Genomic DNA, 42,835 nt, shown 5'->3' with positions numbered 1-42,835 from the left:
TTTTCGGGACCTTCTCGCAAAGGACCAAAACACCCAAAAACCGCCGGAACACCCTATTTTAAAGAACTTCGCCCTGTCGTCGGGGCCGTGGCCTCTCCTGCAAAGCGGGTGCAAATATAGGAATTGTTTTTTGTTCCCCGCAAGCTTTGCGCAAACTATTTTCAATCTTTTTTGCAACGTGCTTTGACAGTGTCGGTTACGGGGGAAGTTTTTTTTGGGAGGGCGGCGGGGCGTTCCGTACTATTATATATATGGGTATTCCGGTCTGACATCTTGGGACGGCAGTGGCCGTTATAAAAGGTGCCCTATCCTGGTCCAGGTTCCGGAAATTCCAGAGACGTGCCTGCGGTAGGAAGGCTTTGAGGAACGGGATGTTTACGTTTAAAGATTTGACGTTTCATTTTCCGCTGAATTATCCTCCTCTTCATTTTTAAATCCTCGCAGTATAAATTTCAAACCATAAACTTTATTATCAACAGGCTTCCATTCCGGAAACCCCAGATAATCTCCTGTTTCATTATAAGACCTTATGTTCAATTTAATAATTAGAACAAATAATGATAAAATGAGAATACCAATGACAATACTTACAGCTCCAAAAAAATAAGAAAAAAACATACCAAAACCACCCCCAATTAAATAGCTGTCATCTATTTTCAATATGGCGATATTCCCATTTATGCCCCTCTGGTCTAAATCCTTTAATTGGTATTCAATTTTTTTCAATCTTGACGAAACTTCTTCGTTTTTGTATATGTAAAAGGGTAAAATTTTACTCAGCTCTTTGAATTCCGTTAATTGCTTCTCCTTTAAAAAATTAATCGTTTTTTTGTACTCTACTTCAGACAAATCAAAACGATGTATCAACGTATCGGAAGAATTGGTTATTAAAGTCATTCCCACATAGCTATTGGAATTATATAAATAATTCAAGCTTAAGCTCTTCAATTGGGAAATTTTTAAGTCTGGATCTGCTCCTCTAAAAAAATGTAAAGGAAGTAGGTAAATAAATACCACCGATAGAAATCCAAACATTAAAAAACTAAAAACATTATTTACCATTTTATTTTCTTCCATAAGTGTACACAGTTATTATTAATTCTTCTGCTCCGCAAAGTTTCCCGACTTTGAGATCCGTAATCTTCTAATATCTTTCATGATTATTCATTGACGATGGTTAGTTTTAATACATCAATCCAATCTAAAACCGTAGCTGTTACAAAATGTGCCTTTTCTTGATCTCTTATTATGTAGCCTTCCTTCATAATCTATATATTTTTAAACCTTTTAGTTCCTAACTTCCGCGAAGTCGGGAGACTTTGCGGAGCGGGGCATAACGCTCACGCTAGCGGAAGGGTAGGCCTGTAGTCTGGCTCATCGAGCATTTATTATCGCCAACCATAACTTTGGTGCCAATCATTAACTAATTCTCCAAATTCCCCTATTTGGGGATCAAAAACTCTCCATTCTCCATATTCCCCAGCATACTGTATAGATATAGTATTAATTAAATTCCCCACCTTGTCTTTGTCCCAAGCAAAACCACGAAATTGAAGTCCTTGACCATAATGTCCATATCTATTATCCTCTACAGGAGGATTACTATGTTTTTCTTCTTCTATTTTCTCTAGGATTTTAGGGGATAATAATTCTGGAATTTGTAAAACCCTATGAATACTGCCATCTAGCTTATAAACCACGGCATTATTTGGCATGGGAAACTGATTATTTTGTCCTTCGTAAATGACGATCATATAACATTTATCTACAGAGGGATACGCAAATATATCTGTGTGATCATTCTTAAGGATTATTTTTTTAGCATTAAAAACCCACGAAACTCCTTTACTAGAAGAATCAAAAAAGTCGCTATATGCTTCACCAGAAGCATTTTTATAAACATCCATAGGATAGGATATGTCTACAGAAATTACCACACCATTATCATTAAAAAACTTTAAATCACGTATCATTTTATAAGATCAATTCCCTTTTTATTTTTCTCAGAAATAGACAAGTAAGACTTCCTATTTCCATTTCCTAAATATTCCATAAATTCATATTGCTGTTGCCTGCCGCTGCCGCACGAATCCTTTCGTGTGGTAATGCCCAATTAACCATAATACTCAAATTTTATAACATTTTCCAATAGCCCTTTTTCCTCTCCATAATCCATTACACTTTTATATACATAATCTTCAGCTTTAAAAACAAGACCAACCTCTACCAAACTGTGGTGCATTTCAAAATCGATTATTGAAGAAAAGAATATCCTTAAGCAGAATTCTATTAAAATAGTGTGAATTTAGTAAGTAGCCGGTAGATTATTTTATTGGTCGAAAACCTACCTAAAATCAGTATAAGCTGTATAGAGTTCCCAGAATTTGTCCTCCATGGCTTTTTCATCAATTTTAGTATAGACGCCTATGGTGCGTTGTGTGTTTTCGGGTGGAGTGGTCCTTTTTTCAAGTCTAGCCATGTTTGGGTTTACCACGGCTTCAATTAGCGCTAAATCCCACATAATCCATTTTCCTCTATTTTCAGCAACGTCTGTCCACAATTGTGCCAAAATCTGGGCGTTGGTATTCTTTTTGGCCTTTAACTTTTGAAGCGTCTCATCTCGATCGAATTTAAAATTATCCACAAAACTGATGGGCAGCATGGTGAGATCGAGATTTTTAGTATTGAAAAGTACATCGAGCGCATTGAGATCGTTTCTGGCATTGAAAGAATTTTTATTCCAAACAGCAGTCACCGCATTATACCGCGTGCCCAACATATACACTTTTATATTGGGAATAATCTCGGGAGCCGTTTCTATGGCAGCCGCTACATTGGTGGCCGGACCGAGGATACAAATATTCAGTTTGTTTTCCGGACTTCTTTTCTTTGCTTCCGAAATTATAAAATCAATTCCTTCGGAAGTGGGAACTTGTGCTCCTTGGTAATATCCCCACGTGTAGCCTATCATTTTTTCGGCACCTTGCGGATGAGGAATTTCCTCTTTCCCTAAAGATTTTAAAAGTTGCGCATTGAGCTGCTGACTAATTTTTACGGTATTGATTCCTTTCGTTTTGAAGGTATGCCACATGCTATCGGTTACCAGCATGGGATTGTTGAAATGTGCAGAAACCACTCCAATTACTTCTACTTTTGGATCTACCAAAGCACGGGTTATGGCGTAGAGATCATCCATTTCATTGCCGGTATCGGCATCAATGATGAGTGATGTTTTTTGGGAGAAGGCGGAATTCAGTATTAAAACAAACACCAAAAAACCGCCTATTTTTCTGTTCAACCTACTCATTTTTATCCTTCTTCAAGTCTTTATTGTTGAGTTGCTCACTCGCAATTCTATGATAGAAACCGTCTTTGTTCTGGGTATCAGACATAAACAAGTGGAGCTCCAGCAATCCACTATCTTCGTGAGCAGTCACTAACAAACGACCATCTTGTGAAAAATGTAAATACTCCGTTCTTGGCGATGGATATGCAGTTGCTAGTTTATAATCTTCCGTACGGTAAAAATTAACGGTCATGGAATGCCCGCCAGTTACCAAAAACTGACTATCTCTTGTGAACTCTACTGCTTCAATTTTTTCTTCCTCCTGAAATTGATTCAGTAGTTTTCCGGATTCGAAATCAAACATACGGGCACTTCTATCAAAAGAAGCAGTGGCCACCCATTTTCCATTGTCTGAAATCCGAACCGATTTAACCGAAGCCTTATGGTCACCATAATCCTTTACCACTTCCCCACTCGCTACATTTACGAGTTTTGCAAAACCAGTGTAAATGACTTTATTACTGTTTTTTTCTTTGTTTTGGTAATTTCCCCCGGCAATGAAGTGGGCGTCATCTTTTGTAAATTGAATTGAATTTACGGTAGAGCCTACCTTCACGCTCTTTATCAATTCAAAGGTGTTGGCATCCCAAAGGTTTACCAATCCGCTTTCGGTACCAGCGGCAATAATTTTTCCGTCATGGGACCACGTTATTCCGTCCAATCCACTTTTGTTATCTAAATCCTTCAAAAGCTTTCCGGTTTCAACATCCCAAATTTTCACAAGGTAATCTTCACCTCCGGTAGCGATTCTCTTATTATCGGGCGAAAAAGTAACGCATTCAACTTCCGATTCATGGTAGTTCTTCCAAAGCAAGCTTCCGTCAAGAACATCCCAAAGCATAACGGCATAACCAAACTTAGACCCCGAAACAATATACATTCCGTTAGGTGATAATTCGGCAGCCTCTACAGCTCTTAATTTCGGGGAAACATCGGCAATACGCTTCCAGACATTGGTAAGGGAAACACTTTCGCTATTGTAAATAGATTCTTCTTGTGCGTTTGCAGCAAGGAAAGTTAAGCATAGTACAGTTACAAGGAAGTAACGTTTTTTTTGTGGCATTTTGTTGGTTTTTTTAATTGTTATTCGATGTTAGCTCAATATAAATTATCAATGGTAAATACAAACAAATAATCTTTCCCATAGTACTTTCTTTTCATTTTTGTCTTGACACAAAAACGAAACAAAAAAGTCAAGACTGATTTAAAAAGTATAAAAAAATCTACGGAAACAACCTCCACAGATAAAAAGAACTCGCTACGCTCAAACAGCTTTTTATCTTTAGTCCAGCACTGCTTCCTTGATTTTCAATACTTTTTAAATAGGTCCGTTATTGTTTGCATACAGAATTATTACATTTAACTAATATCAGTTAATTTTATTTTCCTGTAAATATACTTCTTTTGCTTCATGATTTGGGTATCGGAAGAAATCCATATCGCCATCGCTGTCATAATCGATTGCTTGACCGTTGTAAATTCCGTCTTTTCCAAGTTCCATAGCTTTCCAATTTTTAAAATCCCCTTTGTTCAAATACAAAACAATCTCAAAACTTTCAACACCCAAGTTAACCGCGCGTCCTTTGTTTATCCCTGTAAGCACATCGTAATCGCCGTCTAAGTCAAAATCGAATACCTGTAAAGTATGGCACGCAGGAATACTATCTGCAATAATGGTTTCATTCCATTTATCTCCTTGCTTTTTGTACATAGCAACGGGATATCCAGCTCTTTCAGAATGTGAAATAAAAATTTCAGCTTTATCATCGCCATCCACATCTTTTAGGAAAGCCTTGGTTCCATTTCTAGACCAATCTCCTGTTTGATTGTTCCATTTTTCAGCAATATTTTCTTGTTTCCAAGGTTGCTTGCTATCTTCACCTGAGTTGTAAAATACAAATCCGGTTGCTACAATATCCACAAATCCGTCACCATCTACATCGCCAACGTCCATTCCTTCATGCAAGGGTTCATCTTTAATAAATTGTACACGCTCCCAGTTGTCGGCATCTTGTTGTTTAAAGATACTCAACGTATGCTCATCAAAAGTAAGTACTGCTAAATCCATTTTGCCATCTTTGTCAAAATCAGCAAAACTCACATCTTTTACTGCATCTGGAACTTCCCCAATAGTATGTGCTTTCCAATTTTCACCTTTTCCATCGTTCTCATACCAAAATAAGTAAGCGGTTGCACTAGCATCCGTCCATTCCCCAGGATGATTAATCCCAATAACATCCATATCGCCATCGCCATCAACGTCGTTTGCTTCTAAATCGCCGCCTGCAAAAAGACCTTCGCGTGGTGGCTTTTCAGCAATAATGTGCTTTTCCCATACTCCTTCTCCCTTTTTGCCTTTAGCATACGCCAATTCACCTCCAGAAGCATTATTATTTATGTATACAAAATCAGCAATACCATCTCCGGTAAGGTCTTTTGGGGTCTGCGCCCATAAAAACTGAACGCTATCAACTATTTTTCTTTGCTCAAAAGAGAGTTCCTTTTTTACAACTTCCTCTTTTGTTTCTTGTTTTTTTTCTGAAGTTTCTTTACAGCTCACAACAGCGGATAGCACTCCTAAAGTTGCCAATGCACTGCAGGTTGTTTTATGGAATAATTTCATTTTTATATTTATTTAGCGTTAGTTATTTTTCTCTATTACTTCTAAAATTGCTTCGGAAGCTTTTATATGTTCTTTTTCGTCTTCAACTGAAAAAGGCAGCATTCCAATGATAAAAGAATTCTTACCTTCTAACAAGGCAGTTGTATTTTCGTCTCTTCCAAAGCCAAAAACCGTCATGCCATCCTTGCTTGAAACCCCTTCTTCAGAATTCCCTAGATACCCCATTAAATCGGCTTTATCATCCTTTCTGCTTTGAGCGATAAAAAAGGTGTTCGCTGCATTTTCATTGCTGAAATATGCCCATTGATAGTTCCCCAAATCGAGGTTCCCTTTGTAAAAATCGGGATTTTTTGAAATGGGACCAGAAACATCGGTTCCGTACACCGAGGAAGAAGGATTGTATTTTCCTCCCGGTGTGCCTTCATATAAAAACCAATACGGATTACCATCTGTTTTTAAAATTTCCAATTTAGCATAATTATCTTCAATAGTCCACTCCCAAGCCCAATTTCCACTTTTGGATACGGTTTTTATCTTGTTATTCCCAATCATTTCAGAAGTACATTTATCGTGTCCAGGGTGCCCAGCGCCTCCATCAACTTCCGAACCGAACACTAGGTTTGGCAATCCGCGGAAAGAAGAGGCGGCTGCCTGCGGGTATGTTCCCCAAGGCTCTTTTTTAAAACTCACCCAATCGTTCCCTTCTTTATCAATGATTCTGGAAAAGCCGCCACCCGCTTTGTCATAATAATATGTAACGTTTGGTGTTTTGATAATAAAATGCGCTTTCCCTTCGTAGTCTTGTTCGTACACCAAATACTCTTTCTTCTCATTTCCCTTTTTTGCTTTCACTTTCAACATGATTCCTGGCCATTGCACGTCCATTCCGTGTACCATTTTACCATCGTGCAAAGGTGTTTTTAGGGTAGCTATTTCGTTTTCCCCTTTTTTTAGTGCTGAAATTTCTTCTTTGGTTAATGAAAGTTCATGATCAAAAGTGTCGTAACAGGGTAGCTTTTCGGTATCGAGCGGTATTTTTTGTTCGTTAATTGCCAAACCGGTTGCGTAACAAGGACTCCAACTGCGCCAATAAAGTTTGGCCTCTTGTATTTCATTTGAAGAAAAAGGCAGCATCATTTTTTGAATATGCTCGCCGTTACGTGTAGTCCAAAAAGGATCCTGCTCAAACGGTTTTACAACAGCGACTTGCTGTTCTGGGGAGATTTTTACTTCGGAAGGTTTGGACACATAGGTGTATCCATTTTTATCAGAAACCAAAGCCACCACTTTTGGCGCTTGATTTTGTACAGGCAACCAAGAATAATCCCATGAAACTGAAAAAGACGCTTTCTTTGAAGCACCTATGGGAGTGGTCAACTCACTTCTTTTATAATCATATTGCCATTTTTTATAGATTCCATCTCCTCCATAATTTACGTCTTCATAAAATCCAACGTAGGCAACTTTTTCAATTCCATCGGTTCGGTTTGTTTCCAAGGAGAACATCACCTCCCCATCTTTATGATCTTTTTTTTTTACTTCTGAAATTTTATCCGTTGAAAAAGCGAGGGATTTGTCGGTATCGTAATAAACGCGAAGTACCATTCCATACACCAAATTTTGAGGCCAATCCCACGATTGCTCTTTTCCTACCCACAGTTTAAAACTGTTTTTAGCTCCCTCATTTAAATATGAAAGAGGTACTGCTGCCCGAATATTTGTATGAAACATATAATCCGTTGCCGGAAAAGGTAACGATTTTGGTTCTGGTATGGCAATTGCTTTCCCTTGATTAAACTGAATTTTGAAATCCTTAGTATCTTCATGCGATTGTACTCTTTCAATAAAAACCTCTGCACCTATCGCATTTTTTAAATCTATTTGTTGCGGTAAACGAATAAAACCATCTTTGTGAAGTTCCGCTGGAAAATGATCTTCATTTATGGCATAGTCCAACTTTCCACCAACTCTTAGAAACTTTCCGTCATCACTTACATTTTCGGGCTTCCAAGGATAATCTTTAAAAATCATTCCCGTTTTCAACGATTTAATTTTATCGTTACGCCAAACATGCATAAAATTATGCTGATCCCAGCCAGCTCCTATAATGTCCAAATCGCCATCATTATCTAAGTCTATAAGTTTGGTTCCTAGGTGATTTTCCTTGCCTTGGTCAACAACCGTTTTCTTAAAATTACCTTTCCCATCATTCATCCACATTTGCACTTCGAGCGCTTCCCCTTTATGTTCAGCCGTCAAAATATCAATATCGCCATCATCATCAAAATCGGTAATATCTAAGTTATTCATAGAATATTGCTCCACCACTTCATGACTTTTCCAAGTAGCACCATTTACCTGCTCATACCACCATAAATGTGCATCAGGTTCTAGTCCAGGGTATCTTTCTTCCGTAAAAATCACATCCGCTTTATTGTCGCCATTAATATCAGCTACTTCGACACGATCAATGGGATGGTTAACGTGGGCGATTTCCGTGGGCTTCCATAAATCGGTTTCATTCCCAGGGTTTTCAAACCAAACCAAAATCTTCGGTTCTTCTTCCCCTTCTGGCCTTCTCCCTGCGGCTATGTCCATATCCCCATCATTATCAATATCGCCAACGCCTATTCCTTCATCTGAAGTGTTTTTACAAATCAAGCGCACTTCCCATTGGGTGTTTTCTGCATCCGTTTCTGGTACTTTTACTAAATAAATATCACCATTTCCTGCAATTAAAAATTCCGATTTCCCACCGGGAATAATTTGTGCCTTTTTAAACCCTTGACTATTTACATGGCTAGTGGCAGGCACTTCACCTATCTTTCTGCGCTTATACGCTGTACCCTCTTCATTTACCGCTTCATACCAGTATAAATTCGGTAATGCCTGCGCAATAATATCAGCATAGGGATCGCCGTCTACATCCATAAAAAAAATAGCATCAACGTTATCGTCCAACACTGTTCTTTTCCAAGGAGCTTTCATATCGCCACCCGGATTATGATACACGTAACGCCCAGAAATTACATCCAAATTACCATTGCGGTCTACATCCCCTGCGTCCAATCCGAAATAGCGCAACCAATCGGGATCATCCCAGTCTCCCCATTTTTGCTTTTTATCGTCTATTTGAATGTATTGCCAATTACTATTACTTATTTCTTGGGCATTAATGACACCCGTTGAAACAAAAAAGGCACACCCAATGGTTTTAATAAGTTGGTTGGTTAATTTTTTTAATCCCGTTTTCATTTATTCTAAATTGTATTTCTTTAAAATTGGTTTCATCGCTTTAGCCCATTGCGGATAAGCTTTAGGCGTTAAATGTGTATTGTCTGCTTGTACATATTCATCTAAAATATCGCCGTTTTCACATAAAAAAGGACGTAAGTCCATAAAGTCGTAACCTCGTTCTTGGCAAAATTGTTCCATTCTGTGGTTTAAAGAGTCTATTTTTAGATTCCTTTCTTTAGCCCCGCATTGATAAAGCACTGTAGTAAACACAGGATGGGTGCCTACATTTTTTATAGAATCCAATACCATACAAGTGTTTTGATAAATTCTATTGGTAGAAATTCCCAGTGTATAATCGTTGATTCCTCCCTTAAAAAAACAAACCTTCGGTTTATTCGGAATGACAAAATCTTTAATAACCCATGAAAGTTGCTGGGTGGTCCAACCAGGTTTTCCACCATTAAATACATCTTCGCGCTGCAGCACTTCTTTCCAATCCCCTTGATGGGTTATGGAATTCCCTAACATAACTATATTGATTTCCTTTTGTGTACTGATTTGCTTTTCCGAAGTAACTTTTTGAAAATCATCAGTTTCATTATTGGATTTTGACATAAAAATATAAAACACAAATCCGATATTTAACAAAACTGAAATAATTATCGCTATTTTTTTATAATTATTCATCAATTTAGCTTATAAAATGTGAAAATAACTTATAATAAACTTTTACACTTATCATATATTATCATTTATTCATATAATAATTTAGCTATCTAAATATGATGCCAATTTTGTAACTTTATATAAATTATAATCATCATGAAAAAACCGACTTTACACGAACTAGATACCGACCAACACGAACTTATAGAAAATGCCCAAGCAAGAATCCGACAAAAAAAGTGGCTTTATTATCATTTTATTGTATTTCTCCTCGGAAGCATTTTTATGATTGTACTTAATAAGGTGTTGGAATATGGCGTGCAATACAATTGGTTTATTTGGGGAATAGCGGCATGGGGGTTTATTTTTCTGCTACATTTTATCAATGTTTTTGTTACCAATAAATTTATGGGAAAAGACTGGGAACGTCAGCAACGTGAAAAGTTAGTGGCCAAGCAAAAAAACAAAATCGCTAAATTGCAACAGGAAGCAGAAAAAGAATTTCCCTTAGATACAAATCCTGAAAACACCTTATAGTTAATGGTTACAATGATTGCTGCGGCGGCAGAAAACAACGCTTTAGGAAAAGACAATGATTTGGTATGGCACTTGCCCGATGATTTTAAACGATTTAAAAAGCTTACCACCGGTCATCCCATAATTATGGGACGAAAAACGTATGAAAGTTTCCCTAGTCCGCTTCCAAATAGAAAACATATTATTATTACCCGACAAGAAAATTACAAAGCTTGTGAAAAGTGCGTTGTGGTAAAATCGCTAGAGGAAGCTCTGGAAATTGCCAAAGAAGACGAGCAACCTTTTATAATTGGCGGTGGTGAAATTTACAAACAGGCACTCCCTTTTACTGATAAAATTGAACTTACCCGCGTTCATGGCTCTTTTGAAGCTGATGCTTTTTTTCCTGAACTAAACCTTGCCAATTGGGAACTTACTGCGGAAGAATTTCATGCAAAGGATGAAAAACACAACTACGCTTTTACTTATCTCACTTATATGAAAAAAAAATAGCACATTGCTAACTGATGCATTAAAACAACATTTAAAACGTCACCTTCGAACTGCATCGATACAGTTCACTTCCCTTTCAGGAGGCGACATTAACGATGTGTATCATGTGAAAACTGATTCCAGTTCTTATGTTATAAAAGTAAACGATGCCAATAAATTTCCCGGCATGTTCAACGCGGAAGCAGAAGGTTTGCAGAAACTTGAAAATACCAAAAGCTTTACGATTCCAAAGGTGTTGCATGTAGGTGAAGTAGAAAACCGGTCGTTTCTGTTGCTTGAATTCATTCCTTCGGGAACAAAGAAATCTGATTTTTGGATAGAATTTGGTGAGCGATTAGCCAAATTACATAAAAAGAGTGCTTCTTATTTCGGTTTTGAAGAAGACAACTACATTGGGAGTCTCCCTCAGCATAACCAGAAATGTACTTCCGCAACCGAATTCTACATTTCCCAACGACTTGAACCACAATTTAAAATGGCGCACGAATGCGGCTACTCATTTAACAACCTTACATCCTTTTACAAGAATTTAGAAAATATAATTCCCAACGAATCTTCAGCATTAATCCACGGAGATTTGTGGAGTGGTAATTTTATGGTAGACGCAGACGGAAATCCATGCTTAATAGACCCTGCCATTTCTTACGCACCTCGCGAAATGGATATTGCTATGATGCATCTTTTCGGTGGTTTTTCTTCGGAATTGTTCCATGTTTATAATGAAAAATTTCCTTTGCAACCAGAATGGAAAAGCCGAATTGACCTTTGGCAATTGTATTATCTGTTAGTACACCTTAACCTTTTTGGCACTAGTTATTTACCAAGTGTAAAAAGAATTGTGGAGCGGTTTAGTTAGAATTCTAAAAAGGAAAAATCAGCAATATCCGTATAATCGTTCATCAAAGATTTGAGGACGTGCACTTCCCTATTTGAATAAAAGAGATGCGATTTTTTCTCAGATGTCAAATTTAAAAGAGAATACTTCTCCAAAACGGTTTTGGTTTGCTTGGCAACCGCCAAACCGGAATCGATAATACTTACACTTTCGGGAAGCATCTTTTTAAGCTTGGGTATTAAATAAGGATAATGCGTACATCCAAGCACTAAATAATCGATGTTAGCTTTTATCATTGGAGACAGATATCTATCTAATAGTGCATCCATTTCCGGCGATTCTATTTGTCCGTTTTCAATCAATGGCACAAGTCCGTCACCAAATTGCTCTATCACTTTTCTATCTTTGGCATAAAGCGCTGAAGTTTTGGTAAACAAACTGCTAGTCAAAGTTCCGCGTGTTGCCAACACCCCAACTACTCCGGTTTTAGAATTGAGTGCAGCTGGCTTAATTGCTGGCTCAATTCCAATAAACGGGACTTTATAGTGCTCCCGTAAATAATCAATTGCATTGGTTGTAGCCGTATTGCAAGCAACGACTATTAGTTTACAACCCTTTGACAGTAAAAACTCTGTATTTTTTACACTTAAATCCAATATTTCCTTTTGGGTTTTTTCACCGTAAGGAGCGTACTTACTATCTGCTAAATAAATAGTAGATTCATTTGGTAGCATGGCATGAATCTCTTTCCAAATAGATGTCCCGCCAATGCCAGAATCAAAAATACCAATGGGTGCTGTATTCATTTCCCTAAAATAAAAAAACTGTCCGTAAGATTAGGGACAGTTTTTATAAAATTGCGAAAAATTATTTTCTTAGAATCCTAATTCTTTCTTTACGTCTGGTAAGATATCTGTACCGTCAGCAAGGATAACCCCAGCACCTGGTGATGTATCCAATACATATTGGAACCCTTTTGCTTTACCAACTTTTTGAATAGCATCATTAGCTTTCTGCAAGATTGGCTCTAACAATTCAAGCTCTTTAGATTGCAATTCTTTTTGAGCTTGTTGCTGTGCCTGCATAATAGTCTGCTGCATTCCTTCAACTTCTTGCGCTCTTTTCTGGTTCTCTTCTTGAGATTTAGTAGCAGATTCATTTTTATAAAGCGTCATTTTGTTTTGAAGCTCTTGGTAGCTGGTTTTAATATCCGCTTGGTAATTCTCACCTAATTTCTTAAGCTCCGCTTGTGCAGCCTTCATTTCTGGCATCTCAGACATTAACTTTTGTACGTTAATGTGGGCTACTTTGCTTTGCGCACTTGCAAAGGTAAGGGAACCTACTGCTAATACAACTGCAATGACTAATGTTCTAAAGTGTTTCATGGTTTTTAAAAATTTCTAAAATGTTTACTTAAATATTAAATTACTATTCTTCCGCTGCGTTACCCGTCGTGTTAGAATCGTTATTTTCGTTTTTTAATTGTTCTCTTTCTTTTAATTTCTCTTGTCTTCTAGCTTCCCGTTCTTCAAGCATTTTCTTTCTTCTTTCTTCGTATGCTTTTTTACGAGCTTCAATTTCTTTTAATTTCTCCTCTCTTCTTTGTTCTATCTCTTGGGCCCTATCTTCTTTTTTCTGTTCGTAAGCCTCATCGCGCGCTTCCTTTTCAGGATCGGGCTCTTCAAATTCATCTAAAGCACTGTTTTGTTCCTTTCTATCCTCTTTCTTTCGAGTTACATTGATACTTCTAAGAACTTGATCACTTATATCGTGACGTCTATCCGAATACAACATAACCACATCCGCAGATTTATCGAAAACAAAATCATATTTTTTATTCGATGCTATTTCCTGCACGGCATTGAAAACTTGATCTTGAATAGGCATTACCAACTGACTGCGTTGCCTTACCAAATCTCCATCCGGACCGAAACGATCTTGTTGGTAATCTTTCATCTGACTTTCCAACGCATCAATTTCTTCTTCCCTTTCCTGCACCAATTCTTTGGTTAAAAGAATTTTCTCCGCATTCAAATCGGATCTCATTTTCTCAATAGTGCTTTCTTGGTCTTCTACTTCTGCCTTCCATTTCTGCACTTTACTGGCAAGTTGTTTGTTTGCCAATTGGTATTCATCTACATTCTGTAAAATGTACTCCATATCAACATAACCGATCCTTACACCGCGTTGTGCTTGAATGGAAAGCCCTGATAGAACTAAAAATATTATAAGAACGTATGTTTTCATCTTTATTTAAAGTTTTGTTTTCCAATTACGAAGAAAACAAAATTTTCTTACTTATCAACTTTTCTTTGCAAATGTTCCGAATAAAAACATTTTATGCATAGAAAATATCGTGCCAAAACTTAAAATTGCTGCCCGATAATAAAGTGTGTTTGCCATCCACTAGGTTCAATTCTTCCTGGAATAGGATCAAATCCATACCCGAAGTCTATCCCTAACAATCCAAAAGCGGGCATAAAAATACGAACCCCAGCTCCGGCAGATCTTTTTAAGTTAAACGGATTATAGGTCTGGAAATTATCATAAGCGGAACCTCCTTCTAGGAAACTCAACGCATAAATAGATGCAGTGGGTTTTAATGTGATTGGATAACGTAATTCTAATGAGAATTTATTGTAAACCGTTGATCCATCCACTCCGGAAAGGGATTGGTTTGGATATCCTCTCAAGGCAATATTTTCCCTTCCGTCCAAAGTGAAATTACCTAAACCATCTCCTCCTAAGAAGAAACGCTCAAAAGGAATCACTCCTCTATCGTCATTATAAGCTCCTAAGAACCCAAGCTGTGCACTTGTTTTCAATACCAATTTTGCTACCAGATTCGTGTACCAGTCTCCCGTAAACTCAATTTTATAAAATTCTAGCCATTTGTACCTTTCCTGATCTATTTTTGCCTGATCTGGAACTACTTCACCTTGCGCATTGATACGTTGGAATTCTGGATCTTCTCCTAATTTATCATAATCTATTCCGTTGAATAAGGAATAAGGCGGACTCAATTTCAAGCTGATGTTAAAATTAGATCCTGCCATCGGGAAAATTGGGTTTACCGATGTATTATTCCTTGAAAGTGCTATGGTATATGCCAAGTTGTTTGAATATCCATCTCCGAATGTAAATAACGATGTGTTATAATTCTGAAGGTCATAATGCTGGAAACTCAATGCATGCGACAATTGAAAATAGTTGTCTGGCCATTGCAAACGCTTCGCCAAACCAACGGTTGCTCCCGTAATTACGAAACGTTGATCTTTATCGGCATCTCCTGTTCTAGGATTATATCTAAACTGAAGTGTTCTTGAAAGCGATGTAGAGAATTGTACTGGTTTTTTACCTCCCATCCACGGTTCTGTAAAAGAAAAACTATACGTCTGGAAAAACCTACTCGCTTGCAAACGCAATGATAAACGTTGCCCATCTCCCATTGGTACCGGCTTGTAAGCATCTTTATTAAAAATGTTTCTAATGGAAAAGTTATTAAATGATAAACCTAGAGTACCAATGAAACCACCTCCACCATAACCACCTTGTAGTTCGATTTGGCTGGAACCTTTTTCTTCCACTGCATAGTTTATTCCAACCGTTCCCGCTTGTGGATCTGGATCTAAAATTTCAGGACTGATACTCTCCGGATCGAAATAACCTAATTGTCCCAATTCCCGAATAGTTCTTACCACATTATCTTTAGAATAGAGCTCACCTGGTTTGGTTCTCAATTCTCGATAAATCACGTGGTCGTTCGTTTTATCGTTTCCAGAAACACTCACGTTATTGAAATAGGCCAATTTCCCTTCAATAATTCTTACCTCAAAATCGATGGTATCATTTTTAGCAGAAACCTCTACTGGATTTATTTGAGAAAACAAGTATCCATTATTTTGATAAAGGTTGGTAATAGTTCTACCGTCTGGTTTTGTTTGATCGTCGATACGCTTGTCAAACAAAACACCGTTGTAAACATCGCCCTTACTTAAACCGAGGTATTTACCAAGCATTTCATCTGTGTACGCTGCATTACCCACAAAGTCGATATTACCGAAGTAATAACGATCTCCTTCCTGTAAGTCAATTTCAATATCGATGGTATTGTCATCGTTATAGATAATAGAATCTTTGGTAATACGCGCGTCACGGTATCCATTTTCTTTGTAAGCGTCTATGATGGAAGTAAGATCCGTTTCAAAATCCTCAGGTATAAATTTTGATTTTTTCCAAAAACGACCAAAGAATTTTTCTTTGGTATTTTTCATAGCGCTTTTAAGCTTTTTGTCTTTTAATTGTTCGTTACCCTGAAAGCGAATTTCATCAATTTTCACTTTTTCCCCACGGTCTATAGCCACCACCATTTTTACTGCATTGGCTTCCGTAGTATCAGGAACAGTGTTTATGTTCACCTTGGTGTTAAGGTAGCCTTCTTTTTTGTATTTGTTAACCAAGTAATTTTTGGTGTCGGTAATAAAACTTTCCGTTACTTTTTTTCCTTTTTTAAGATCGGCATCTTTCTGAACATCGTCCACCTTTTTCTTTTTAATACCTGTGATTTTAACGTCGGAAAGTGTGGGAAGTTCCACTACATTCAATTCTAAGAAAATTTTATTGCCTTCTACCCGTGTTTTGTAGAAATTGATATCACTAAAAAGGTTAAGTCCCCAAAGTTTATTTATTACATCACTGATCTCCTCTCCGGGAACGGTTATTTCTTGTCCCGTTCGTAATCCAGTATAAGTAATTACCGTTTGCTTGTTAAAACTTTTAACCCCTGTTACCTCTATTCCACCGAGGATATACTTCTTTCCTTTATCAAAAGTAGTTTCTTGAGCGGTAGTGAAGTTTGTAAAAGTTAGTAGTACTATAAAAATACCCAAATATCGATTTAACATGATATTTTTAGTTAAGTTGTTCGCTCGTCTTTCCAAATCTCCGTTCTCTATTTTGATAGTTTATTATTGCTTCCCATAAATGTTCTTTGGTAAAATCCGGCCACAGTGTTTCTGTAAAATACAACTCGGCGTAGGCAATTTGCCAAAGTAAGAAATTACTTATTCGATGCTCCCCGCTTGTCCTAATAAGCAGGTCTACATCTGGCAAATTTTGCGTGTAAAGATGATTATTAATTGTTGATTCGTCAATAGAATCTATAGAAATTATGTTATTTTTAACTTTACTACAAAGCTGTAGCACAGCATTTTTCAACTCTTCCCTTGCGCCATAGCTTAACGCTAAAGTTAGTGTCATGCGGGAATTGTCTTTTGTCTTTTCAATTACTTCCAAAAGTTCTTTTTGTGCTTTTTTTGGTAGCGTTTCCAAGGTACCAATGGCACGCAGTCTAATATTATTCTCCAACAAGGTTTGAAGTTCTTTTCTAAGCGAAGATACGAGTAGCTTCATAAGGGTTTCGACCTCCAATTTTGGTCGGCTCCAGTTTTCAGTAGAAAAAGCATACAGGGTTAAGTTTTTTATACCAACTTTGGCACAACCTTCCACCACTTCTTTCACGGCTTTTGCACCATTTTCATGACCAAAAACCCGAAGTTTCCCTTTCTGCTTAGCCCATCGCCCATTACCATCCATGATAATGGCTATATGTTTTGGTAAGTTTTCCTTATTAATTAACTCTTCATTCATTACGCATTAATCATAACAGCTGTAACATGGCCGTTGCCCAAAGGTGTACGTTAAAGTAACACCGGAAAAAACGTACCAGTCGTCGCTAAAGATATTTCCAAACTTCAAATCATCATTATTAGGCAGAAGCGTATTCGGATTGCTTCCGTCTAAATTATCGGTAAAAGTATAGCGCGCGCCAACTTCTGCCGCCAGCACAAAACGCCTGCCTATTTTACCTTTAATACCCAGCGCCATAGGGATTGCAAATGTAGCTTTTTCTCCAGATACTTCAGCATTATTGGTTACATAATATAATTCATCATGTAAAATTACCGAAGCCCCTCCGTATATGTAGGGCGTAACCGATCTTGAAAAATCGCTTAAATCGAATTCAACAAAATTAAATTCCATTCCCAAAGAGCCTTCTACAACGCCATTGGAAAAACTATAATCCCTTTGTTGCCTTGCTGAACTATTAGAATCTCTATCTGCAGCATGCAATGTTGAAAATGTAAAAGAAGCCCTGTAAGCGTAACGCTGACTCACATTCCACTTAAACAACCCTCCTGCTGCAAAACCATTTGGGTTTATGTATCTAGAAGACCCTACATCTCCAATATAATTACTACCTCCAACAAAAGCTCCTACCTCAAACATTTGGGCAAAAGACATGCTGGAAATTAACATACACGCAATGGTTAAGATTTTAAAGTTCATAGGTTTCAAAGTTTGCAAATATATACATTATGATATTTTATGGGTAATATCATTGAAATGAATGTGGTACTAAAACAAAATTTGTGGGAATTTATTGTTTTCATTGCCTTAATTACGACGATCTTCACCCCATAGCAGTTTATTGCGCAATGTTTTTAAAAAACTTTCATCTTTAAGATCTACCAGTTTTATGTTGAAGGGTGCTCGCTCGATATAAATATCGGTTTCATTTTTTAAAGTGGCTATTCGTGAATCCAAAGAAACCAGAAAGGTATCTTCTCGCCCTGAAACTTTTAATCGGATTTTAGTTTTATCTGGAATCACCAAAGGGCGTGCATTCAAATTATGTGGGGCAATAGGCGTTAAAACAAATGCATCGGTACTCGGCGCAATTACAGGGCCATTACAACTTAAGGAATAACCTGTAGAACCCGTTGGAGTGGCAACTATTAATCCGTCTGCCCAATATGAGGTCAGATACTCTCCGTCCAGCCAAGTGGCAATGGTAATCATAGACGTGGTGTTTTTCCTGCTTACCGCGATTTCATTTAATGCGAAATTGACTTCGGTCTGGTCTTCCACAGTAGCATTGGTAATTTGCAATAGGGCCCGCTCCTTTACCTCAAATCCGTTTACCAAGACCTCCTCAATTGATTTTTCGAGACTGTCTTTTTGTACCGTTGCTAAGAAACCAAGCCTCCCTACGTTGATACCCAAAATAGGAATATCTAAATCCCTCACAAACAGAACAGTTCGCAACATGGTCCCATCGCCACCAACACTAAAAAAAATATCAAATGAGTTATCGAGATCTTCAAAAGCGGCGAAAGTCCTATACTCTTCCTTTAATTGCAAAGGCTCTCTTATTTGATCGAGATAGGCGGCTTCTATATAGACTTCAGCTTTATTCCGCTGTAAAACCTGTAACAATTTTAAGATATATTCTTCTGAATCGTCTTTGTAATATTGACCGTAAACACCAACTTTCATTCGCTCTGTTTTATTGCTGAGTTTTGAGATTTTAAAGATTTTTTAAATTGGAAAAATTATATCTTCAGAAAACGATCCAAATAATCCGACCGCTCTTTAAGTCCTTCCAAATATGAATCTTCTTCGTTACCAGCTATAATATTGTAGCTGTATCGCCTAAAGGTTTGAATAATTTTATTGAGTCCCACGCCACCGATCTTCATCGTTATTTGAGTAACATCGTCTTGATCTTCAGAAATAAATGCGCCCAATAATTTTCCGTCGTTACTTTCTACAATTTGCGAAATCTCACTAAAAGAATAATCATTGTGCCCACGCTCTACAATTAAAATTCCACCAGGTTCATTTAGAAAAGGTGTCTCCTTAAACAAACTCATAATGTCTATTAAATCGTAATAGCCCACGTACATTTTATTTTCATCTAAAATAGGCAACACATTGGCGTTGTACTTGGCAAATGCTTCCAAAACGTCCAACCAATTCGTGTTTTTGTCCACAAAAAATAGATCTAAGGCATACAGGTAATCGTTTACTTTTTTATCGGGATCAAAGCCCTGCACATCATCTTCGGAAATATTCCCGAGCAACCTATTATCTTCCACTACCGGGATGTGGGTATTCGTACAATCCGAAAACATACCTCTTACCATTTTCACCGGATAATTGGGCAAAAGCGGCAAAATATCGTTATTTATGTAAGAATGTAAATTCATAGCAAGCTTCATTTCTTTGGCAAATTAATCATTTTAATGCACAAAAGGACACAAAGAAGTGCTAAAGCTATTATTTTTTCGATATCTGATGAACAACTTGTTCCATGGAGACTGACTTCGTATTTTTGTATGATATTTCAATCTAATTATCATGACCAAGTTAAGCGTAAACATAAATAAAATTGCAACCCTTAGAAATTCAAGGGGCGGAAATGTGCCTAATCTATTAAAAGCCGCTAAAGACATACAAGAGTTTGGTGCAGAAGGCATTACTATTCATCCCCGTCCCGACGAAAGACATATCCGGTATCAGGATGCGAGGGATTTGCCAGACGTAGTTTACACTGAATACAACATTGAAGGAAACCCAATTAAAAGTTTTATGGATTTGGTGCTGGAGGTAAAACCCACTCAAGTTACACTAGTCCCCGATGCTGTTGATGCTATTACTTCCAACGCGGGATGGAACACTTTGAAGCACAAAGACTTTTTAGTGGATGTTATTGCTGAATTTAAATCGAACAATATACGAACATCTATTTTCGTGGATCCAGACCAAAAAATGGTGGAAGGAGCCGCAAAAACAGGCACAGACCGCATCGAACTATATACCGAAGCCTACGCCAGTGAATTTGAAAAGGGCAACAAAAATGGCATCAAGCCTTACATTGAAGCCGCCGAAGTGGCTAATAAAGTAGGATTGGGAATAAATGCGGGTCATGATTTAAATCTGGAAAACACCGAATACTTTAAACAAAACATCCAGAATTTATTGGAAGTTTCCATTGGTCACGCTCTCATCGCAGAATCTTTATATCTGGGCTTGGAAAATGTAGTACAAATGTATTTGCAGCGGTTGAAATAGAAATTAGTTCACTTTGAACCTTAAAAACTAAACAATGCAGCTATTAAAATCTAAAATAATGGGCGAAGGGAAACCTTTGCTTATCCTTCACGGCTTTTTGGGAATGTCCGACAATTGGAAAACACTGGGAAGCCAATATGCTGAAGAAGGCTTTGAAGTTCATCTTTTAGATCTTCGGAACCACGGACGAAGCTTCCATTCTGACGATTTTTCGTATGAGCTTATGGTTAAGGACGTTTTATATTATATTTCAGAAAAAAACTTAGGAAAAGTAAACATTATTGGGCACTCCATGGGCGGGAAAGTAGCTATGTTACTAGCCGTCTCCAACCCTTCTTCCGTAGAAAAATTGTTAATTGCAGATATCGCTCCTAAATACTACCCACCACATCACCAAGCGATTATTAACGGACTCCAAGCATTGGATTTCAGTAATATTTCTTCACGGACAGAAGCCGATGAGGCGCTCGCAAAACATATTTCCGATTGGGGAACCCGTCAATTTTTACTAAAAAACCTGTACTGGAAAGAAAAAGAAACATTGGCCTTCCGGTTTAACCTTCCCGTTTTAAGTGAGGCACAGGAGGAAATTGGCGAAGCACTTCCTTCCCAAAAGACCTTCGACGGAAACACCTTATTTTTAAGAGGGTCCAAATCTGAATACATCTCACCAAATGATAACGATTTGATACTTAATCATTTTCCGAAAGCAACGATAGAAACAGTAGATAATGCTGGCCATTGGCTACATGCAGAAAACCCGAAACAGTTCTTTTCTAAATCCATTTCCTTTTTCAAATAGTCAAATGTTAATTTTTTAGTGAATTCAAAATGTGAGGCTACTCAAAATTGCATATAAATAATATTGTTATAAATTTGAAATGCTAAAATTCATAAATTCAAAAAACAAATACATGAAAAAAATTACGCTATTGGCAATGGTTTTGCTTACTAGTGCCCTTACTTATGCTGGAGGTTACCGAATTGCGTTACAGGGACAAAAACAACTTGCCATGGGGCATACAGGTGTTGCTGTTATAAATTCTTCGGAATTGGTTTTCTTCAACCCTGCCGGTTTAACGTTCTTGAACGAAAAATTTACGGTTAGTGCAGGAGCGAATGCCGTTTTTGCAAACATTAGTTTTCAAAATGAACAATACGGATGGTATACGGAAGACAACAACGGTGTATCCACTCCATTTAATGTATATGCCGCCTATAAAATAAACGACTGGGCAAGTGTAGGTCTTGGAGTTTATACTCCCTATGGAAGTGGAGTTGAATATCCAACCGACTGGGAAGGATCCCATTTGGTGAACGACATAAGCCTTTCTGCTGTTTATTTCCAACCTACTGTTTCCATTCGTGTAAACGAAAAATTAAGTTTCGGTGGTGGTCCTATTTTGGCCATGGGAGCGGTTAACTTCAATAGAAATATTGATAGAACTACTACAAACCTTGAAGGAGAACGCGCTAATGTGACTATAGACGACAGCGGTATCACTGCTTGGGGATACACTCTTGGTATGATGCTACGTCCAACAGAAAAATTTACTATTGGTGTAAATTACCGTTCTGAAATCGATATGACGGCTGAAGACGGAGAAGCCGATTTCCAAAACATTCCTCAAGGAGGAAACATGAACGGTATGTTTAACAATGTAACTTTTGATGCGGAACTGCCTTTACCTGCTGAATTAACAGTGGGAGCTTCTTACGCCATCAACGAAAAATGGTTAGTTGCTTTTGATTATAACCGTGCTTACTGGAATGCTTACGAAGCATTGGATGTTATTTTTAGCAACGGCGAAGAATCTTTAAATCCGCGTAACTACAAAAATGCATCAACTTACCGTTTTGGTTTACAGTACAAAGCAACACAACGTTTCACTTTGAGAGGTGGTTATTATTTTGATGAGTCTCCTGTTCGATCTGGTTATTTCGCTCCAGAAACTCCAAGAAACGACTCCAACAACTTTACTGGAGGTTTTACCTTTAAAATTAGCGAACGTTTCGCATTGGATGCTTCCTTCCTGTACGTTCATTTCGATGAAGTATATGAGTCTTATAACTTTTATCAAGAGAATGGACAAAATGTTCCATTTGAAGGTACTTACAAAAACAACGCTTTTATCCCAGGCTTAGGAATCACTTACGGATTTTAATGAACGCTAACTATTTAAGAAAATGAAAAAACTATTATATATATCTATTGCGGCGGCAGCTACGTTAACAGCATGTCAGCCAGAATTTAACGATCCTGTAAACGAACAAGGCTTTTACACAAGCGGGGAAGCAGATTTCTCAAATTTCGTTGCTGTTGGAAACTCCTTAACAGCTGGCTATGCTGATGGGGCACTTTATTTATACGGACAACAAAATTCATTCCCGAGCATTTTGGCTTCTCAATTTTCACTTGTGGGAGGTGGCGAGTTTAACCAGCCATTGGTAAATGACAACACAGGCGGTTTATTAGCAAACGGAAACCAAATTGCAGAAAATAGAAGGGTAATTCAAGTTTCTGAAACTGGTGAAACAAATCCAGTTGTTCTTGCAGCAACACCAACAACGGACATCACAAATGTTGCTGAAGGTCCATTTAACAATATGGGGGTTCCCGGAGCAAAAAGTTTTCATTTAGGAGCTCCAGGCTATGGAAACATTGCCAATTTACAAGCAGGTACTGCTAACCCTTATTTTATAAGAATGGCTTCTTCTCCAGAAGCTACCGTAATTGCAGACGCCGTTGCTCAAAATCCAACATTTTTCTCTCTGTGGATTGGAAACAACGATATCTTAGGATACGCAACTTCTGGTGGTGTTGGTACAAATCAAACTGGAAATCTAGATCCTACCACCTACGGTTCGAACGATATCACCGACCCGAACGTATTTGCAAAAACATATAGTGATCTTTTAGGAGCGTTAACCCAAAACGATGCGAAAGGTGTAGTTTGCAACATTCCAAATGTTACAACTATTCCATATTTCACAACGGTTCCTCACAATCCTGTTCCGCTAGACCAGGCTACTGTAAATCAATTAAATCAAGAATTAATTGGTCCATTAAAGCAAATCCTTACTGCTTTTGGAGCCGGTGATCGTGTGGTGCTGCTAAGTGCTACCGCGCCAAACCCGGTGATGATTAAAGATGAAAATCTAACAAATCTTGAGGCACAGTTGAACGCAGCATTAATAGCTAACGGAATACCTCCGCAGCAGGCAGCTTTAATGGCAAGTCTTTATGGACAGGCAAGACATGCTACTGCTGAAGATTTAGTAACACTACCAACATCATCACTCATTGGAACGACGCAAGAAGGTATTCCAGCACCTTTCAACACGGTGGCTGTAACCTATCCGTTGGAAGACGCCAATGTTTTAACGCCAAGCGAGCAAACAGAAGTACTTACTGCACAAACTGCCTATAATACAACTATTAAAGCCTTGGCAGATCAAAACGGTTTGGCTTTTGTAGATGTTGAAACATTAATGAACCAGTTGGCAAGTGGCGGTATTTCTTTTGATGGCGGAACTATAACCAACACCTACGCCACTGGCGGCGCATTCTCTTTAGACGGCGTACACCCAACTGCGAGAGGTTATGCGGTTATCGCAAATGCCATCATTGCAAGCATCAATGAAACGTATGGAGCTGAAGTACCAGAAGTAAATCCTGGCGCCTATACTACTATTTTTGTTGAATAGAGTTATAAAAAAATATTATTTCCTAAAAGCGCCTGTTACCTACAGGCGCTTTTTTTATATCTTTAATACTCAAATTCAACAAAATCATCAATTATGAAATTCATTATTAGAATACTACTTACCGCCATTTCAGTGGTGATCTTGGCCAAGATCCTGCCGGGCGTAGGAGTAGAAAGTTACGGTACTGCAATTATTGTTGCTATTGTACTCGCATTACTTAATTTTATTGTAAAACCAATTCTTGTCATCCTAACCCTTCCAGTTACCATTATTACTTTAGGTTTGTTCCTACTCATTATCAATGCCATCATCATTTTACTGGCAGATTACTTTGTGAGTGGTTTCGCTGTTAGCAACATTTGGTGGGCACTATTGTTCAGTTTGTTATTATCGGTTTTACAATCCATTTTCGACTCGCTTGTTGGTGCCGATTAATAATTTCAGCAAGAAAACCATTTTTATTCCTTAAAAAACTTCATTCTAAACATTCAAACTAGGAAGGCTGTTAAATAAAAATTAATATTTTGTTTTTCAGCCTTTTAAAAACTTGGTTACCTTTTGAAAATGTTTTACTTTTGCATGCCCATTTACGGGCTATTAAATATTTTTTTAGAATGGATATTACAAGAGAGCAAATTGACGACTTAAATGCAATAGTAAAAGTTGCTATTACCAAAGAGGATTACAGCGAAAGAGTAGATAAAATTTTAACTGATTATCGTAAGAATGCGAACATCCCTGGATTTAGAAAAGGGCATGTTCCTATGGGATTGGTTAAAAAACAGTATGGGAAAGCGGTTTTAGTAGACGAAGTAAATAAATTGTTACAAGATTCGCTTAACAAATACCTTACGGAAGAAAAATTGGACGTTCTTGGAAATCCACTTCCAAAAGCTCAGGATAATTTAGATTGGAACGCTGATAACTTTTCTTTTGAATTTGAGTTAGGACTTGCTCCAGAATTTGATGTAGATCTAAACACTAAAAAGCCTATCACTCAATATAAAATCGTTGCAGACGATAAAATGATTGATGAGCAAATAGATAGAATTGCTAAACAGTACGGAAAACTTATCTCTCAAGACGAAGTTACCGAGGAAAGTGAAGTTACAGGAGTTTTTAAAAATGAAGAAAAAGAAATTGAAAACCGCGTGACTTTCACATTAGACAAACTTAAAGGAAAAAGAAACCTTAACAAGTTTGTAGGTGCTAAGGTAGGCGATACGCTTGAGCTTAAAACGAAAAGTTTGTTTGAAGACGATCAAGATTTAGTGAATTTGCTAAAGGTTGATCAAGAAGATGCCAGCGATTTGGATATTGAAGTTACTTTTAGCATCGACGAGATTAACAAAAGAGAAGCTGCCGAACTCAACCAAGAATTGTTCGATAAGCTTTTCGGCGAAGGTGTTGTTACTTCAGAAGAAGAAATGAAAGCGAAAATTAAAGAAGACGCTGAAAAACAATTCGCACAGCAAGCAGATCAAAAGCTTTTGAACGATATTACCGAGTATTTGGTAGAAAATACTAAATTCGATCTTCCAGCAGATTTCTTAAAGAAATGGATCCAAGTAACTGGTGAAAAAGAACTTTCTGATGAGGAAGCTAGCGAAGAATACGAAAAATCCGAAAAAGGATTGAGATACCAACTTATTGAAGGGAAAATCATGAAAGATAACGACCTTCAAGTAAGTTATGATGAGTTGAAAGAATTCGCTAAGAACTACGTTCGTATGCAAATGGCTCAATTCGGGCAAACAGATCCAGAGGAAGAAGTATTAGAAAACATTTCTAGTAGAGTACTTTCAAATCAAGAAGAGGCTAAAAGATTATCTGAACAAATAATGAGCGAAAAATTGGTAAATCTTTACAAGGAAAAAGCCAATTTAAAAGCCAAAGAAGTTACCTATGAAAACTTTGTTAAAGAGGTTTATGGGTAAATCCTTATAAAATAAATTAAGTATATTTAAGGCGTTAAACTGTAAGTTCAACGCCTTTTTACGTACTAAAAACAGGAATAAAAAATTTATGAACATAGAAAAAGAATTTAAGGCTTTTGCAACCAAAGACAGAGGTATTAACAGCATGTATTTCGACAAGCTGGTGAGCGCTGTAACCCCTGTAGGACTAACCCCAAACATTATTGAGGAGCGCCAATTGAATGCGGTTGCTATGGATGTTTTCTCTCGTTTAATGATGGATAGAATCATCTTTATGGGGACTGGCATCAATGATCAAGTAGCAAATATTATTCAAGCGCAATTGCTGTTTTTGGAAAGTGCAGATGCCTCAAAAGACATTCAAATTTATATTAATTCCCCTGGCGGAAGTGTCTATGCAGGGTTGGGTATTTACGACACCATGCAATACATTAAACCAGACGTAGCCACTATTTGTACCGGTATGGCTGCCTCTATGGGAGCAGTGCTTCTATGCGCAGGTGAAAAAGGGAAACGTTCTGCTTTGCCACATAGCCGTGTAATGATTCACCAACCTTTGGGTGGCGCACAAGGACAAGCTAGTGATATTGAAATTACAGCAAGGGAAATTTTAAAACTTAAAGAAGAATTATACCAAATCATCGCAAAACATTCTGGTCAAAGCATGGAAAAAGTTACGGAAGATAGTGACCGCGACTATTGGATGAAGGCTAAGGAAGCCAAAGAATATGGTATGATTGATGAAGTATTGATTAGGGAAAAATAATTTTATAAATACCTTAAAACTAATGCGAATGTAAGCAAATTGCTTACGTAACTAAATTAAGATGGCGAAAGAAGAATTAGAATGCTCGTTTTGCGGACGGAAAAAATCGGAAACCAATTTGCTTATCGCAGGTTTGGATGCCCATATTTGTGACCGTTGCATAGAACAAGCACATGGAATTGTATTAGAAGAATCGCAACAGAATAAAAATACCGAATTATCTTCTGAGTTGGTTTTAAAGAAACCGGCAGAAATCAAGGAATACCTAGATCAGTTTATCATAGGGCAAGATGTTACCAAAAAAGTAATGTCTGTTGCAGTTTACAATCATTATAAAAGATTGTTGCAACCTGCTTCCAAAGAAGATATCGAAATCCAAAAGAGTAACATTATTATGGTAGGGCAAACCGGTACCGGTAAAACCCTCATGGCAAAAACAATTGCCAAAATGTTGAATGTTCCTTTAGCAATAGTAGATGCTACGGTATTAACAGAAGCTGGTTACGTTGGGGAAGATGTGGAAAGTATTTTAACCCGTCTTCTTCAGGCAGCGGATTATAATTTGGAAAAGGCCGAACGCGGTATTGTTTTTATAGATGAAATTGATAAAATTGCCCGTAAAAGCGATAACCCGTCTATTACCAGAGATGTTTCTGGGGAAGGTGTTCAGCAGGCTTTACTAAAATTATTGGAAGGTACGACGGTTAATGTTCCGCCAAAAGGAGGAAGAAAACACCCCGACCAAAAATTTATTGAAGTAAATACTGAAAACATTCTTTTTGTAGCTGGAGGTGCTTTTGATGGGATTGACAGGCATATTTCGAAAAGGCTGAATATGCAAGCCGTTGGATACAGCGTTGCCAAAAAGGACATGATAGACCGTGAAAACCTTTTACAATATATCATTCCGAAGGATTTAAAGGAATTTGGTTTAATTCCAGAAATTATTGGGCGTTTACCTGTTCTTACGCACATGGATCCGTTGGATGCAAAAACCCTACGTTCCATTTTAACGGAACCAAAAAATGCCATTATCAAACAATACGCAAAGCTGTTTGAAATGGATGACATTACTTTTGAAATCACCAATGAAGCATTAGATTTTATTGTTGAAAAAGCTATTGAGTATGAATTGGGTGCAAGGGGGTTACGCTCACTTTGTGAAACAGTTCTAACTGATGCCATGTTTGAGCTTCCAAGCACTTCCGAAGACAAATTGGTAGTGGACAAAGATTATGTGGAAGACAAATTAACAAAAGTTACTGTAAACAAATTAAAGGCAGTTTCGTAAGCAGAAAATCCTTTAAAGAAAGATTATTTCTTTCAGAAATATATTAATGTCACCCTGTCCCGAAGCATCGGGAGTCGAAGGGTGACATTTTTTATTCGATATATTTAAGTTTTTGATTTTGCCGCTTCAATCGGAATCACTTTTGCTTTAGGTTTTTTGTAAGGACGAATAATTAATCTGGCTTCCCTATCAAAACGGACGTAATTATACACCCAGTTTACAAAGACCACCATTCGGTTTCTAAATCCAATTAGAAAGAATAAATGAACAAACATCCAAACGAACCAGGCAAACACTCCCTGAAAACGGAATCGAGGTAAATCTACCACAGCCTTGTTTCTCCCAATAGTTGCCATAGTTCCTTTATCTTTATATTTAAAAGGCTGTAATGGTTCTTCATTAAAAATACGGAGCAAATTATCTCCCAAATGAGAGCCTTGTTGTAACGCCACCTGGGCTACCATTGGATGCCCCCCTAATAAATCCTGGGATATCATACAGGCAACATCCCCAATGGCAAAAACATCGGTAAAACTTTTTACTTGATTAAATTCATTTACTGAAATCCTATTACTATGGGTAACAAAATCTGTACTGTCCAAACCTTTAATAGTTTGACCTTTTACCCCTGCCGCCCAAATTAAGGTCGCCGTTCTAAAAGTGAGGTCGGTAGTAGTGGTGACTAGATTTCCATCATAACCGATCACTCTTGTATTTTTCCAAACATCCACACCAAGTTCTTCCAAAAACTTTTCTGCTTTTTCGGAAGCTTTTGCACTCATTCCTTTTAAAATGACATCCCCAGATTGAACAATATTAATTTGTGCTCTTCTGGTATCGAGATCGGGGTAGTCTTTGGGTAAAATACCCTTTTTTATTTCGGCCAAAGCACCTGCCAATTCAACACCCGTCGGTCCTGCACCAACAATAACAAAATTCATTAATGCATCCCGCTCATCCAAACTATCGGTAAGTAAGGCCTCCTCAAAATTCTGCAATATCAAACTACGAAGATTCAACGCTTCGGGAACCGTTTTCATAATCATGCTATTGGCTTCCATTTCCTTATTTCCGAAGAAATTGGTTCGAGAGCCAGTTGCCAATACCAAATAATCGTATTTTAACTGACCGATGTCGGTATCCAACACTTTTTCGCTAGTGTTTACGCCTTCCACTTTAGCCAATCGGAAAAAGAAATTAGGATACTTGGAAAGGATTTTACGAATTGGATAGGCAATAGAATCGGGCTCTAATCCGCCAGTAGAAACCTGATATAAAAGCGGCTGAAAGGTATGGTAATTATGTTTGTCCAAGAGTACCACCTGCACATCTTGTTTGGCTAATTTTTTTGCCAAGGCAATACCTCCAAACCCACCACCGATTATTACAACCCTTGGGTCGCTTGTGCGTGGAATGTTCATAGCAATTTGTGTTTTCTCAAAGTTAAAGGTATCTCTTTACAATTCGTAATAAAAATCCATCGAAAAGCTGAAAGACGATGGTACATCGCTACAAATTCATCAATAATTTTTAAGAAAATTAATCTTTTATAGGTTTTCTAATTTACGTGAATTGTATTTCTAATGACATTATCAATCCTTAAAACTCATGACTCTTGGTTCTTGACTCCCGTCCCCTGACTTCTGTCTCCCGTCTCCCGTCTCCCGTCTCAATAAATAATTACCACACATATCATTGAATCCTATATAAAAATTGTAACAAACCATTATCTTTAGCTACTAACTATATCAGAAAGCAAACTGTTAGTGACAAAGGAACTGGAACATAATTTTGTTAAGGAGCTAGAGGAAAATCAGAATATCGTGCATAAAATATGTAAGATTTATACTGATGACGCCCATGCTCATAACGATTTATTTCAGGAAATTACCATACAGCTTTGGAAAGCTTACCCAAAGTTTAGGGGTGATGCCAAGTTTAGCACATGGATGTACCGAATTGCATTGAATACAGCCATTACGTTATACAGAAAATCGAAACGGCAAATACGTACACAAGATTTCGATGCCGTTGTACACAAAGTCAAATCAACCGCTTATGATGATACCGAGGAACAACAACTTGCCTTAATGTACGACGCAATCAAGCAATTGAACGATATTGAAAAGGCGCTTGTTTTTCTCTATTTGGAAGACAAAAACTATAAAGAAATATCAAGTACAATGGGAATTTCTGAGGTAAATGCACGCGTGAAGATGAACAGGATTAAAACAAAACTTAAAAATATATTGAACCCCTAATGGACGAGTTAGAATTTTTAAAGAAAGATTGGCAGAAGAAGGAAAAGGAGCTTCCCAAGTTATCCTATGAAGCTATTTATGCCATGCTATGGAAGAAATCTTCTTCTTCCATTAAATGGATATTTTACATTAGCTTAATCGAGCTAGGCATAGGCATTTTATTGAGTATTTTTTACCACCCCTCTTTTGAAAAAGACTTTCCAATGCCAACGTTCTTGAATTGGTTAACCTACGCTTCTGTCTTGGTTATCTTTTACTTCATATTTAAGTTTTATAAAAATTACCGAAGGGTTTCCACAACATCCTCCGTTAAGGGATTGTTGGAAAGTATTATAAAAGCAAGACGTACTGTACGCCACTACATTGTTTTTAATATCAGCTTTGCAGGAATATTGGGCATTGTAACTATTGTTTACGTTTCTATACAGCAACAAGGCGGTTGGGATAGCTTTGTAAGCGGCGCCGAAACGAAAGACTATTTAGTAATTTTTGTAGTTGCTATTGTTTCTACCGCCATTATTGTTGGTTTGTTCTTGGGTATTTATTATTTGCTCTACGGAATACTAATGAAACGTCTAAAAAGAAACTACCGAGAACTAAAGAAAATAGAGGTGTAAAAAAACAAAGCTTACAATTTTCATTGGATTTGATGTTGACTGAAAACGTCTGCAGATAAGACTCACACTCCTTGGCACCAGTGCTATGTGATGTCTCCTTTCAGTCGACATGACGCAGTAGTCACTAGAAGTCACACTCAGCTGGGAAGAAGGTTTATGTGATGTCTCCCTGCAGTCGACATGACGCAGTAGTCACTTCGAATGTAATGAGAAGTCACGCTCAGCTGGGGAGAAGGTGTACGTGATGTCTCCTTTTAGTCGACATGACTTATTAATTAGAAAAAAGTAATCTTTGGTCATTAAAAAGTATATTTCAGTTGAAAGAAAGTAAGTTTGAGTTGACAAAAAGTAAGCTTCAGTTGGAAGAAAGTTGAATAAAGTAGCTAGAAAGTAATCTTCAGTAACAAAAAAGCAAGGTTCAGTAAGTAAAAAGTAAAATGAAGTTACTAAAAAGTAATTCTCAGTTAGAAGAAAGTAAACTTCGGTAGGCAGTACGTAAAACAAAGTTAGGGGAAAGTAATTTTCAGTTAAAAAAAAGAGGTCGGACATTCAAGAAAGTCCGACCTCTGTGGTTTTAAGTTAAAGCGCTTTACAGAATAGCGATTTAATACCCTTTATTAAATTCTTTTTCCACGGCAGGTCTGCCTTTTTTCATCCATTCTGGGGCTGGTTTGTCTTTTAAATAATGGTCGAAAAACTGCATCATTCGTATAGATAAATCTTTTCGGTTCCCCCAGCTCTCCCCTTTTAAATTATGCGGTTCGTTGTTGTAGGATAGCATCCAAACGGGCTTGTTTAATCTGCGGAGTGCAACAAAGAACTCAATTCCTTGGTACCAAGGCACTGCGCCATCGTCGTCGTTGTGCATCATAAGAAGCGGAGTGGTAATTTCCGGAACTTTAAACAGTGGGGAATTCTCCATGTACAAATCCAATTTGTCCCACAGGGTACCGCCAATCCTACTTTGCGTGTGCTCGTACTGAAACATTCTGCTCATACCGCTACCCCACCGGATTCCGCCATAAGCACTCGTCATGTTACTCACAGGTGCTCCAGCCATAGCGGCCGCAAACTTATCGGTTTTAGTTATAATGTAAGCAGTTTGGTAACCACCCCAACTCTGTCCCTGCAAAGCCAAATTATTGCTATCTATAAAACTGTATTTTGCTTCCATGGCCTCGATACCACTCACAATACAATTGTAAGCACTTTCGCCGGGATAGCCTTCTTTATAAATAATGTCTGGGATAAACACTACGTAATCGTTACTGGGGTAAAATATTTTATTAATGGTAGATCTACTGGGTGTAGGGTGATAAAACTGGTGATAAGAATCCGATTTCAGTTCGTAAAAATAAGACACCAACGGGTATTTTTTATTCGGGTCTAAATCCTCTGGAATATATAGTAGTCCCTGTAGTTTTACTCCGTCATAATTCGTCCAACTTTCTAGGGAAACTTTTCCCCATTTATATTGATTCAGCTGTTTTTGCCCTTGGGTAACCTGTTCTGGATTCTTAAAAGCTATATCGGTCTGCCATAAATCTGGATATACGGTATACGATTCTTTTGTAAAAACGAGTGTTTCTGCATTTTTCGCTTTCATCGGATTACCATATTGGAAATCATCTAAAACAATGCTTTTGAGCGCGCGTTTGTTGAGCAAATTAGCAAATGCAAAACCAGCTTTTTTTGTTTCTTCATTAAAAACAGATACCAATGTTTTCTTCGGAAGGATAAACTCTTCTTCTTCATCCAACTGAAGATATCTGTAAACCGTTTTGGTATCCCGACCATTTGAAGTTACATTTTCGGGTGCTTTACTTCCGGAAGGGTCTATTTGCCAGATATCATAGCGGTCGTAAATAAACACCTCATCGTCGTTCTCTGTCCAACCTGCTATTCCATAAGGTCTTGGCTCGCTTGGCGTATCGTTTCGTTCATCATAAAAAGGAACTTCAACAGAAGTGGTTAAGGCTATTTTTTGCTTGTTAGAAAGATTTATAGAATAATAAATACTGTCTAATCGGTTGTAATACACCGCGTACTTTTGTGCAGGCCCCAACCAAACATTGTTTTGCCCATCAACCAGTTTAGATTTCTCGCCAGTTTCGGTATTAATTAAATAATAGTCATCTAGAAACAAAGCCGACCACGAAGCGGCTCTTTTATAGGCTTCGTTACTGCTACCAATCGCAAATTTGGCATCTCCTTCTTTATATACCCTAACCGAAGGCACCAACGTATCTGCCAATTGTACAGCGCTGTTTTTGCTGAAATCATACACCGCCAAATACGTTTTATTCTGGTCTTTCTTAAGATTTACTTTTTGCATGGGCTGCAGCTCCTTGTCGGTCCACGACCAAACATCGAGCTTTGCCCTTTCCGCATTTAGAAGGGTATCTTTTGGATGTTCAATATTCGCTTCTGCTGTCCCGAAATACAAACGTTTACTGTCTTCAGAAAAATAAACATCTTGATTTTCCGAAGGTAACCACCCTTTTGGGAGTCCGTCTATTTTTTCTTTTGAAAGTGCTTTCGTATTTGAATTTGACCCTGTAAAAAGTTCATAATTTTTGACATCACTAGTGTCTTTAGAACGTAAAAATGCCCATTTGCTTCCGGAATTGTCCAAAACCGTTTTCTTAAAAATACCTTCCGAAGTAAAAACGGTATCCGTCTTTTTAGCTTCAGCATTAAACTTTACAAGCTGGGACGTAGTCTTTATAGAATCTTTTTCTTCGGAAGTGATTAGCAACTGGTTTGCTGATTTTGCCCAAGTATAATCTGCCGTATTCTTGAACACCAAACTGTCTAAGGAAATAGGATTAAAAGCCACCAAAAGCGTATCATTTTCGGTTTTCTTCTTCTTTTTATCCTGTTTAAGCGAATCTTTTTCCTTCAGCAAGGAATCCTTTTCCTTTTTTACTACAGTTTTGTATGCCAACCAATTACCCCCTTCTTCTGGTAATTTAAAGCCGTAATTGTTTGCATATTTTAAGGTTTTACGAGAATTCAGTACAAAAATGGCCAAGGTATCTTTACTCTTTTTATTCTTCTTGGTTTTCTTGGTATCTTCTTTTCGTCGAACCTCAATAGGCGCTTTTATTTTGAAAGCCACAAAACTGCTATTTCCATTAATTTTAGCACCGTACCCTCTAGGAATAGAATCTGTATTGCCATTGCTAAGGTTGGTAATAACCAGCGTACCGTCTCCCATTCCGGGATTGTATTCGTACACCAAAAACTTCCCATTTTCTGAAAGTTGTTTGTTTTCAATTTGTTTCCAAGTATCGAAATCTGCTACGGAAATGGATTTTTTTTGTGCTGTTGCAACAATAACGAAAAGTAGCCAAAAGGCTGTAAGTAAGAAATTACGAACCATTGATGTTTTTTGTTAAATGATAAAATGAATTGCGAAAACCCGAAGATACTTAATAAAATGGAAATGGTTTTAATTCACAAAAACATTGAAAACCTAAAACATCAGAAAAGAAAAATCCTAAATGGTAATTAATACTGCCACTGACGGGTTTTATTGAGGTCTTCCATTTCTGCAATGGCATTTTCTGGCAATACCTTTAAAAAAGAAGGGTGTTGCTCGATAGCATATTCTATTTTTTCAACAATTTCTGCAATCGACTCATTATCATAATCAATTTCGAGTGGTTCTTTGATAACCATCGATTGAAGAATTCCTTTCTTTTTTACACGAAGTCCTTTTCTGTCGAATGACCTTCTAAAGCCGTCAATTACTACAGGAATTACAATGGGTTTATATTGCTTTATAATGTGTGCGGTACCTTTTCTAATTGGCTTCCACGGTCTTGTTGTTCCCTGCGGAAAGGTAATCACCCAACCATCATCCAATGCTTTTTTAATATTGGAAATATCACTGAATTTTACCTGCCTGTTTACGTCTTTTCCATCGGATCGCCACGTACGCTCTATACTAATAGAACCGGCATACGCCATGATTTTTGGAAGCAAACCCGATTTCATAGTTTCTTTGGCGGCAACGTAGTAAATATTTAATTTGGGTTGCCATAAGTAACTTACATCTTTTAACGAATCATCACGACCGCTAAGACTGGCATTAAACACATGGAACATGGCCACCACATCTGCAAAATAGGTCTGGTGGTTGGAAATAAAAAGCACGTTGGTATCGGGAAGGTTTCTAATAATATCCGACCCTTCAATTTGTAGCTCATTAAAACCGCGGTAACGTCTATGCGTCATTAACCCGGCAACACGAATGAGCCACTTTTTTAAAAATAATATATGTCCGAAAGGATTTTTCTTAAACAATCCCATTATTCTTCGTTAAATTTCTTCATTTTACAAGACTATACCACTTTCTATTTGAAATGACTGCATTAAAACGCCCTTTTTTACTTTCTATTTCAGAATAAAAAGAAAACGTAGCTATGGCTATGTCTTAGTTTTCTTCTTTATATAAAGAAAAAAATAATCATTTTCTTTTTCAGTAATTTCAAACAAAAACTGGTATTACAAAAATACAAAATCTAAAACTTAGATTAAGGGTTTAAACAATTCTTTAACCTCACTGAGCATCATGGCGGTAGCGCCCCAAACGGTATAATTATTTAATTTAAAGGCAGGTACATTTATATTTTTTGCATAGGAAGTGCTTAGATTTTCTTCAAAAATGGAATTATCGTCCATAAATTCATCAAAACTTACTTCAATAATAGCCTCTACTTCATCTTCTTGCATGGTGAAGGAAAGCATTTCCTTACTCACTCCAACAAAAGGTTGCACCATAAAATTACTAGGAGGAATATAAATTTCTGACATTCTCTTGACCAATTCTATTTTCTTTGGTGAAACGCCTACTTCTTCCCAAGTCTCCCGCAAAGCTGTTTCAGCAATGTCTTTGTCAGAAATTTCTACCTTTCCCCCAGGAAACCCCACTTGATTGGAATGAACCCCATTGTACGTTTTCCTAAGTATCAGTAAAAGTTTTGTTTGTTTTACTTCATCGGGATAAAACAGACTCACTACCCCAGCCCATTTTGGATTCCTTTCTTCTATATTGATAGCCTCCAATTCTTTATTACGCAATAAAGGAGCCATTTTATAATGCGATTCTTGCCCTGGAAGCGGCATATTTTTTATTTTTGGAACCAAATTGTAAAAATCAGCAAAGTCCATATGCACTATTATACCATTAGATTATGTACCCTTATCGGGTTGTTACTTATAATAAGTTGTGGTGAATCCCCTAAAAAAAATGAGGATACTTCAGCAGAAAAAATCAAGGATACTGTAGCCATAGATTCTGCCAAAATTAAAGAAGAACAACGTAAAAAGAAAGAAAAAGAGCGTTTTGTACTTACGGAGGAAAATGCGATTCCTTTTTTATTTGAATACCAAAAAGAACATAAAGAGCATATTGTAAAAATAAATACATCGCTTGGCAGTTTTACGGTTGATCTTTACGATGCTACCCCATACCACCGCGCTAACTTTATTTACTTAACCAAGAAAAACTATTTTAACAATACCTATTTTCACCGAGTGGTTAAGAATTTTATTATTCAAGGCGGAAATACGGATATGACTTCCACTGCAAAGAAAAGAGACAGCATTGGTTTCTACTTGCTTCCGCCGGATACCGACAAAGGTTTGAAGCACGACCGTGGCGTGATGTCTATGCCCAGCAGCGACGATGTTTCCAATCCGCACAAACTGGCTTCGCCATACGAATTTTTTATTGTGACTGCTAGGCACGGCGCGCATCACCTTAACGGAAAATATACTGCTTTTGGGAAAGTAATTTCTGGTATGGATGTGGTAGATAAAATTAACAACGTTCCCGCTGGAGACGACGAATGGCCTTTAAAAAATGTGGTAATAAAGTCGGTTGAGATTATAGAGTAATCTTTATTGATACGTTAAAACAACCTCCAATTGATTTCCATTTCCCATGGCAATATAACGTCCTTTTGAGGACTCAATTCTTTTAGGTTTAAAAGGCTTAAATTTTTCTCCATTCCATTCAATTGGGCATATAATCCTGATAGTCCAATCGGGATTTTGCTGTTTTACCTTAACCGATAATCGCTCTTTGTCTTTTTTAAATTCAACATCGATACTATTATTGGCAACTTTCACGTTTTTAATAGCGGCATTGTCCCAGCTCTCGGGCATCTGGGGTTGAATAATAACCTCCTTTTTGGCCGCGTTGGGTTGAATTCCAAAAAACTGCTTTACCAAAGGAATGGCATACGAATAGATATTCCACGCCTGTGTCATCATGCCATAATCTGGAGACACTTCATACATGCTGCCCGGAAGCGCATAACTAAATGTACGCGTCATTCGCTTTAAATAATCTAGTGCTTTATCAGGTCGGCCATAGTTATTCTCAGCAATAGCTTGAACACCCGTTGGGAGTGTCATTACCGCGCCTGTATAAGAAAATACTTTACTCCCTTTAAAAGAACCGTCATCTTTCCCTGCTGATTCATCCCTGTCGATACCCGTAACAAAAACACCAAACGGATTCACATATTTTTCGGCGGTATTTAATGCTTCAATAGCTTTTATGCTGTCTGCTATTTTCATTGCCATCGGCGTATTTACTACCCAATTATGGTACAGAACAAAAGGCCTATTGGCATCACTAGGATTTTGCAGAATTTTGTTTCTAGTATTTTTCAATTCGTTTACCGCCCATGGCTTATTCAAGGTATCTGCTCTAATTAAGGCATCTTCAATTAGGTGTAACGCTTCTTCGTCAGTCCCTATAAAGTCGGCGAAGGAATTAAATTCATCCGACCAAAATTCTTCATTTATCTTTTCCTTTAATTGGTTGGCTATACTATCAAAATAGGTTGCACTCTTGTCGTCATTTAAAACGGCTGCTATACTGGCTGCATCATTAAATCCGCGTTGAGAATAAGAAGCTACATCAATCATCTCACTATCCAATCCATGAATTTCCATCATTCCGAAGCCATCAGGAAAAAGGTTTCCATCGGCATCATTTTCCTTCATGAGCCAATGCAATCCTTTTTTAATAGTTGGGTAATACTCTTTTAAAAACCTTTCGTCACCATTCCATTGATAAACCTCCCAGATGAGAGAGGCAAACTGCGGGGTTTCGTTAATATTCCCCTTATTGAAAACCACTCCATTGGTAGAAACCTCGTGAACAATCCTTCCATTTCCATTGGTTGCCTCAGAAATACTATCCAGTAATTTTATAGTTTTATAAGCCGTCTCATGCTGGCCTACCGCCATATATCCCTGCAAAGCGTATTCGCTATCCACCCCAAACCACCAAGGGTAATCCGGTATTCCCGCAGCAATCCCAGTCCCAATTCCAGGAACGGTTGTTACCAACCAATCTGCATTGTATTTCAACCACCTAAAAGCCTTTTGAAGATCTTCATCGGGGATTTCCATTTGAGAAAAAGTTGCCAATTCTTGGTACCGTTCCTTCTTCTCTTTAAAAAGCTGTGAACTATTTGCCTTTAATCTATTTAACGTTTGCACAGCGCTTTCTTTACTGCTCGAGGAGCCAGCTATAAAAAAGGTAAGTGTTGTTTGTTCTTTCCCGTTTAAAGATAGCTTGTAAGAAAAGGTATTGGCTACACCTTTTCCTTGATAGTTTATTTTTTCTTCGGAAGAATTTACAGGATCCAAACTAGAACCTACAACTAAAAACCAAGGATTTTTTTCATCTTTTACTTCCCAACGATTTTCTGAAGCGTTGAAATATCCAATGTCCTTTCCGTCTTCAATACTTAATTTTTCCGACAACCAAGTGGGGCGCAAATCGGAATACCCCGTAAATGCAAAGGTAAAATCCGATTTCCTTTTGGAAGTATTTCGGATAACAAATTGAATAATTACTCCTTCGGTATCATCAGGCACAAATTGAAATCGTTTAACAGAAAGATTCTTTTCTTTTAGTGTGAATTCATGAAGGTTTGCAAAGGGATAATTCACGAAGCGATTTGCTTTGTTTAGGTCAAAACTGTCATCCCCTACTTTCATGACAACTTTAAAACCATCCATCAATTTTATGGGATGGCTCCAAATCCCTCCCATTTCTCCTTTTATATGCCACCCAAGCTCTGGAAAGGTTCCATTTTGATGCCCCACCATGTACAATCGGTTGCCAGGGGTTACAAAAGGAGAGTTGAGATAAGCATCTTTACCTTCGATATGCTCGGTGTCTTTTAGCAAACTTACCATATTGAATGGAGCTTTCTGAGCTTCCGTTTGAAGAAAAAACATAAATAGAATAAAGAAAACGTACTTCCGAAACATATTTTAATCTTTTTTATAAACTGAAGGTAATTTCAAACCATATTTTACCGCCAACAATCTAACCACAATCACTACAACAATTGGAATGGCAAAAATGATGTTGCCTTTTATTGGGAAAAGCGTCAGTACAAAATAACTTACTCCACCTAAAATACATGCGGTAGCATAGATTTCTTTTCTTCTGAAAATTACCGGTATTTCGTTACACAAGATATCGCGAAGTACACCTCCAAAACAAGCGCTTACCGTACCCAAAGCAATGCACATAATAGGATGAAGCCCAGCTGCCACTCCTTTTTCAAGTCCCACCACGGTATAAAGTCCTATTCCGATGGTATCAAACAGCAACAGCGATTTATTGAAATATTTCAACTGATTACGAAATAACACTCCAAAAAACACCGAACCCATAATCACGAACATATAAGTGGTATTGATAAGCCACGTTACCGGTGAAATCCCTAACAAAACATCTCGAATGGTACCGCCTCCCAATGCAGTTACAAAACCAATAATAAAAATACCAAACGGATCTAAACGCTTATTCATCGCAACCATTACACCAGAAATGGTAAATGCTACGGTACCCAATAAATCAATGATGTAGTAAAACATTACATGTGCTGTGTATAGTAATTATAATCCCGTAAAACGGTTTTTACAAAAGTATGTGAATTATCATGAACAGATTTTATTCCAGTAACTTCCTCTATTTTTTCTTTTAGCTTAAGCATGGTTTTATAGTCCTGCGCCTTTCTAGCGGTTTCATAAGTTTCCTTTATAATTCGGGCATCATTGTCTGATAAACGAATGACATCTGGATATGTTGGTTTGTAATCGTTCCCGATGTTTTCCAAAATGGTATGGTTAATGGTCACCTTGTCCTTCAATGTTATAACCGCTGTGCCCGCAGTAATATCTCCCAAACGCTGACTTTTGCTGCTTACAATTATTGAAATTAACCCAATGAGGCCGCTCATCATATTGATATCAATTATCCTGAAGAACCACCTGACTACATAATCTGGAAAGGAGGCTTGGTAGCCGTCTATTTTAACTACTTTTAATTTAAGCGCTTTTTTCCCAAGAGTCTGGCCTTCCAAAAGCGATTCAAAAGTAAGTGTGTAGAATATTACGGGTAGCAAAAAAAGAATGATAACCGCTCCAATCGACCAATTATCTAAAGGAGAAATCACCTCCCAAAGTCCGCCCAAATTAAAAATTAAATACCCAAAAGTGGTTACGTATGCTACTTTTATCAACAAATCAATGCCATAAGCCAGTATTCGCTCCCCAACCGAAGCTGCTGTAAACATAATATTTACATTTTGTGTAGTGTTAATTTGTAACTCTGACATTTTCTTGCTTAATTTAAACTTTTATTCTACATGAGGGAAGTTGCGTTTATCAAACAAAATAAAGAAAAATGGCTCAGCTTTGAAAGGGCTATTTTTAAGAATGAATTAAAAGATCCCGACGATCTCGCTTCCCAATACATCCATTTAATCAACGATTTGGCTTTTGCGCAAACTTACTATCCCAAAAGTAAGGTAATAAAATATTTAAACCAGCTTGCCGCTAAAGCTTTTCAAAAAATCTACCGTACCAAAAGGCAGGATACCAACAGAATTCTATATTTCTGGAAAACCGAAGTTCCCCTCATCATGTATGAAAACCGAAGATATGTGGTGTATGCGTTTACTTTGTTTCTTTGTTTTGTGAGTATTGGCATTATTTCCGCAGCAAATGACGATACTTTTATAAGACTCATCCTAGGCGATAGCTATGTAAATACCTCTTTGGAGAACATCAAAAATGGTGACCCCGTGGCCATCTATAAAAGTGGCAGCAATTGGGGAAGTTTTGTGGGCATCACTTTTAACAATCTGTATGTAGGAATAAAATCTTTTATGCTAGGCGTTTTTGGTGGCGTTGGTACCGCTTGGGTATTGCTGCAAAACGGAATTATGTTAGGCGCCTTTCAGTATATGTTTCAGCAGGAAGGTGTATTTTGGGAAAGCGTTCGCGGAATTTGGATCCACGGTGCCATGGAAATATTTGCTATTGTTATTGAAGGTGCCGCAGGATTACTTTTAGGAGCCAGCATTCTTTTTCCTAAAACTTTTTCGAGAGTCGATTCTTTTAAAATGGGAGTGAAAGAGGGTGTGAAAATTTTAATCAGTACGTTTCCTTTTACCTTCGCCGCTGGTTTTTTGGAAGGATTTGTAACCCGATATTCCAATACCATGCCTCATTTTTTATCCGTTGGAATTATACTTATCACCTTAAGCATTATTTCATATTACTATTTAATCTATCCCCGTTTGGTATATAAAAAATCAAAGAGTCATTATGCAGCTTTATAAATCCAGAACGTTTAGCACGTATATTTCAGATACGTTTGCTTTTTTAAAAGAAAATGGGAAGCATTTTTACAGAAACTATTTCATAGTAAATGGGGTGTTTTTGTTAATACTTTTGGTGTTTACTTTTATCTTCTCCCGCATTTATGGCGATTTACTATTTGAAGATGTTACCAGTTCCAGCTATGATAATTCTTCTTTGACTTTTGCAAGTGGAAACGAATTGTTATTTGTTGTGTTCTCCCTTTTGTTTGTTCTGGTTGCGGCCTGCATCGGTATTATCAACTATGCCTATACGCCTCTTTATTTTACGCTTTACGACAAAAACAACGGTTCTAATTTTTCTAAAAACGAACTCTTTTCAGCATTAAAGAAAAACCTCGGTAAGTTCTTTATTTTTATTTTAGCGGGAATTATAGTTGCTATTCCTGTTTTTATCGTTGTTTTTATCGCCGCCGCCATTTTAATAGTAACCATTATTGGAATTCCGTTGATACTAATCCCCCTTGCGTGGCTTGCTCAATTTTACTTTATCGCTTTTATTGAGTATTTACAAACGGACAAAGGAGTCTTCAGTTGTTTTTCTTACAGCTTGAACCTCTCTTTTACTAAATTCTGGAGCACCAACGGTTCCGTAGCCATATTTTATTTTATGATTCAGGTGGTTCAAGGGATTGTTACCTTAATTCCTTATATCGTTGGCTTGGGTTCTATTTTTATGGTTCCCACCGATGAAGCCATGGACAGCAGTTCCAGCACCGCTTTTTTCACTATGATTGTCGTGGTGTATATGGTTTCTTTTTTTCTAAATTTATTTCTGCTTACCGTTCTTCAAATGAACCAAAGTATTATCTTTTATAGTTTAAAGGAAGAAACTGAAAATATCCATAGTAAATCTGTCATCGACGAAATAGGAAACCACTAAATAATGCT

At 37.5% G+C, this 42,835-nt stretch carries 40 protein-coding genes (1 of these 40 only partly in view); 17 read left to right on the top strand and 23 right to left on the bottom strand.

What is annotated here, in order from left to right:
* Window positions 1-381: 381 nt before the first annotated feature.
* The 8 genes from NDQ75_RS15235 to NDQ75_RS15205 form a co-directional block, all read right to left on the bottom strand.
* Entirely contained in the window at window positions 382-1,077 is a 696-nt protein-coding gene (locus NDQ75_RS15235) for a hypothetical protein (RefSeq protein WP_202029783.1), read from the bottom strand.
* 311 nt (window positions 1,078-1,388) lie between these two features.
* Window positions 1,389-1,973 (bottom strand): hypothetical protein, encoded by a 585-nt coding sequence (locus NDQ75_RS15230; RefSeq protein WP_202029784.1) that lies wholly within the window; start codon window positions 1,971-1,973, stop codon window positions 1,389-1,391.
* Between the two features lie 140 nt (window positions 1,974-2,113).
* Window positions 2,114-2,242, bottom strand: coding sequence for a hypothetical protein (locus tag NDQ75_RS15940; RefSeq protein WP_262895563.1), 129 nt, complete (start codon window positions 2,240-2,242; stop codon window positions 2,114-2,116).
* A 102-nt stretch (window positions 2,243-2,344) separates the two neighbouring features.
* A complete protein-coding gene (locus NDQ75_RS15225; RefSeq protein WP_251762037.1) occupies window positions 2,345-3,298 on the bottom strand; it encodes a nucleoside hydrolase in 954 nt (317 codons plus the stop codon).
* Window position 3,299: 1 nt separating this feature from the next.
* Complete coding sequence (locus tag NDQ75_RS15220) at window positions 3,300-4,409, bottom strand: WD40 repeat domain-containing protein (protein WP_202029786.1); 1,110 nt, start codon at window positions 4,407-4,409, stop codon at window positions 3,300-3,302.
* 306 nt (window positions 4,410-4,715) lie between these two features.
* Window positions 4,716-5,969, bottom strand: coding sequence for an FG-GAP repeat domain-containing protein (locus tag NDQ75_RS15215; RefSeq protein WP_202029787.1), 1,254 nt, complete (start codon window positions 5,967-5,969; stop codon window positions 4,716-4,718).
* 18 nt (window positions 5,970-5,987) lie between these two features.
* On the bottom strand, window positions 5,988-9,224 hold the full coding sequence (locus NDQ75_RS15210) for an FG-GAP repeat domain-containing protein (RefSeq protein ID WP_202029788.1): 3,237 nt from the start codon (window positions 9,222-9,224) through the stop codon (window positions 5,988-5,990).
* Window positions 9,225-9,893, bottom strand: a complete 669-nt coding sequence (locus NDQ75_RS15205) for an SGNH/GDSL hydrolase family protein (protein WP_202029789.1) — start codon at window positions 9,891-9,893, stop codon at window positions 9,225-9,227.
* A 135-nt stretch (window positions 9,894-10,028) separates the two neighbouring features.
* Here NDQ75_RS15205 and NDQ75_RS15200 point away from each other — a divergent pair, with 135 nt between their 5' ends.
* From NDQ75_RS15200 to NDQ75_RS15190, 3 genes are read left to right on the top strand one after another with little or no spacing between them, the layout of a single operon-like run.
* Window positions 10,029-10,409, top strand: a complete 381-nt coding sequence (locus NDQ75_RS15200; RefSeq protein WP_202029790.1) for a 2TM domain-containing protein — start codon at window positions 10,029-10,031, stop codon at window positions 10,407-10,409.
* Between the two features lie 3 nt (window positions 10,410-10,412).
* A complete protein-coding gene (locus tag NDQ75_RS15195) occupies window positions 10,413-10,901 on the top strand; it encodes a dihydrofolate reductase (RefSeq protein WP_202029791.1) in 489 nt (162 codons plus the stop codon).
* A gap of 4 nt (window positions 10,902-10,905) precedes the next feature.
* Entirely contained in the window at window positions 10,906-11,757 is an 852-nt protein-coding gene (locus tag NDQ75_RS15190) for a fructosamine kinase family protein (RefSeq protein ID WP_202029792.1), read from the top strand.
* Here the strand turns inward: NDQ75_RS15190 and murI are convergent.
* The 8 genes from murI to NDQ75_RS15150 form a co-directional block, all read right to left on the bottom strand.
* A complete protein-coding gene (gene murI / locus NDQ75_RS15185; protein ID WP_202029793.1) occupies window positions 11,754-12,542 on the bottom strand; it encodes a glutamate racemase in 789 nt (262 codons plus the stop codon). The two genes, NDQ75_RS15190 and murI, sit on opposite strands and share 4 nt — an antisense overlap.
* A 69-nt stretch (window positions 12,543-12,611) precedes the next feature.
* Window positions 12,612-13,121, bottom strand: coding sequence for an OmpH family outer membrane protein (locus tag NDQ75_RS15180; RefSeq protein WP_202029794.1), 510 nt, complete (start codon window positions 13,119-13,121; stop codon window positions 12,612-12,614).
* Window positions 13,122-13,164: 43 nt separating this feature from the next.
* Window positions 13,165-13,983: an OmpH family outer membrane protein gene (locus NDQ75_RS15175; protein WP_202029795.1), complete on the bottom strand. Its 819-nt coding sequence runs from the start codon at window positions 13,981-13,983 to the stop codon at window positions 13,165-13,167.
* Window positions 13,984-14,102: 119 nt separating this feature from the next.
* The gene (bamA, locus tag NDQ75_RS15170) at window positions 14,103-16,640 is read right to left on the bottom strand and encodes an outer membrane protein assembly factor BamA (protein WP_202029796.1); all 2,538 of its coding nucleotides are present in this window, start codon (window positions 16,638-16,640) and stop codon (window positions 14,103-14,105) included.
* 7 nt (window positions 16,641-16,647) lie between these two features.
* Window positions 16,648-17,385: an isoprenyl transferase gene (locus NDQ75_RS15165; RefSeq protein ID WP_202029797.1), complete on the bottom strand. Its 738-nt coding sequence runs from the start codon at window positions 17,383-17,385 to the stop codon at window positions 16,648-16,650.
* 6 nt (window positions 17,386-17,391) lie between these two features.
* Complete coding sequence (gene porG / locus NDQ75_RS15160) at window positions 17,392-18,084, bottom strand: type IX secretion system protein PorG (RefSeq protein WP_202029798.1); 693 nt, start codon at window positions 18,082-18,084, stop codon at window positions 17,392-17,394.
* 108 nt (window positions 18,085-18,192) lie between these two features.
* Window positions 18,193-19,074: an NAD kinase gene (locus NDQ75_RS15155; RefSeq protein ID WP_202029799.1), complete on the bottom strand. Its 882-nt coding sequence runs from the start codon at window positions 19,072-19,074 to the stop codon at window positions 18,193-18,195.
* Between the two features lie 56 nt (window positions 19,075-19,130).
* Window positions 19,131-19,787 carry a CBS domain-containing protein gene (locus NDQ75_RS15150; RefSeq protein ID WP_202029800.1) on the bottom strand — a complete coding sequence of 219 codons (657 nt, stop codon included), beginning with the start codon at window positions 19,785-19,787 and terminating at the stop codon, window positions 19,131-19,133.
* 151 nt (window positions 19,788-19,938) lie between these two features.
* Between NDQ75_RS15150 and NDQ75_RS15145 the strand changes: the two genes are divergently transcribed.
* From NDQ75_RS15145 to clpX, 8 genes are all read left to right on the top strand, one after another.
* Complete coding sequence (locus NDQ75_RS15145; RefSeq protein ID WP_202029801.1) at window positions 19,939-20,652, top strand: pyridoxine 5'-phosphate synthase; 714 nt, start codon at window positions 19,939-19,941, stop codon at window positions 20,650-20,652.
* 34 nt (window positions 20,653-20,686) lie between these two features.
* Window positions 20,687-21,454, top strand: a complete 768-nt coding sequence (locus tag NDQ75_RS15140) for an alpha/beta fold hydrolase (protein ID WP_202029802.1) — start codon at window positions 20,687-20,689, stop codon at window positions 21,452-21,454.
* Window positions 21,455-21,566: 112 nt separating this feature from the next.
* Window positions 21,567-22,817, top strand: a complete 1,251-nt coding sequence (locus NDQ75_RS15135) for an OmpP1/FadL family transporter (protein WP_202029803.1) — start codon at window positions 21,567-21,569, stop codon at window positions 22,815-22,817.
* A gap of 22 nt (window positions 22,818-22,839) precedes the next feature.
* A complete protein-coding gene (locus NDQ75_RS15130; protein ID WP_202029804.1) occupies window positions 22,840-24,360 on the top strand; it encodes an SGNH/GDSL hydrolase family protein in 1,521 nt (506 codons plus the stop codon).
* Window positions 24,361-24,453: 93 nt separating this feature from the next.
* Entirely contained in the window at window positions 24,454-24,795 is a 342-nt protein-coding gene (locus tag NDQ75_RS15125) for a phage holin family protein (protein WP_202029805.1), read from the top strand.
* Between the two features lie 179 nt (window positions 24,796-24,974).
* Window positions 24,975-26,297 (top strand): trigger factor, encoded by a 1,323-nt coding sequence (tig, locus tag NDQ75_RS15120; RefSeq protein WP_202029806.1) that lies wholly within the window; start codon window positions 24,975-24,977, stop codon window positions 26,295-26,297.
* An 88-nt stretch (window positions 26,298-26,385) separates the two neighbouring features.
* A complete protein-coding gene (gene clpP / locus NDQ75_RS15115; protein WP_202029807.1) occupies window positions 26,386-27,063 on the top strand; it encodes an ATP-dependent Clp endopeptidase proteolytic subunit ClpP in 678 nt (225 codons plus the stop codon).
* A gap of 61 nt (window positions 27,064-27,124) precedes the next feature.
* Window positions 27,125-28,354, top strand: coding sequence for an ATP-dependent Clp protease ATP-binding subunit ClpX (gene clpX / locus NDQ75_RS15110; RefSeq protein ID WP_202029808.1), 1,230 nt, complete (start codon window positions 27,125-27,127; stop codon window positions 28,352-28,354).
* Between the two features lie 104 nt (window positions 28,355-28,458).
* Here the strand turns inward: clpX and NDQ75_RS15105 are convergent, their stop codons facing one another.
* Window positions 28,459-29,775, bottom strand: coding sequence for an NAD(P)/FAD-dependent oxidoreductase (locus NDQ75_RS15105; RefSeq protein WP_202029809.1), 1,317 nt, complete (start codon window positions 29,773-29,775; stop codon window positions 28,459-28,461).
* Between the two features lie 345 nt (window positions 29,776-30,120).
* On the opposite strand from NDQ75_RS15105, the gene NDQ75_RS15100 reads away from it, so the two are divergent.
* A complete protein-coding gene (locus NDQ75_RS15100; protein WP_202029810.1) occupies window positions 30,121-30,615 on the top strand; it encodes an RNA polymerase sigma factor in 495 nt (164 codons plus the stop codon).
* Window positions 30,615-31,232 carry a hypothetical protein gene (locus tag NDQ75_RS15095; RefSeq protein WP_202029811.1) on the top strand — a complete coding sequence of 206 codons (618 nt, stop codon included), beginning with the start codon at window positions 30,615-30,617 and terminating at the stop codon, window positions 31,230-31,232. Before NDQ75_RS15100 ends, NDQ75_RS15095 begins: the two co-directional genes overlap by 1 nt.
* Window positions 31,233-31,836: 604 nt before the next feature.
* Here NDQ75_RS15095 and NDQ75_RS15090 read toward each other — a convergent pair.
* From NDQ75_RS15090 to NDQ75_RS15080, 3 genes are all read right to left on the bottom strand, one after another.
* Complete coding sequence (locus NDQ75_RS15090) at window positions 31,837-34,617, bottom strand: prolyl oligopeptidase family serine peptidase (RefSeq protein WP_202029812.1); 2,781 nt, start codon at window positions 34,615-34,617, stop codon at window positions 31,837-31,839.
* Window positions 34,618-34,745: 128 nt separating this feature from the next.
* On the bottom strand, window positions 34,746-35,549 hold the full coding sequence (locus NDQ75_RS15085; RefSeq protein WP_202029813.1) for a lysophospholipid acyltransferase family protein: 804 nt from the start codon (window positions 35,547-35,549) through the stop codon (window positions 34,746-34,748).
* A gap of 219 nt (window positions 35,550-35,768) precedes the next feature.
* Entirely contained in the window at window positions 35,769-36,410 is a 642-nt protein-coding gene (locus NDQ75_RS15080; protein ID WP_202029814.1) for an NUDIX hydrolase, read from the bottom strand.
* On the opposite strand from NDQ75_RS15080, the gene NDQ75_RS15075 reads away from it, so the two are divergent.
* Window positions 36,411-37,139 (top strand): peptidylprolyl isomerase, encoded by a 729-nt coding sequence (locus tag NDQ75_RS15075; protein WP_202029815.1) that lies wholly within the window; start codon window positions 36,411-36,413, stop codon window positions 37,137-37,139.
* A gap of 3 nt (window positions 37,140-37,142) precedes the next feature.
* Here the strand turns inward: NDQ75_RS15075 and NDQ75_RS15070 are convergent, their stop codons facing one another.
* From NDQ75_RS15070 to NDQ75_RS15060, 3 genes are read right to left on the bottom strand one after another with little or no spacing between them, the layout of a single operon-like run.
* On the bottom strand, window positions 37,143-39,539 hold the full coding sequence (locus tag NDQ75_RS15070; protein WP_202029816.1) for an alpha-L-rhamnosidase-related protein: 2,397 nt from the start codon (window positions 39,537-39,539) through the stop codon (window positions 37,143-37,145).
* Window positions 39,540-39,542: 3 nt separating this feature from the next.
* Window positions 39,543-40,154 carry a trimeric intracellular cation channel family protein gene (locus tag NDQ75_RS15065; protein WP_202029817.1) on the bottom strand — a complete coding sequence of 204 codons (612 nt, stop codon included), beginning with the start codon at window positions 40,152-40,154 and terminating at the stop codon, window positions 39,543-39,545.
* Window positions 40,154-40,897, bottom strand: coding sequence for an RDD family protein (locus tag NDQ75_RS15060; RefSeq protein ID WP_202029818.1), 744 nt, complete (start codon window positions 40,895-40,897; stop codon window positions 40,154-40,156). Before NDQ75_RS15060 ends, NDQ75_RS15065 begins: the two co-directional genes overlap by 1 nt.
* A gap of 30 nt (window positions 40,898-40,927) precedes the next feature.
* On the opposite strand from NDQ75_RS15060, the gene NDQ75_RS15055 reads away from it, so the two are divergent.
* The 3 genes in view from NDQ75_RS15055 to NDQ75_RS15045 are tightly spaced (at most 3 nt apart) and all read left to right on the top strand, a layout consistent with a single transcriptional unit that may run on beyond the window.
* A complete protein-coding gene (locus tag NDQ75_RS15055) occupies window positions 40,928-41,905 on the top strand; it encodes a stage II sporulation protein M (protein ID WP_202029819.1) in 978 nt (325 codons plus the stop codon).
* Window positions 41,892-42,827, top strand: coding sequence for a hypothetical protein (locus NDQ75_RS15050; RefSeq protein WP_202029820.1), 936 nt, complete (start codon window positions 41,892-41,894; stop codon window positions 42,825-42,827). The genes NDQ75_RS15055 and NDQ75_RS15050 overlap by 14 nt, the downstream gene beginning before the upstream one ends.
* A 3-nt stretch (window positions 42,828-42,830) precedes the next feature.
* Window positions 42,831-42,835 carry the start of a DUF4129 domain-containing protein gene (locus tag NDQ75_RS15045; protein ID WP_202029821.1) on the top strand. 739 nt of this gene lie beyond the right edge of the window, so only the first 5 of its 744 coding nucleotides appear in the window; it begins with the start codon at window positions 42,831-42,833; its stop codon lies beyond the right edge, outside the window.

Origin of the sequence: Galbibacter mesophilus (genome assembly GCF_023721415.1) — a bacterium.
Classification (GTDB): Bacteria; Bacteroidota; Bacteroidia; order Flavobacteriales; family Flavobacteriaceae; genus Galbibacter; species Galbibacter mesophilus.
The sequence above is the reverse complement of the archived record's forward strand: the minus strand, read 5'-3'. Positions and strand labels throughout refer to the sequence as shown.

Excerpts from the sequence above, each read along its gene's own strand:
- NDQ75_RS15180 (WP_202029794.1), bottom strand. The coding sequence starts at position 13,121 with ATGAAACACTTTAGAACATTAGTCATTGCAGTTGTATTAGCAGTAGGT.
- tig (WP_202029806.1), top strand. The coding sequence starts at position 24,975 with ATGGATATTACAAGAGAGCAAATTGACGACTTAAATGCAATAGTAAAA.
- murI (WP_202029793.1), bottom strand. The coding sequence starts at position 12,542 with ATGAATACAGCACCCATTGGTATTTTTGATTCTGGCATTGGCGGGACA.
- NDQ75_RS15175 (WP_202029795.1), bottom strand. The coding sequence starts at position 13,983 with ATGAAAACATACGTTCTTATAATATTTTTAGTTCTATCAGGGCTTTCC.
- clpP (WP_202029807.1), top strand. The coding sequence starts at position 26,386 with ATGAACATAGAAAAAGAATTTAAGGCTTTTGCAACCAAAGACAGAGGT.
- NDQ75_RS15205 (WP_202029789.1), bottom strand. The coding sequence starts at position 9,893 with ATGAATAATTATAAAAAAATAGCGATAATTATTTCAGTTTTGTTAAAT.
- NDQ75_RS15210 (WP_202029788.1), bottom strand. The coding sequence starts at position 9,224 with ATGAAAACGGGATTAAAAAAATTAACCAACCAACTTATTAAAACCATT.
- NDQ75_RS15215 (WP_202029787.1), bottom strand. The coding sequence starts at position 5,969 with ATGAAATTATTCCATAAAACAACCTGCAGTGCATTGGCAACTTTAGGA.
- NDQ75_RS15060 (WP_202029818.1), bottom strand. The coding sequence starts at position 40,897 with ATGTCAGAGTTACAAATTAACACTACACAAAATGTAAATATTATGTTT.
- NDQ75_RS15065 (WP_202029817.1), bottom strand. The coding sequence starts at position 40,154 with ATGTTTTACTACATCATTGATTTATTGGGTACCGTAGCATTTACCATT.
- NDQ75_RS15165 (WP_202029797.1), bottom strand. The coding sequence starts at position 17,385 with ATGAATGAAGAGTTAATTAATAAGGAAAACTTACCAAAACATATAGCC.
- NDQ75_RS15050 (WP_202029820.1), top strand. The coding sequence starts at position 41,892 with ATGCAGCTTTATAAATCCAGAACGTTTAGCACGTATATTTCAGATACG.
- NDQ75_RS15055 (WP_202029819.1), top strand. The coding sequence starts at position 40,928 with ATGAGGGAAGTTGCGTTTATCAAACAAAATAAAGAAAAATGGCTCAGC.
- NDQ75_RS15095 (WP_202029811.1), top strand. The coding sequence starts at position 30,615 with ATGGACGAGTTAGAATTTTTAAAGAAAGATTGGCAGAAGAAGGAAAAG.
- NDQ75_RS15220 (WP_202029786.1), bottom strand. The coding sequence starts at position 4,409 with ATGCCACAAAAAAAACGTTACTTCCTTGTAACTGTACTATGCTTAACT.
- NDQ75_RS15070 (WP_202029816.1), bottom strand. The coding sequence starts at position 39,539 with ATGTTTCGGAAGTACGTTTTCTTTATTCTATTTATGTTTTTTCTTCAA.
- NDQ75_RS15090 (WP_202029812.1), bottom strand. The coding sequence starts at position 34,617 with ATGGTTCGTAATTTCTTACTTACAGCCTTTTGGCTACTTTTCGTTATT.
- NDQ75_RS15125 (WP_202029805.1), top strand. The coding sequence starts at position 24,454 with ATGAAATTCATTATTAGAATACTACTTACCGCCATTTCAGTGGTGATC.
- NDQ75_RS15140 (WP_202029802.1), top strand. The coding sequence starts at position 20,687 with ATGCAGCTATTAAAATCTAAAATAATGGGCGAAGGGAAACCTTTGCTT.
- NDQ75_RS15130 (WP_202029804.1), top strand. The coding sequence starts at position 22,840 with ATGAAAAAACTATTATATATATCTATTGCGGCGGCAGCTACGTTAACA.
- NDQ75_RS15080 (WP_202029814.1), bottom strand. The coding sequence starts at position 36,410 with ATGGACTTTGCTGATTTTTACAATTTGGTTCCAAAAATAAAAAATATG.
- NDQ75_RS15105 (WP_202029809.1), bottom strand. The coding sequence starts at position 29,775 with ATGAACATTCCACGCACAAGCGACCCAAGGGTTGTAATAATCGGTGGT.
- NDQ75_RS15200 (WP_202029790.1), top strand. The coding sequence starts at position 10,029 with ATGAAAAAACCGACTTTACACGAACTAGATACCGACCAACACGAACTT.
- NDQ75_RS15145 (WP_202029801.1), top strand. The coding sequence starts at position 19,939 with ATGACCAAGTTAAGCGTAAACATAAATAAAATTGCAACCCTTAGAAAT.
- NDQ75_RS15940 (WP_262895563.1), bottom strand. The coding sequence starts at position 2,242 with ATGCACCACAGTTTGGTAGAGGTTGGTCTTGTTTTTAAAGCTGAAGAT.
- NDQ75_RS15075 (WP_202029815.1), top strand. The coding sequence starts at position 36,411 with ATGCACTATTATACCATTAGATTATGTACCCTTATCGGGTTGTTACTT.
- bamA (WP_202029796.1), bottom strand. The coding sequence starts at position 16,640 with ATGTTAAATCGATATTTGGGTATTTTTATAGTACTACTAACTTTTACA.
- NDQ75_RS15085 (WP_202029813.1), bottom strand. The coding sequence starts at position 35,549 with ATGGGATTGTTTAAGAAAAATCCTTTCGGACATATATTATTTTTAAAA.
- porG (WP_202029798.1), bottom strand. The coding sequence starts at position 18,084 with ATGAACTTTAAAATCTTAACCATTGCGTGTATGTTAATTTCCAGCATG.
- clpX (WP_202029808.1), top strand. The coding sequence starts at position 27,125 with ATGGCGAAAGAAGAATTAGAATGCTCGTTTTGCGGACGGAAAAAATCG.
- NDQ75_RS15135 (WP_202029803.1), top strand. The coding sequence starts at position 21,567 with ATGAAAAAAATTACGCTATTGGCAATGGTTTTGCTTACTAGTGCCCTT.
- NDQ75_RS15195 (WP_202029791.1), top strand. The coding sequence starts at position 10,413 with ATGGTTACAATGATTGCTGCGGCGGCAGAAAACAACGCTTTAGGAAAA.
- NDQ75_RS15150 (WP_202029800.1), bottom strand. The coding sequence starts at position 19,787 with ATGAATTTACATTCTTACATAAATAACGATATTTTGCCGCTTTTGCCC.
- NDQ75_RS15155 (WP_202029799.1), bottom strand. The coding sequence starts at position 19,074 with ATGAAAGTTGGTGTTTACGGTCAATATTACAAAGACGATTCAGAAGAA.
- NDQ75_RS15230 (WP_202029784.1), bottom strand. The coding sequence starts at position 1,973 with ATGATACGTGATTTAAAGTTTTTTAATGATAATGGTGTGGTAATTTCT.
- NDQ75_RS15235 (WP_202029783.1), bottom strand. The coding sequence starts at position 1,077 with ATGGAAGAAAATAAAATGGTAAATAATGTTTTTAGTTTTTTAATGTTT.